The following is a 57671-nucleotide window of genomic DNA, read 5'->3' as shown; positions in this document are numbered from 1 at the left end:
TGACTCATCGCGTTCTCGGACCGGTGGCCGAGTCGATCCGGTTCGTCACGCGTGACGGCGTGGGGCGCGGCTACGAGTACGAGGCGAGGGACGGCGCGCTCACCGTCGCCGCGACGGATGGCGTGAGCGCGTCCGTCGCTCTCCATCACTATCTGCGGGAACGCTGCGATCTGTCCGTGGGCTGGGACACCGTGCTGCCGCTGGGGCCAACCTCTCTTGCGGACAGCCCGCCCCGGCGGGGCGCGGCCCGGGTCCAGGACGGCTACTACTTCAACTTCTGCACGTTCAGCTACACGATGCCCTACTGGGACTGGGCCGACTGGGAGCGCGAGATCGACTGGATGGCCCTGCACGGCATCACCATGCCGCTCGCCATCACCGGCCACGAGGCCGTGCTGCACGCCGCCTACTCCCGCCTCGATCTCGACGACCAGACCATCCGCGGCTTTCTGGGCGGCCCGGGCTACCTGCCGTTCCAGTTCATGGGCTGCCTGGACGGCTTCGCCGGTCCGCTGTCCGCGTCCTGGATCGAGCGCCATCGCGAGCTCGGGGCGCGCGTCCTCGACCGCGAGCGCGCCTTCGGCATGACGCCCATCCTTCCGGCCTTCACCGGGCACGTCCCGCCCGAGATCGCCGCGTCGTCGCGAGCGAGCCGCCGCGACTGGCAGGGGTTCGAGACCTGGGTCCTCGACCCGGCCGACCCGCTCTACGAGCGGCTGAGCGCCGAGATCACCCGCACCCAGATCACATTCTTCGGCACCGATCACCGGTACGCCGCCGATCCGTTCATCGAGATGATCCCGGTCGACGCCGACCCGGCCTTCCCCGCAGCCGTGGCGGCGGCGACGCTGGCCGGTCTGCGGGCCGCCGATCCGGACGCGGTCTGGGTCATGCAGGCCTGGCCGTTCTCCTACCAGCGGGAGTTCTGGACCGACGACCGCGTCACCGCCTTTCTCGACGCGATTCCGGACGACCGGATGCTCATCGCGGACCTGTGGGCGGAGTACGACCCGCTGTGGGAGCGCTTCGAGCAGTTCGCCGGAAAGCCCTGGCTCTGGTGCGCGCTGCTCAACTTCGGCGGCCGCACCGATCCGGTCGCCGACCTGCGCGGAGTCCCGGCCTCGGTCGACAGCGCCCTGGCGGCGCCGAACCCGCCCGCAGGCCTCGGCCTGTCCATGGAGGCCACCCGCAACAACCCCGTCTTCTTCGAGCTCGTGGCCGACCAGATCTGGAACCAGGTCACCGACCTCGACGCCTGGCTCGACGCCTTCGTGACCCAGCGCTACGGCAGGGGCACGGCCGCACTACGGACCGCCTGGCACGGGCTCCTGAACACCGTCTACAACCCCCGGGGCCGGCGGATCTACCCCGCGCGGTTCAACGGCGTCCTCACCGCCAAACCCTCCTACACACGGATGGCGCAGGCCCGCGCCGACGTCACCCAGGCCCTCTGGTACGAGCCGGCCGTGCTGGCGCAGGCCTGGGAACGGCTGATCGAGGTGGCCGAGCACGACCGTGACCTGGCGAACGGCCCCCTGGGGCACGATCTCGTCGAAGTGGGGATCGCGTTCATGGCCAGGGTCGCCGACCGCTACTACCTCGACGCCGTGGAGCAGTCGGTGTCACGCGGCACGCCCGGCCTGCCGGAGATCGCCAGGTTCCTGCGCGCCTTCGAAGACCTCGACCGGATGCTGGCCGCCCGGCCCGAGTACACCTTCCAGCACTGGGAGTCCAAGGCACTGTCGTGGGCCGCCGGCCCGGCCGACCGCGACGTCCTGCTGGACAACGCCCGCCGCATCATCACGGTGTGGGGCTCCACGGACAGTCCCCTGCTCGACGACTACGCGGGGCGCCATTGGAGCGGGCTCGTCGGCGGCTATTACCGCGACCGCTGGGAGTTGTGGGCGCGCGGCCTCGACCGCGCGCTCGCCACGCCCGGCGCCGCCCCCGAGGCGGATCTCCAGGAACAGCTCCGTGAACGGGCCGAGGCCTTTCTGCGGGAAGGCCCGGCGCCCGCGCCGGCGGACCTGGGCGACCTCGCCACGGAGTCACGCCGGCTGTTCACCGCCTACGCGGCCCAGCCTTCAGAGAACGATCGATTGAGAAAAGATCGATGAGGAGAACGATGCCCCAGGTGGTACCGCCGACCGAGCGCCGGAATCCCCGCACCGCCGACATCGACACCCTGGAGTCCCGCGAGGTCCTCCGGCTGATCCAGCAGGAGGACGCCCGCGCGGTCGAGGCCGTCGGCGCGGCCATCGACCCGCTGGCCCGGGCGGTGGACGAAGCCCATCTCCGCCTGAGCCGGGGCGGAACGGTGCACTACTTCGGCGCCGGCGCCTCAGGGCGGCTGGCGGTGCTGGACGCCACCGAGATCACCCCGACCTTCGGGGTGGCGCGTGAGCTGTTCACCGCCCACTTCGCCGGTGGGCCCGCCGCCGTCGCCGACTCCTCCGTCGATCGCGAGGACTCTGAGGCGCTGGGCGCCGCCGACGCCGAGGTCCTCGACGAGACCGGCGTGGCGATCGGGATCACGGCGTCCGGGTCGACTCCGTACGTGGTCGGCGCGCTGCGCGTGGCCCGGTCCGCCGGCGCTCTCACGGTGCTGGTCACCTGCGACCCGGAGGCCCCGCTCCGCGAGCTGGCCGAGATCACCGTCGTCGCCGCCACCGGGCCGGAGGCGCTGACCGGCTCCACCCGGCTCAAGGCGGGCACGGCGACGAAGGTGATCCTCAACGCGTTCTCGACGGCTCTCATGATCAAGGCCGGCCGGACGTACGGGAACCTCATGGTCGGGCTGGTCGCCACCAACGGCAAGCTCGGCGAGCGCGCGGTGCGGCTGCTCGTCGAGGCGACGGGCGAGGACGAGGCGAGCTGCCGCGCGGTCCTGACCGACGCGGGCGGGAACATCCCGCAGGCGCTCGTACGGCTGCTCACCGGCTGCTCCCCCGAACAGGCGCGGACCGCGCTGGCTCAGCACCCGGGCGTCCGGGCGGCCGTCGCCGCGCTGGGCGGGCGCTAGATGGGCTTCGCGGGCGTCGACGTCGGCGGTGGCGGGATCAGGGTACGGATCGAGGCCGGCGGGTCGAGCGCGACCGGGGACGACGCGTCTCCGGTGCCGCGCGAGGAGGGCAGGGTCGACCTCGATCGGCTCGCGGCACGGATCACCCGGGTCGTCGAGGACGCCGTACGCGACCTGGAGATCGACCGGTTCGCCGGCATGGCGATCGGCACGACCGGGCTGCCCGGCCTGGTACGGGACCCGAGCACGCTCTGGCACGCGCTGCGCGATCGGTTCGGCCTGGGCGCGCTCGTGGTCACCGGTGACACGGTGACCACGCACGTCGGCGCGCTCGGCTTCCAGCCCGGGGTCGTCGTCGCCGCGGGCACCGGCGTCATCACGCTCGGCACCGATCTGGCCGGCGTCTGGAACCAGACCGACGGATGGGGATACCTGCTCGGCGACCACGGCGGCGGCGCCTGGATCGGGATGCGGGGCCTGCACGCGGCGTTGCGCGCGCATGACGGCCGGATCGGCGGGTCGGCCGCTCTTCTCAAGCACCTGACGGCCCGCTTCGGGCACCCCTCGGAGCTGGTGGCGCTGGTCTACGCCTCGGGGTCGGCGGCCCACCACTTCGCCTCGTTCGCGCCGTACGTCGGCGAGGCGGCACGCGACGGGGACCCGGTGGCCCGGCAGATCTGGACCGAGGCCGGCCGGCAGCTCGGCCAGAGCGCGGTGGCCGCCGCGTCCGGACTCGAACCGGTCTTCTCCTGGGGCGGCCGCCTCTTCGACGCCGCGGACCTGCTGATGGAGCCCTTCCAGAACACGGTCCGGGCTCTGCTCCCCGACGCTCGCTTCCGGCCACCGCGAGGGACCTCAGCCGATGGCGCGCTCGCCCTGGCCCGAGCCGCCGCCGACGGGTCGGTACGGCCGCACCACCCCTACGTCTACGTCTTCACCGATACGGCTCAACCGATCGGTGGATCGGCTCAGTCATCCGGCCGATCGGCGGGTTCAGCCGTCGACTCATGAGACCGGTCGATGTGCGCGCGGGCGCGGCGTTGGACGCTGGGGCATGCGCAATCCCACGAACTCCCCGCCTTCGCGCGCGACAGCCGATGAGGACCTGAACCATCCGCTCAGCATGACGGCGTTCCGCCGCATGAAGGTCCTCGTCGGCTGCTACTTCGTCCTGAGTGTGCTCACCCTCGTGGCCGCCTATGTGCTGCGCGACGACCCCGCGATGGTGACCGACACGGTCTGGGTCCGCGGCGTGATCGTCACCGCCGCCTCAGCGCTGATGTTCGCCTTCGTGGGAGGCACGGCCCGCGGCCGTCGCCGGGCGTACCTCCGGCTGCGGATCGCCTCAGCCGTGATGGTGGTGGCCATCGCGGTCCTCATCTCACTCCCCGGCTTCCTGCCGATGTGGATGAGGATCGAACAGGGGGTCTGCGGTCTTCTCCTGATCGGCGTCGTCCTGATCGTCAACGGCAGGCACCTGCGCTCGTTGTTCGCCGCCCCGCGCGGCTAGATTGTCGTCGCGGGTTCGCGGGGAGGAGACGTCAGAGATGAGCAGTCCGATGCCCCGCTTCTGGGCGGATGCGCGGGAGCACCGAGGGCGTCCGGTCATCACCGTCATGCCGTACGCGTTGCTGGCGCTCCTGGTCGTCGTCACGGTGATCGACAAGCGCTCGGCGGGCGGCTCCCTGCTCTTCGACCTGGTCCTGTGCGCGCTGGCCGCGGTGTGGATGCTGTGCCTGTTCACCCTGCGTCCCGCCTGGCGGGACCGGCCGGCGGTGATGACGGTGTTCGTCGCCGGGCTGCTCGTGATCATGGCGGTTCTGGTGGTCAGGGATCCTTGGTTCGGGTTCTTCACGCCCGCCGGGTACGTCTACGCGTTCAGGCTCCTGCGCTGGCCGTGGCGGCTGCCCGGCGTCGCCGGGGTGGCGATCGTGGCGGGTATCGCGCAGGCGTACGACGTGGACAAGACCACTCTCGAGGGCCTGATGACCTGCCTGGCCGTCGTAGCGGCGAATGTACTCCCCATGTGTGGTTTCGCCTGGTTCGCCGAGCGAGTCGCCCAGCGGAACGAGCAGCGCCTGCGGGCCCTGGAAGAGCTGGGCGAGGCCAACTTGCGGCTTGAGGCGACGCTGGCGGAGAACGCGGGCCTGCACGAACGGCTACTGGCCCAGGCGAGGGAGGCCGGGGTGCTGGACGAGCGGCAGCGGATGGCGCGGGAGATCCACGACACCCTGGCCCAGGGGCTCACCGGGATCATCACCCAACTGCAGGCAGCCGAACAGGCCGGCCATGATCCGGCCGAATGGCACCGGCACGTCACGGCCGCGACCACGCTGGCCAGGGAGAGCCTGACCGAGGCACGGCGATCGGTGCACGCGCTGCGTCCCGAGCCCCTGCGGACGGCACGGCTGAGCGAGGCACTGGCCGACGTCGCGGGCCGCTGGTCGGCGCTGCACGGGGTCGCGGTCCAGGTCACGACGACCGGCACGGCCCGGCCACTGCCGCCGGAAGCCGAGGTCGCGCTGCTACGGACTGCGCAGGAGGCCCTGGCCAACGTGGCCAAGCACGCCCAGGCTCGCAGAGTCGGGGTGACGCTGTCCTATATGGAAGGTGAGGTCGCTGTGGACGTACGGGATGACGGGCGGGGCTTTGACCCGGCCCGGCTCGGCAAAGGCGCCCCCGCACCCAGCCTCGCTCTCCCGAACGACATCGCCTCCCCAAGCCACGTTGCCTCCCCAAGCCACGTTGCCTCCCCAAGCCACGTTGCCTCCCCAAGCCACGTTGCTCCGCCAAGCAGGGCCGCTGCCGGCAACGGCGGCCCGCACGCGTCCGCGGGCGGCGGCGAGTCCGGCGGGTTCGGTCTGGTCGCGATGCGGCAGCGGATCGAGGCCCTGTCCGGAACACTGCAGGTCGAATCGGAACCGGGCGTCGGCACGGGAATCTCGGCCTGCATCCCTGCCGCCACCCCTGTCGCCACCCCTGTCGCTGTCCCTGTCGCCACCCCTGTCGCCGTCCCCGCCGCGCAGACAGGCGTCGGCCTGTGAGCCGCCCCGACGACGCCCCGGAGACCAGCGGCAGGCGCGACGACGCCGACCCGCCGATCAGCCTGCTGATCGTGGATGATCACCCCGTGGTCAGAGACGGGCTGAGCAGCATGTTCACGCGCGACCCAGAGTTCGAGGTGCTCGGCGAGGCCTCCGACGGCGCCGAGGCGGTCCGGCTCGCCCGGTCCCTCGCCCCCGACGTGATCCTGATGGACCTGCGCATGCCGGGCATGGACGGCGTGACCGCGATAACCGAGCTGGCCAGGCAGGGCATAGCCGCACGCGTACTGGTGCTGACCACCTACAACACCGACAGCCACGTCCTGCCGGCGATCGAAGCGGGCGCGACCGGCTACCTGCTCAAGGACGCTCCCCGCGCCGAACTGGTGCGAGCAGTCCGAGCAGCGGCCCAGGGCCAGTCCGTGCTGGCGCCATCGGTGGCGGCCCGGCTGATGAGCCGGTTCCGAGCCCCCGGCACAGCAGGCCCACTCAGCCGGCGCGAACTCGAGGTCCTCGAACTGGTGGCGGCCGGCACCACCAACCGGGAAGCTGCGGCCAGGCTGTTCATCACCGAGGCCACGGTCAAAACCCACCTGCTGAACATCTACGCCAAGCTCGGCGTCGGCGACCGTGCCGCCGCCGTGGCCGAGGCATTCAACCGAGGACTGCTCACGCCCGGCCCCCCAGGACAACGACCGTGACATCCACCCCATAAACCCCACAGCCCGCACGGCGACGTACCGCTGAATCGCAACCACCCCGTCCACCCTGCCCCGGCGTGACCAGCGCACGCAGAAACTGTCAGTGCCCGAGCGCACACTGTGCGTATGTCTGATGAGCCTCTCGAACTCGGCGAGATCTCCGTCGCCGACTGGCACGCCCACACCGACAAGATGGCGGAGGTCGGCTTCCTGACCATCGCCCGCCGGCTGCCCTCGCTCGTGCGCCAGGCGATGCGCATGGCGTGGGGAGCCAGCCCGCGCGACGCCCTGGCCACCGTCTCGCTCAACCTGCTCGGCGGGGTGTTCACCGCGTTCGGGCTGCTGGCCACCACCGGCGTGCTCGCCGCCCTGTTCAGCCAGGGGCCCACGCCCGACCGCATCATGGCCGCGCTGCCCAGCCTCGCCCTGGTCGCCACCGCCGCCGCGCTGCGCACCGCCATGCAGGCGGGCGCCGGCTGGGCCCAATCCCGCCTCACCCCCCAGATCTCCCGGATCACCGAGGAGCGGCTCTACGGCCTGACCAGCCGCGTCGACCTGGTCGCCTACGACGACCCCGACTTCCACGACTCCCTCGAACGCGCCAACATGCGGGGCGTGGCGGTGGCCGACTCGGTGGTGAGCTCGGCCATCGACGTGGTGACCGCCGCGGTCGGCATCGCGGCCGTGGCCGGCGTGCTCGGCGTGCTCCACCCGGTGCTGCTGCCACTGCTCCTGCTGGCGGTGCTGCCCGACGCCTGGGCCGCGGTCCGTAGCGCGCGGATGCGCTACACGACGATGCACACGCTCATCCCGGCCCGCCGCCGCAAGTGGATCATCGCCGAGTTGCTGGCCGATCGCGAGTCCGCCGCGGAGGTCCGCTCGTTCACGATGCGCGGCTTCCTGCTGCGCATGTACGACGCGGTGGCCAAGGCCGAGCAGGACGTCCTGCTGCGGCTGGCCAGACGGGAGACGGCGGCGCGGCTCGTGGGCGAGGCCTTCGGCGGCCTGGGCAGCGGCCTGGTCTACGTCGCGCTCGGCACCCTGCTGGCCATCGCCGCGATCCCGCTCGCCGTGGCGGGCACCGCCGTCCTGGCGATCAGATCCGCCCAGCAGTCCCTGAGCAGCCTGATGTACGCCACCAACCGCCTCTACGAGCAGGGCCTCTACTTCACCGACTTCCTGGAGTTCTGCGCCGACGCCGAACGCCGCCTCCCCGGCCCCCGCCCGCTCACGGCCCCCGAAGCCTTCCAGCGCATCATCGCCGACGCCGTGACCTTCACCTACCCGGGCGCCGACGAGCCCGCCCTCTGCGACGTGTCCATCGAGATCAAACGCGGTGAGATCGTCGCCTTCGTCGGCGAGAACGGCTCAGGCAAGACCACCCTCGCCAAGATCCTTGCCGGCCTGTACGAGCCCGACGGCGGCACCGTCTCCTGGGACGAGACCAACCTCAAAGAGGTCAGCCCCGATGACCTCCGCCTGCGCACCGCGGTCATCGCGCAGGACCACACCCGCTGGCCGCTCACCGCCCGCTACAACATCACCATGGGCACCGACAAAGGCGATGCCGCCCTGCACTCGGCCGCCGAGGTGGCCGGCGCCGACGAGGTCGTCGCCGGCCTCCCGCTCGGCTTCCGCACCCTGCTCGACCGGCGCTTCAAGGACGGCCACGAACTGTCGGGCGGCCAGTGGCAGCGCATCGCGGTCGCCCGCGGCTTCCACCGCGACGCGGCCCTGCTCATCTGCGACGAGCCCACGGCCGCCCTCGACGCCCGCGCCGAACACGCCCTGTTCGAACGCATCCGCGGCCACTCCGACGGCCGCACGGTCCTGCTGATCACCCACCGGCTGGCCAGCGTCCGCTACGCCGACCGCATCTACGTCCTGGAGCACGGCAAGGTGACAGAGCAGGGCAACCACGCCACCCTCATGACCTTGAACGGCCTGTACGCCGACCTCTACACCCTCCAAGCCAGCGCGTACCAATAACCGCCACCCCTACCGCCGGGCTCGGTCGATGCCCCGAGCCCGCGCGGCAGGCGATGCGGACTGTAGGATCCGCGATTCCGTGAGCAAGTGCGGCTGATCATGAGCACTGTCCGAGCAAATCCGCGCGATCATGAGCTTGGATAACGTTCCGTGATGTCGGACTTACGGGACTTTTTGCGATCCGTGGAGTGGGACGTGCCGTAGATCCGTACGCTCCGGATATGTTGTTCGGCGGTCATCCGCAGGGCCAAGCCCGTGGGGCGCAGCAGCGGCATGAACCAGTCCAACCGCCGAAACAGCTTCCGGATTCACTGCCATCAAGCCGCCTCGTCCGTGGGATCGAGAGAGGGGGCCAGCCGCACGCGGCCGGATTGGGCCTTCTCGTCGGGGAAGACCCACTTCCGGAGCGCCCAGAAGCGGAAGACCATGGCGATCAGCGTGCCGATGATCTGCGCGCTCACGAAGTCGGCGACCTCCTGGGCCACCAGGCTCACGTCCGGGGTCTCCAGGCGGAATGCGTACCGGGAGATCCATAGCGGCGCGGAGCTGAGCACCAGACCGACACCACTGACCAGGAAGAACAGCGCCGCCTCGTGACGGCGCTCGCGGCCGCCCCTGGTCCGGAACGACCATTCGCGGTTCAACACGTAGGACACGATCGTCGCCACGAGCACCGCGATGACCTTCGCGGTCACCGGCTTCGGTTCCAAAATGGTTAGCTTCAGCCCATAGAACACCGTGTTGTCCACTAAGAACGCTGTTCCACCCACCGCCGCGAACTTCAGCAGTTCACGGTGCTTCAGCGCAAGCGCGTGCAACGGTTCCGGCAATCTTGTGAGTACTGCGTTCGCTATTCGGAGCACCCCCGATCTTCTCACCAGCCGAACACCCTGGTAACAAGACTGACGGACACGGCTTGTCCGGCTGGAACCGTACCTGACGGCCAGCCCACACCTCGCCGGACGCGCTCTGGCCCCGCTCGACGCCACGCTGACGGTGATGGCCCGGATCCACTACGGCACCGCCGCGCCCCGGCCCTACTGGCGGGAACTGGCCCCGGATGAGATCACGCGACGGGCCGCGTCCCTCCCCAGCAAACTCTGGCCCTCCTGGACGATGCCCCTGCTCGGCCCGCACCTGAACTCCGGCTTCTCCGCCGACGCTCTGCGCACTGCGGCAAGCGCGATGCTCATGCTCCCGGGCACCCTGCTTGACTACCGACCAGCCGCCGACCTGCTCGCCTCTGAAGGCGGGCGCCGTTCCGCACCAGCGCCCCGAAGATCATCCAGCACTGCGATCCCACTGCGCGACTTCCTCCACCAACAGGCATGCGCCCAACTTGACCGGTCCGGCATCGACGAACCGCTGGCCTGGGAGCCACCCGGCTCATGGGTGACCGGCGCCGATTGGCCCGGCTTCGACCCGGACGCCATCGATGAAGAGCTCGCCCTGCCTTTGATCGCCCTCGGCTACTCGGCGAAGTACATGCTCACCGAATCGCGGATTCTACAACTTTGTAGGGTCAGAGATTCGATGCGATGTCGGCGCTTGATGCGCAGTGAATGCGCAAATCCGTGTTTCGATGCGCAGCCGCTTCGGACAGTGACTGGCGGACGAGCCGTTTTGGCGGTTCACAATGCACAGATGCTTCGCGCTCCGAATGGTCCGTTGCGTGGCGTTACGGAATACAGGCGCTGGATTGCAATCCGCGTCGATTCGATACAACGATGAGTCGATTCGGGAATTCGCGCAGCTTAGGCTGGCGGATTTCACGGGTTCCACACCATGGCGTCGGGTTCGTTCTGTTAGTGGTCGAGCTCGCTGCTCTGGTAGCTATGCTTCGGGCACCACAGGACAGCACGTGGTTAACGAGAGCCCGTCTGGAATTGACTCGTTTACTGCCGACCGACTTCGATCCGAACATTCTCAGCACTTTCGCGCAACTGTGCCTCATGAGAGCTCGCATCAGCGATCGAGTACGACGTCATGCTCCGGACTTTCTGTTGATCACGACGTCAAGTACAGCGCTGATGGTTTTCATGGGTGTTTCACATGCCCCGCACCATGCAACAACTCATGAACAAGATTCGCCCCGGATGCCTCCAGCCAGAAAGCATGTTTCATAGGTGGCGTGCGGGTCGGCAAAGCGCTGGTTCCCGGCACCGGTGGGAGGTCTCCCACCGGTGCCGGGACTGCGGGCGCTGGTTCATCCCGGGGGTGTTCGGGCGCCGGCGCGACGCGGTCTATAACTCGGCCGTTCCGCCGCCTGGCGGGCCCGCCGACGTGCCGCACGGTAGACCGGACAGCCCTCACGCGAAAGCGCATACCCACCCCGAGCCTGACGGATCGGGGTAAGGCTACTGACCTGCGCAGCCGCCCCGGAGTACTCCGCGTACATCGCCCCGCCGGGCGACGCCGGTTTCCCCTGGCGCACCCGATCGATTCTCGTGGTCTCTGTCGGCGCCGTGAACACGGGTGACGACGACCTCCGTCAGCCGCACAGCAGGCTCATGTCGTCCAATCGGACGAACTGCTTAACCCCGTTATCCTTACCGAAGATCGCTTGCACGTAGACGGTGTCGATTCGGCTTAGGTCGACCCGGCTGGTCCTGATGGGCTGATAGCCCGGGCCCGGGAGCCAGGGCGCCGTGCTGGTGAGCTTGCGCCAGCCGTTGGGGTCCCAGATCTCGAGGCCGACCTGAGCACCTCCATCCAGCGGCTGGGCGTAGATCTCCGCCATGCAATTCGATCGATCCCCGCCCCATGCGCCGATCGGCACCGCGATGCGTTCGGCCGCCCACCCTTGGCCGGTGTACAGCCAGCCGTTGTTCTTGCCGGTCCTCGCGAAGCCCTCGTTGATGTCAAAGTCAGCCCTGCCGTCCCCGTTCGTCAGCGGCTGCCAGTGAGCCAAGGGGTTGCCTTCGAAGCCGTCGGAGAACCTATGGAAGGCGGACGCGTGCGCGGTCGTGACGGACAGGCCGGCGAGCGTCAGCCCGACGACCGCCGACAATACAAGGACCTTTTTTGCGCCTTTCACTGATATTCTCCTTGAATGTAAGGAATAGAGCGTTTGACCAGGTAGTTCAAGGGTTGGCGAGGAATGGTGGGGGCAACGATCGAACCGCTTCGGTCTGAGCGGCCTCGCTCATAGCGGCATTTATCTGCGATAGCAGGTCCTTCGCCGCGGGGGGCCGTACCGGCGGTCTACGCGCCCCCCGCGAGAAGGTGATCTTGCGTCACTTGCCATGATGCGAACAGCGATGATCTGCCCAGTGAACCGCTACTGGGCTCAGAAGCCGGCAGGCCTTAACAGGAGATCACTAGCGAGAACGGTCGATCGTCGTCGACGCTCATCGGGTTCTGAGCCGATGGCGTCGCAGTGCGGACGAAAAGAGTCCTTCCGTTGACCGCACCAACCAGGATCGATGCGCTGCCTGGCCCAGGATCACTGCCGCCCGAGGTGTTGATCGTTCCGGTCAGCGCGCAGTTGCTGATGTCGGAGTTCGTTGTCAGGTTGTAGCGCCCCTTGCCGAATTTGTTGACGTTTCCGATACCCGATGAGGCGAGCAGGGTTCCGTTTAAGCCAACTTTGGCCCAGAGAGTTCCGGCGGCATTCCGCTTGACGAGCTGCCCTGCGAAGCCGGTTTCCGCTATTGCTCCTGACGTGGCGAAGACGCCACTAGCGATGACGAGAGAGGCTCCCAGTATCATTGTCATCCGCGCCGACTTCTTCATGCCTACCTCCATGAGAGAGTTGTTTCTGATTGAGCGCTGGCGTTCTGGCGTTCACCCGAGACAGCGCCATTCGCGTAGACGACGCCGCCTGCTGCGGTGCGTCGGCTGGGGTCACGGCAGAGCGCCGGTCGCAGATGTGCGAGATCCCAACGGAGTGATCTTGTTCGTCCTACTCAACGGATTCCTCCTTGACTAAAGGATTTCTTCGACTGTGCACCGCAGCGGCCTGCGAGGAGAATCCTCAGATTTAGGGGGTTGCGATATCGCGCCCATTCGCTGGAATGCGGGTTTTTTGGTGGAAAGTCAGGGAAAGGTGGATCGATGTCTGCGCTCGCACGCCAGACCGCACTACGAACGAGCACTGCAATCGCCTGGCTGTGATGCGAGCTGCTCCAGGCAGCTTCATAGCCGGTATCACCCGCGCCCTCGTTGGCTGCCTCCTGGACCATCTACAGCCCCGCGGACCTCTGCGCGCCGCCGAGGCGCTGGGCGTGCACCGCAACACCGTCACCACGCGCCTGGAGCGGATCCGGGCCGCCGGCTACGACCTGGACGACCCGGCCACCCGCCTGGCGCTGCACCTGGCGGTCCACCTGCGCCAGACCTGACACACCGCACGCCTGACCGAGCGGTCCACCTGCGCCAGACCTGACAAACACCTGATCGAGCGGCCGTCCCGCGCCCCGGAGACCGGGCTCAACCAGGCGTGCCGTACCCGCCGCCACCGCCGGACTCGCACCGCAGCACGTCACCGGCCCGCACCGGCAGGGCGTTGACCTTCAGTACCTCCCGCTCGCCCGCCGTACCCGGGTTCAACGTCACCCGTGGCGGCGCGCCCGCGTGGCCGCCGCCCAGCCCCCACGCCGGGGTGACCGAGCGTTCGAACCACAACGACAGCGAGGTCGGGCCGAGGAACTCGTACTCGCGCACCACCCCGTCACCGCCACGCCAGCGACCGGCCCCGCCGGAGCCGGGGCGGATCTCATACCGGTGCACCCGCACCGGGAAGAGCGTCTCCAGCACCTCGATCGGCATGTCACGCAGGTCGCCATTGACGCTGTTGATCAGCGCGCTCTCGCCGTCGCCACCGTCCCAGGCACCCCATCCGCCGACGGTGGCCTCCTGGGAGACGTACAGCTTGCCTGTACGCGGGTCGGTGCCGGAGAACTGCACGATCATCGAGTCGCCGTACGAGGCGGCGGCCGCCTTGCCCGGCAGCACCCCTGCCAGGGCCTTGACCACCAGATCGATCAGCAGCCCCAGATGGGAGTAGTAGTACTGGCAGGCGGCCGGGGACTGGGCGGCCAGCATCGACCCCGGCCGGGTGATCACCTGTAGCGGGCGGAAGGAGCCGCCGTTCAGCGGCACCTCGCCGGAGACCAGCAGCTTGAAGGCGACGCGGGCGGCCGCCACCGCCTGCGCGGCGCCGCAGTTGACCGGCCCCTCCGCCTGATCAGCGCAGTCGCTCAGATCAACCGACATATCCGACCCGGCGACGGTCACCGTGACGTTCACCGGCAACGGCACGTCCAGCGAGATGCCGTCGTTGTCGAGGAATCCTCCGGCGGTGTAGACGCCGTCGGGAATGGCGGTGATGGCCTCCCGCTCCAGCCGCTCGGTCTGCGCGAAGATCTCATCCCGCGCCGCCATGACCGTCTCCAGCCCCCAGCGCGACACGATCTCGGCCAGCCGCCGTTGCCCGGTCATCGCGCAGGCCACCTGCGCCCGCATGTCGCCCAGCGTGGCGTGCGGGAAACGCGTGTTACGCGCGATCACCTCGTGCAGGTCACGGCATGGCCGGCCACCGGCGTAGATCTTCACCGGACCCAGCCTGAGCCCCTCCTGGAAGATGGAGGTGGAGTCCATCGACCCGCCCGGATCCTTCGACCCCACATCCAGCCAGTGCGCCCGCGACGCCGCGAAACCCGCCAACGTGCCGTCAACGAAGATCGGCCCGTACACCGTGACGTCGTTGAGATGGGTGCCGCCGATATAGGAGTCGTTGAGCACCCACACGTCTCCTTCCTGCCACACCTGCCTGCCGTACAGCGCCTCCGTCTCGCGCGTGCACACCTCCAGGTTGCCCAGGAAGATCGGCAACCCCGACGACTGGCCCAGCACGTTGTGGTCGCGGTCCAGCAACGCCACCGCGCAGTCCTTGGCCTCGTAGATCACCGGCGTGTACGACGAGCGGATCAACGTCGCGTTCATGTCCTCGGCCGCCTGCAACAACGCGCAGCGAATGATCTCTGTCGTGACCGGGTCGATCATGGCGCCACCTTGATGATGAGGAAACCGAACTCGTCCACCGAGGCCACGCAGCCTGGTGGGATGACCGTGGTGGCCGTCTCCTCCACCACGATCGCCGGGCCCGCCAGCTCGCCGGCCAGCGCCGACCGGCGTACCACCGGCGTCCGGTGCGTCACCCCGTCGAACACGACCCGCCGCGTCACCGCCGCCCGCTCCTCCACCTTCGGCGACGCGGCCGTCAGGCGGGGAAAGGTACCCAGCCCCGTCGAGCGCAGCATCACGACCTCCACCGGCGCCTCCGGCGTGGCATGCCCGTACCGGGCGGTGTGCGCCTGGGCGAACCGTGCGGCGACGCGCGGCAGAAAGTCCGGCGCCGCGGGCTCATCGGCGCCTTCCAGCGGGATGGTGAGGGTGTAGTCCTGCCCCTCGTACCGCATGTCCACGGCGTGCTCCACGCGCCGTCGCGCCGCCGGCACCCCCTGGGCCGCCAGTTCCGCCAGCGCGGAGACCTCCAGCGCGGCGAGCGCCGCCGCCATCGCCGGCCCGTCCAGCGACTCCTGGCCGCGGAAATGCGGCTCGGTCAGATCCCGCCGCACATCGGCCTCCAGCATGCCCCAGGCGGAGAACGCGCCGGGGAAGCGCGGCACGACCACCTCGCCGATGCCCAGTTCCCGCGCGATGAACACCGCGTGCATCGCGCCCGCTCCGCCGAAGGCCATCAGCGCGAACTCGCGCGGCTCGATCCCGTGGTCCACGGTGATCGTCCGGATCGCCTGCGCCATCTTGGCATTGGCCACCTGGCAGATGCCCTCGGCCAGCCGCACCGGCTCCATCCCCAACTGACCGGCCAGCGCGGCCACGGCCCGGTGCGCCGCCTCCACGTCCAGGCTCATCAGCCCGCCGGCGAACCACTCCGGATCCACCCGTCCCAGCACCACGTTGGCGTCGGTCACCGTCGGCTGCGTACCGCCGCGCCCGTAACAGGCCGGGCCGGGCACCGCGCCGGCCGACTGCGGGCCCACCCGCAGCGCCCCCGCCTCGGCGTAGGCCAGCGATCCGCCGCCCGCGCCGATCGTGTGCAGGTTCACCAGCGGCATCAGTACCGGGAAGCCCTCGATCGAGGCCTCGCTGGTGATGTCGGGCCGGCCGTCCATCACCAGGGAGACGTCGAACGAGGTGCCGCCCATGTCCACGCAGATCGCGTTACGGCGACCACCCAGCAGCCGGGCCAGCGCCACCCCGCCCATCGTGCCGCCGACCGGGCCCGACAGCAGCGTCTGCAGCGGCCGGCGCATCGCGTGCGAAGCGTTGACCAGCCCACCGGAAGACTGCATGACGTGCACCGGCACGCCCAGTCCCCGCTCGGCGAACCGTCGTTCGATGCCGGCCAGATACCGGCGTACCGCCGGACCGGTGTAGGCCTCCAGCACCGCGCTGGAGGTCCGCTCGTACTCCCGCCATTCCCGGGCCGCCTCGTGGCTGAGCACCACCAGCACCCGCTCACCCAGCTCCTCGCGGAGGATCTCCGCCGCGCGCACCTCGTGCTCGGGGTTGGCGTAGGAGAACAGCAGGCACACCGCCACCGCGTCGAAGCCCTCGGCCAGCGCCAGCCGCGCGGCCCGCCGTACCGCCTGCTCATCCAGCGCGACCAGCTCACCGCCCCGCCAGTCCAGCCGGCCGCCGACCTCCACGATGTGCTCGCGCGGCACCAGCGGCACCGGCTTGCGATACCGCAGGTCGAACATGCGCGTGCGGTTGCCGCGTGCGATGTGGTACGCGTGCCCGGCCCCCTGGCCGGCCAGCAGCAGCACCTTGGCGCCCTTGCGTTCCAGCAGCGCGTTCAGCCCTTGTGTGGTGCCGTGTACGAAGAAGGAGATCTCGGTGAGGTCGGCCACCACCGATCCCAGCGCGGCGAACACCCCCTCAGCCAGATCCCCGGGCGTGCTGGGCGCCTTCGACGCGATGACCGCGCCGGTCCGCTCGTCGTAGCAGACCACATCCGTGAAGGTGCCGCCGATGTCCATCGCGACCCGATACGTCATGGCGACCACGGTAGGCCGGGCACCCCTTAGGAGGTTGTGCACCCCGCACAACCTCCGGCCTCACACGAGGCCGACTGCCCGTCCGGACAGGTCCCTTACTGGTGGTGCACCGACTCGACGGTGTACAGGTGCGGGTCGAAGTGGTCGGCGATCGCGGCGGCCTGCCTCATGTGCACCTGGGCCTCCGGGTCGGCCAGCATGGCCTCGAAGTCCGCCGCGCTCTCCCACTGGGCGTAGTTGACCACCCTGGTGCCGTCGGTGCTGGCGTGGATGTTCGCGGCGACGAATCCCGGCCGATGCCGCATCACCTCTTCGGTGGCGGTGGTCAGGAGCTCGACGAGCTCGCGCTGCCGGCCGTTCTGGACGGTGAAGACGTTGATCAGCGTGGCGACCGGCGCGTTCAGGGTGATGGTCGTGGCCATGGAGTTCGCTCCTCATGTCAGGATCCTTACATCGCTCATTATGTGTAAGGTTCCTGTCATGAGTCAACTCGATGAGCGCATCGGCTACCTGGTCAAGCAGGTCCAGCAGGCGTTCCGCAGAGCCTGCGAGGAACAGCTGCGCACCGTGGGCCTGTCCATGTCCCAGTACGCGGTCCTCCGAGCACTCGCCGACGCGCCCGGGGCGCCGGCCGCCGAGCTCGCCCGCCGTACATTCGTCACTCGCCAGTCATTGCGGGACGTGCTCACCGGGCTGAAGGAGGCCGGGCTGGCCTCCGTCGCCGCGCAGCCGTCGGCGGGCCGAGCCCTGCCGGTCACCCTCACCGACTCCGGCCGGCTCATGCTGGACCAGGCGGAAAGCATCGTGACGGAGGTGGAGGGCCGCATGCTCACCACCCTTCCGCCCGGCGACGTACGCCAACTGGCCACCCTCCTCACCACCTGCGCCGAGAACTTGGCGTGAGCAGACGCTCCCGCTTCGGCCGCTGGTGGCGGGGAGCACGACGAGACGCTCGGCAGGGGGCTTCCCAGCCGAGCGCCATTGTGGGTCGGGTGTCGAGCTCAATGACGGTGACGCCGGCGACGACGCGCAAGCGCCGCACTATCGCTCGTATCCCCCGGCAGATCTCGAGGCTTGGGACCCGACGGACGTGTGATACCGAAGAGACGGAGAATTGACATGGTGCTCTCCTAGGTTTCTGGGTCAGCGGGGACGGAGACCGACCCCGCTCGTGCTACAACACCTCGAGTTCCCCGAACCTGCCCCTCAAGAGGGCCTGTGACCTGGATTTTTCCCACCCGAGCCCATGCCGAGTAGCTCCCCATCTGGGCTTTAAGTCGCGAAGATGTCGTTTTGTCCTTCCGGCGGACATTGCCGTCATGACGCGTTCCGCGCCGGCCTGGCGCTCGCCTTGTCCGTTCCGAGGGACCCCGGATTCAGCGGCGCAGGACGGTCTCCCTTTCGACCCGTGACAGCTTCTCGGGATTGCGTACGGCGTAGAGCCCGGTGATGAGACCGTCGTCGATGCGCACCGCCATGACGCCCTCGACGGCGCCGTTGGCCCGGAAGACCAGCGCCGGGTGGCCGTTGACCTGCGCCGGCTGCAGCGACACCGCGGCCGCGATCCTGACGACCCCACGCGGACGGCGCGCCGCCACGTGCGCCCGCGCCCGATGCGCGATCTGGCGGACCGCGGCCGGACTCTTGCCGACCGCCTCGGCGATCTCGTCGTAGGCCAGATCGAACACCTCACGCAGCACGAACACCGCCCGCTCCGTCGGCTGAAGCGTCTCCAGCACCAGCAGCATCGCCATCGAGACACTGTCGGCCAGCTCGACATCCTCGGCCACATCAGGCGCCGTCAGCAGCGGCTCAGGCAACCACGGACCGACGTAGGACTCCTTACGCCGGCCGAGCGTACGCAGCCGGACGAGCGACCTGCCGCGTGGTGATCCGCACCAGATAGGCCCGCCGATCCCGCACCTCGCCAAGATCGACCCCCGCCCACCGCAACCAGGTCTCCTGCAGAACGTCCTCGGCGTCGGCAGCCGAGCCCAGCATCTCGTAAGCGACGGTGAACAACAGGTTGCGATGAGCGACGAACGCCTCCGTGGCGAGATCCGGGCCATCGTCCCCACCGCGATCTTCGGACGCGGTCCGCGACGTGCCGGCCATGGATGGCCCCTGTTCACTCGCGACTGCGTCACCCACGGGCCCCGTCATTTTGTGACACCACGACGGTAGCCGATCCCATGCCGTCCACCGCATCCACCGACGCGGCCGAAGGCTTCTACCCCCGGTCGACGCCGCCTACGAGAGACGAAGTCTCGTGGTCAGCACGTCGCCTGCCGCTGGGAATATCAGAGTCTATTAACGGCGGGCAAATGACCATCTCGAGCCGTTCATTTTATTGATATTCAAGCGTTTATTGCGACATTTATCCCTCTTTAAACTTCTGCGTGTCTAGAATCACTGCTGCACGGTATTGACATTAGTGGGCGGCAGACGTACTTTTCACGCGATGCCAATTATGGCATTTTCCAGGTAAGCAGGCTCTAAGGAGGAGTCATGTCCAGCAAAGGAGCTATGGCCAAAGCGGCCGGTGTTCTAGGTGGTGCGGTTATCGCCGCCACCCTGTACGCCATTCCGGCTCACGCGGCAACGTTCCAGTGCACCGTCACACTTCGCGGCCTTCCGCCGATCAGCGTGACGGTGAGCGCCCCTAGCGTCACGGCAGCAGAAGCGCTGCTCAGCGCACTCATCCCGCGCGCCATCTCCGTGCACTGCGAAGCCACCTAACCAACACACACGTCCGGTCGGCGACGTACCGAAGGCCGCGCATCCAATGTCCACAGTAGGGAACGCGCCCCGTTTCGCAGCCATACAATGGGACATTTCAGGATTAGGCAATCAGCCGCTTTGACGGTATTTCGTCATGCCGAGAAAACGGGCCGGACGCGGGTGCGGCCCGGCGATATTCCTCTCCGGGCCGCACTACGAAGACCGCTCAACCTGAGCCGGCAGCCCTGTCGGCGTATCGATCTCATCGATATTCTTCCGTACGTTCCATGCGCCGCCACGAGTCGGTTATCCGAGTAAAGCAAGCCTGCCTCGGCAAGCCCGCGAAAACGCAATCATCGTCGGGTCCGGGCATCAACTCCGGTCATTCCCGAACAACAGACAACATGGCCGCTCAGGCTCAACCGGCCGCCTTCATCGCCAACGAGATCATCACGACGGAGTCATCGGAGACCGCCATGGATGGCACGGGCGTCTGGGGATCCGCACTCGCTCGCGCCCAGACGCCCATGCCCCTCGTGGAGGCCGGCTCCCCCTTCAGCAGCCAACCGCACACCTGATTACATATCAGAATCGCGCTATCGCTGAAGGCAACATTTGAAGTCGGGAGCCCGCGATCCTCCCTGAGCCGAACGAAGAAACGAACATCAAGCCCCACAGCGCACCACAAACATCCCGTCAGATCCGACTTTGACGGGATGTTTTGCATTTCAACAGCAGCGGGCGCAGCCTCGACAAACCGCCCGACCACTGGGTCCCACGACCAATCTCACAGCTCCGAAATCCCTTTTACCATGGAAATTAGCGGCGTACCACAACCTATCCGGTCTTGTCGCGGCGCCGAAATCTCGATGCCGGCCTTTCGGATCAATAAGCTCCGGCCACCCGGCAGTCGTTGTACAGTCCTTCGCGGCGAAGCTCAAGCCAAGGAAGCGCCGGACATCGGCTGGTGGAGGTAGACGTTGTTGGTAAGGTTCGCCCGCGGATTCCTCGTGGTCACAATCGTTGCGGCCGGCTTGCTTCCGGGCAGGGCGAATGCCGCCGCCGCACCAGTGGCGGCCGATGACGGCGCCAAGATCACCGCGGAGCGGTGGCTCGATGAGACCACCTTGGATGTGACGGTGTCGTCCCCGGCATTGGGCGAGTCGGTCCCGGTCCGCATACTCGTACCAAAGGGATGGACGCGGACCGCATCACGGACCTGGCCAGTCGTCTACGCCTTTCACGGGGGTCGTGATACTTATGTCTCTTGGACCCGCAGCACCGACATCAAACAGGTGGCCGCGGATTACGACGCCATGGTGGTCATGCCCGACACCGGATGGGCCGGATGGTTCACCGACTGGTGGAACTACGGGAATGGCGGCGTCCCCAAGTGGGAGACGTTCCACACCAGCGAGCTACTGGAACTCATGGAGCGAAATTATCGCGCCGGCACAAGCCGCGCGACCATGGGCATCTCATCGGCCGGCTACGGGGCGGTGAAGTACGCGGCCCGCCATCCTGGCATGTTCGCATATGCCGCATCTTTCAGCGGCGTGCTCCACCTTACCCAGCTCGGGGTCCCTGCTTTTGCCCTGCTTCAGGCGAGTGAACGCTACGACGCCCTGCGCATCTGGGGCGATCCACTCACCAATCGAAAGAACTGGGCGGCGAACGACCCCTACGAACTCGCCTCCCATCTACGTGGCACCGGGCTCTACATCGCCAGCGGCCTTACCGGCCTGCCAGGGCCGAATGATCATCCGGTTGTCGGCGACGAATTGATTCACCCTCAGGAGGTGATCTGCGGGTCCACGACCGTCTCCCTCGTCAACCGGCTCAAGAAGCTCGGCATCCCCGCCACCACGCACATCTACCCGAACGGTTGGCACAACTGGTCCACGTGGCAGCCGGAAATGCATCGTGCGTGGCCACTGATCATGAAGGCGATCGGGGCCCGGCCCAACGCGGCTACGCCTCGGGTGCAGGCGTGATCGCCCGCTCCGGCAGCGCGAACAGCAGCGTCAAGATGAGGACGAGGGTGCCGAGGACGTACCACAGTGAGCGCTGGAAGGATTGGGCGAAGGCCTCACGGCGCACTACGGCGGCGGCGCGGGACAGCGCGTCGTCAACCGTCCGGGTGGCTCCGAACCCCTGAGAACAGGGGGCCGACCGGCCGGGTTGATCATGTCCGGTGTTCTGGCCGATCACACAGGCGCGGAAATCGGCGAGGATCACGTCGCCGACGGGCCCGGACAGTCCAGCGGCCATGGACAACTCCTGGTGGATCCGCGGGATGATCTGGTCCACGCTCCTGGCCGCCTGCTGGCCGACCGCGGTGAAGAACACCACACCGATGAGCGCGATCCCCAGGACCGTACCGAGCTGGGTGATCGCGTTGATCATCCCCGACGCGCCGCCGGCCTCCTGAGGTGGCACATCGGCGAGGGTGAGCGCGGTCAGCGGCACGATCACCTGTCCCAGTCCGACACCGATGAGAAGGAGCGGCGCGATCAGCTGCAGGGAGGTGGCTTGCGGGCCGTGCCAGCCATGGACGAGCACCCCCGCGATCATCATGGCCACACCCGCTATGAGGGACGCTCGGCCGAACCGCAGATACAGCCGCATGGAAACACCACCGGCGATCGAGGCTCCGAGGGAGAACGGGATCGTGGTCAACCCGGTGTGCAGCGCTGACCAGTCGCGGCCGAGTTGCAGGTACAGGGTCCATACGAAAAAGAACGCCGATATCACCCACAACAGGAGCAGCTGCAGGACCAGGCCCGCGGTGTAGCTGCGGGCGGCGAACAGTCCCAGCTCGATGAGCGGCGAGCCGTCACTCCGGGTCTTGCGACGTTCGTAGAGGACGAACACCGCGAAGAGCGGCGGCGAGCAGATCATCGACACGATGCTCCAGTCAGGCCACCCCAGCTCACGGCCCTGGGCCAGGGGGTACACCAGCAGCAACAGGGCGAAGGTGACGAGGAGCACGCCGATCGGATCCAGCCGCAGGGCGTGCGGCGCTCTGGACTCGTCTATGAGGAACGCGGCCATGACAAGAGCCGCCGCGCCGATGGGCAGGTTCAGCGCGAAGACGCCGCGCCACGCCAGGTCGAGCGGATTCAGGTCCAGCAGGAGGCCGCCGATGATCGGTCCGCCCACCATCGCCAGCCCGCCGATGAAGGCGTACAACGTCACGACCTTGCCCAGTTCCCGCCGGCCGAAGCCGAGATGAATGATCGCCAGCACCTGGGGCAGCATGAGCGCGGCCATCAGGCCTTGCAGGATGCGGGCGCCGACGAGCATCTCAGGGGACTGCGCCAGCGCGCACAGCGCGGAGGCGACGGTGAAACCGGCGGTCCCCACCAGGAACATCCGCTTGCGGCCGAAGATGTCGCCCAGCCGCCCACCGGTGATGAGGGTCACCGCGCAGGCGAGGGTGTAACCGGCGATGATCCACTGAATGGCGGCATAGGACGCGCCCAGATCGTTGCGGATGGAGGGGATCGCCACGTTGACGATGCTTCCGTTGAGCAGATCCATGAAGGCCGCGATCAGGAGCACCGCCAGCCCCACCCATCGCCGCCGCTCGGCCCCGAGTGCCCTGGCATCGTTCACTGCAGGCCCTCCTCGAAGAGAGGGTTAGCGGGTGGGGCGGCGGAAGAGACCGAGCCTGTCTTCGCCGATGCGTTCGCGCAGCGCCATGTCGGTCACGCCCAGCCCTTCCGAGAGAGCGAGGCAGCGGATCCCGATCTTGCCGATGTGATCGCCCTGCTGTACCAACCGGACGGCTTCGGCGGCTTGGTCCAGTGGGTAGGTCCTCGACAGCGTCGGCGTGATCGTCCCTAGGCTGATCAGCCGATTGACCTCGGTGGCCTCCTGATAGTTCGCGCCGTGGCTGCCGATGATCCGCTTGATCCGCATCCACAGATACCGGTTGTCGTACTGGTGCCAGTAGCCCGTGCTGGATCCGCAGGTCACGATGGAGCCACCGTGCCGGGCGACGCCCACGGAGGCCGCGAACGTCTCCTGACCGAGGTACTCGAAGACGATATGGGGGTCTTGGCCGGTCAGTTCCCGGATGCGGCGGCCCAGCAGCCGCCACGAGGTCGGATCGTGCATGCCGTTGTCGCCGAGCTCCAGGCTCGTGCGGTCGATGACGTGCCGCCCGCCCATGGCGTGGATGATCTCGGCTTTGGCCGCGGAACTCACGACGCACACGGGGATGCCGCCGCCGTTGAGGACGAACTGGATCGCGTAACTGCCGAGACCTCCCGTGGCGCCCCAGATGAGGACGACGTCGCCCTGCTTCATCCGGCCTCCGTGCCGGCCGATGAGCATGCGGTACGCCGTCCCGGCGCACAGGGTGTTGGCCGCTGCCTCCTCCCAGGTCAGGCATTCCGGCTTGGGGATGATCTGGTTCCCCTTGACGATGGTGAAGTCGGCCATGCCGCCGAAGTTGGTCTCGTAGCCCCAGGCGAGCGGCGTTGCCATGACGCCGTCTTCCTGGGAGTACGGGTTCCCCGGATCGACGACTCCGGGGTGGATGACCACCCTGTCGCCGACCGAGCAGTTCCACACCGCCTCTCCCGTGCGTACCACCACGCCTGAGGCGTCCGAACCGATGACGTGGTGTTCCCGATCGTGCCGCGGCCACCATCGGGTGTCACCGGTTCGTCGCCGCAGAAAGGTGAAGGTCGGGACCGGCTCGAAGATCGCGCTCCAGACGCTGTTGAAGTTGACCGCTGAGGCCATCACCGCCACCACGACCTCGTCCGGGGCGAGTTCCGGCATCTCCACCTCCCCCACGTGCACCGAGCGGCGGACATCTTTGTCGGATGTTCCGTCGAATATGGCGATCTCGGCTTTGAGGGTGTACGCGGCTCGGAAACGGGTGGGCAGGTCACATTCGAGAAGTTCGGCGGGACTCGCCCCCGCGCGGACCGCATGGATCAGATCAGACATTGCTCGCCTCACCGGTAACGTCGCTCGTGGCTGTGTCGGCTCGACGGCCGGGTGGCCTGCGGCTGCCTGCGAGCAGGCCGCGCAGGTGATCGGCGATGATGGTGACGCCGGGCGGGTCGAGGAGGTTGAGGTGATGGGTTCCCGGCACCGAGACGATTTCCAGCCGCGGGCACAGGTCCCCGAAGCCGTTGGCTTCGTCCAGGTCGTACCGGGCATCGTGCACGGTCCAGGGCGTCGGCTCGGTCGAGCGATAAAGGACGACCCGCCCGTCGTAGGGCCCAGGGACATACCGTTCCAGGCATCGCGTGTCTTCGTGCGAGGTGAACTGATGCACCGCCACTGCCGGCGGCAGGTGCGCCATCAGCGGCGTGGTGCGCTCGATGACCAGCGCGAGCTGCTGCTCCTCCTCCAGCATGATCAGTTCCTCGTACGGCAGCGCGACCGGTATCCCGTACGTCGTGGTGAGATACCTGCCGAAGTCGGCGTATCGCCGGGCGGTGGTCTCGAGCATGTTCGCCACCCGCTTGGGCAGGCCGGCGTCGATCATCGCGACCAGTTCGACCTCGCCTCGATCGAGCCGCCGGGCGATCTCGTACGCGAGCACCCCGCCGAACGACCAGCCGCCCAGCCGGTAGGGCCCTTCGGGCTGTGTGGCGCGGATCAGGTCGATGTAGCGGTCGGCGCGAGCCGCCAGCTCGAGGTTGTCCTCGAACCGCTCCAGCCCATAGATCACCTGATCTTCGCCGAGCAGGGCGGCCAGCGGTCGATACACGCTCGAGCTGCCGCCTGCCGGGTGCGCGCAGAAGAACGGCGGGGCGCCGGATGCTCGTCGCGCGCCGTTGGTGAGCGACCGCACGATGTCGCGGTCGGCCTCCACGGGAGCGGGTCGTCCGGCGAGGTCGAGGCTCCGCCAGAGCTCGGCCTGCAGCTCCGCGAGGTTGGCGCCGCGCAGCAGAGTCGAGGCCGCGACGGAGACCCCGAGGTCGTGCTCCAGCGCGCTCTTGATCCGTACGGCGACGAGGGAGTCGAGCCCGAGCTCGGTCAGTGGCCGTGCCGGGTCGGGAGTGAACCCGAGTACGGTCGCCACCCGGTTGCTCACCCGCTCGCGGACGAGCCGCCGAGCGGTGCCGGGATCGAGCGTGCGAATCCGCTCCGGCCCGGGCCAGTCGTCGGCGCCCGCGCTGTCGCCGGAGGTCGCATCGAGGAGTTCCGAGAAGTACGGCTGTTCGCGGAGTTCGGGGAAGGCGGCCAGCGCCCGGCGGGCGTTGAAGCGAAGCACGCCGGTGGACCTCTGGTCGTGAACGAGCAGCGCCTCCAGCGCGTCCGCGCCTTCTTCCGGGGTGAGCGGGTCCAGCACGTCGACCCGCAGGCCGGCGGCGCCACCCACGTCGGCCCACGTTCCCCAGTTGATCGTGGTGGCTGGTAGGCCGTGCGCCCGGCGCCAGTCGACGAGCGCGTCGGCGCGCGCGTTGGCCGCCGCGTAGGCCGCCTGCCCCGGTGATCCGAGCAGCGCGGCGGCCGAGGAGTAGACCACCCACCAGTCGAGATCGAGATCCTCGGTGGCCTCGTGCAGCCGCAGGGCGCCGGTCACCTTGGGCGCCCACACCCGGTGCAGATCCTCGGGTCCGACCTCCGTGAAGAGCCGGTCCGCCAGCCCGCCCGCCGCATGCACCACGCCACGCAGTAACACGCCGTCGCGCTGACCGGCGGCGACCATCCGTTCGGCCACACCGGGCGCGGCGATGTCACCGAGCACGATCTCGATCTCCGCACCGGCCCTGCGCAACCTACCGATGATCTTCTCGGCTTCGGGCCCCGGGCCGGATCGGCCGGAGAGCACCAGGCGTCGTGCGCCCCGCTCGACCAGCCGTTGGGCGGTGACCAGGCCCAGGCCGCCGTATCCGCCGCTGATCGCGTAGGCGCCGCCCGGCCGTACGAGGTGATGCCATGCCCCCGCGCCGAGCCGGGCACGCCGTAGCCGCGCCACGTAGCGAACCCCGTCGCGCCAGGCGACTTCGGTGTCGGCGGTGCCGGCCAGCAGTTCGGCGGCCGACGCCACGGGGTCGTCCACGTCGACGAGAATCGCGCGCAGAGCAGGCTGCTCGAACGTGAGAACTCTGACCAGGGCTCGCAGGAACGCCTGCCCTGGCTCACCGGTCTCGCCGGGCCGGACGGCGATCGAGCGCCGGGTGATGAACCACAGCCGCACGCCGGGTGGCAGCGCGCGGACCATGGCGGACACGCTGAGCACCAGTTCCTCGTCGGCGAGCCAGGCCGGCACAACGAGCGCCACGTTGTCCGGCGGCGCCGTGTGGTTCCGCAGGTCCCGCCACGTGTGATCCCGGGAGATGGGGTGACCTGCCGTGATGCGATGCCCCGCGTGAGTGAGTATCCCCGTGACCGCCTCGGTGAAGGAGTCCCCGGGATCGGAGAGCACCAGCCAACTGGCCGAGTCGGCCGCCGGGCCGGCCGCCGGGTGCGACGCCGTCGGGCTCCACACGGCCTCGACCAACTTGGCGGACAACGGTACGGACACGGAGGCGGCCGGCAGCCGGCGCAGGAGGACGCCGTCGGCCTCCAGCAGGACTCTGCCTGTGTCGTGCACGAGCCGCAGCGCGGCGAGCGCCGTGCCGTCCTTTCTCTGCCGAGGGTTCGCGAACTCGCAGGTGCCGCCCTCCCGGGTGGGCCCGAGCACGCGCAGCGAGCCGATGCGCATGGCGGTCCATTCCGCGCCGAAAGAGGCCAGGCATCGGTCCAGGACAATGGGGTGCAGCCGGAAACGGTGGTCCGCCTGCTCGGCAGCGGGCACCGGAACCCGGCCCGCCATATCGCGCGGGACGACCTGTCCGCTGTCAGTGGACGCGACGCCGGCGGTGGCGAGGAGTGTCCAGTGACCGGCGGGTGTACGGGCCTGCACCTGCACCTCCGCGTGGGGGGCGCCTGCTCCGTGCGACGTGATCGACAGCGAGGTGGTGATCGTCGTCTGTTCGTCCAGCGGAAGCAGCCTGGTGATGCGCAGGCCGCTCACGATCAGGTCGTCCGTGTCGAGTGCCGCGGCTCCGGCGGCCAGAACGATCTCCGCGTACGCGGCCGCGGGCAGGACGGTGACGCCGTGCAGCGGAAGCCACGGCAGTGCGGCCTCGCCCACGTTCGCGCTCCACGCGTGCCGTCCGCCGGGGAGTTCGACGTGGACACCGAGCAGCGGATGAAACGATGATCGGGCGGATGTCCGCCGCGCCGGCATCCAGTGGTGCTCGTGCCGCCAGCTTGGGCCTGGCACGTCGATGACCCGGCCAGGAGTGGAATGCGCGATCGGCGATCCGCTGAGCCTGAGCGCGGCGAGCTGAGCATGGAAGGTGAGGGTGTCGTCGGTCTCGGCGTCCCGCGTCGGGCCGCCTCGCAGGGTGGGCAGCACGAGCGAGTCCCGTACGGTCTCGCTCAGCGCGTGGGTCAGCAGCGGATGCGCGGAGATCTCAACGAATGCGCGGTGGCCGTCCTCAGCGGCGGCCTGGACGGCATCGACGAGCCGGACGGGATGACGCATGTTCGCCGCCCAGTAGTCGGCGTCGAAAGCCGGGATCCGCCGCGGGTTGTCAAGGACCGTGGAGTAGAGCGGCACGCGTAGTTTCGCCGGTCGGATCCCCGCCAGTTGCTCCCGAAAGGGGGTCAGCAAGGGGTCTACCTGAGGCGAGTGGCCCGCTCCTTCGGCGCGTACCAGGCGGGCGAGCAGGCCGCGTCGCTCGGCGCGGCTCACCACCGTGGCGATCTGGCCGGCGTCGCCCGTCATCACCGTTTGCCGCGGTGCCGTACGCACAGCGAGGTGCACGTCGGGGCAGTCCTTGCTCAACTCGGCGGCCTCCACGGCCGAGGCGCCGAGGACGCACATGGCTCCCCCGCCCGCGATCCCGGAGAGCAGGCGGGCCCGACGGGAAATGACCGTGACCCCGTCCCGCAACGACAGCGCCCCGGCCACCACCACGGCGGCGACCTCACCCATCGAGTGCCCTATCACAGCGGCGGGCTTCACGCCGTACGCCTGCCAGAGCCGCGCCAACGCGACCTGCACGGCGAACAGCACCACCATCGTCTCGGCGGGGTCCGGTAACCGGCCATCCCGGTCCGCGTGCAGCGCTTCGCCCACCGAGAACCCGGCCTCGGCCTGGATCAACGGTTCCAGGAGATCGATGGTGGCGGCGAACGCACGCTCCTCGGTCAGAAGCGTGCGCCCCATACCCGGTCGCTGCGCCCCGTATCCCGAGAAGACCCAGACCGGCGCGGACACGCCGATGTCCGCACCGGTGACCACTCTCGGGTCGTGGCGCCCGCGAGCCAGCGCCCGGAGTGCGGTGGTGAGCGCCTCGCGATCGCGCCCCACGACGGCGGCCCCGAACCGGCCTCTGCCGTAGCGGCGGGCGAGGGTGTAGGCGACATTCGCCGGATCGGCGACGTGCTCGGCGAGCCGTCCCGCGTACTCGGCGACGCGCTCGGCGGAGACGTCGGAGAGGGGAAGCGTGTGGACCGGGCCGGCCCCGGCGACCGGCTGGGGTTTCTCGGGTGCCGCCGCCAGCACGACATGGGCGTTCGTACCGCCGAAACCGAACGCCGACACGCCTGCCCGGGGCGCACGTGATGGCCAAGGCGTCGGTTCGGTGACGACCTTCAGGCGCCACCGGTCGAAGTCGATGTGCGGGTTCGGCCGGTGATAGTGCAGGCTCGGGGGGATGGTCCGGTGCCACAGCGCGAGCACGGTCTTGATCAGCCCGGCTATCCCGGCAGCGGGTTCCAGATGGCCGAGGTTGGTCTTGACGGAGCCGATCAACAGGGCATCGGCGCGATCCTGGCCGAGCACCGCGCCGAGGGCGTGCGCTTCGATCGGGTCGCCGAGCAGGGTTCCGGTGCCGTGGGCCTCGACGTAGTCCGGCGGAGTCAGCCCGGCGTACGCCTCGCGCAGCAGGGCTTTCTGCGCCTCCGGGCTGGGGGCGGCCAGACCGTTGGAGCGGCCGTCGGAGTTCACGGCGGTGTTCTGGATGACCGCCAACACCCGGTCGCCGTCGCGGTAGGCGTCCGCGAGTCGTTTCAGGACCACCAGGCCGCACCCCTCCGCGCGCACCATTCCGTCCGCCGAGGCGTCGAAGGCCTTGCAGCGCCCGTCGGGGGCGGTGGCGCCCGCCAGATCGAACGTCTTGGTGATCGTCGGGGAGAGCAGGACGTTGACGCCGGCGGCCAGCGCCAGGTCGCTCCGGCCAGCCCGCAGGTCCTGTACGGCGAGATGGACGGCCACCAGTGACGAGGAACAGGCCGTGTCGACGCTCAACGAGGTTCCGTGCAGATCCAGCACGTAGGACAGCCGGTTGGCGGCGATGCTCAAGGCCACCCCCGTCGCCGTCCAAGGCGACAGCGTGGCCGATTCGGCCATCGTCAGCAGCGCGTACTCCGGAGAGGAGATGCCGACGAAGACCCCCGTGCGGCTGCCGCGCAGCGACCTGGGAGCGATGCCCGCGTGGTCCAGGGCCTCATGGGCCACCTCGAGCAGCAGCCGCTGCTGCGGGTCCATGGCGTCCGCCTCGCTGGAGGTGATGCCGAAGAACCGCGAGTCGAATCCGGCGACGTCCTCCAGGAAACCCCCGAACTGGTGGGCGCCGTCCACCTTGTCGTCCAGGTGCTCCCATCGGCCCGCGGGTACCTCTCCGATCGCGTCGCATCCGTCGATCAGGAATCGCCAGTACGCTTCCGGGCTCGCCGTTCCGCCGGGAAATCGGCATCCAAGGCCCACCACGGCGATCGAATCCGTGGATCGGTCGGCTGAAAGCCGGGGCGGGGCGGGGCGGTCCTGCTGGAGACCCATCAGCATGTGAGTCAGATGGGTGATGGTCGGATATTCGTAGAGCAGAAGGGGCGGTAATGAGCAGCCGAGCCACTCTTCCACCTCACCGATGATGGCCACCGCATCGCGTGATCCGAACCCGATGTCGGCCAGCGGACGGTCTGGATCCACTTCTTTCTTCTGGAGATTGCAGCGATCGGCCACCCGGCCGATCAGGAATTCACGGATCGTGGACTCGTTCGGCTCATTGCGGTGGGCTTCTGGCATGGTTTCCTCCTGGCTATCGGCTCCCTGACGGTGGGCCGCGCAGCGGATCAATGGTTGTCGTGTGCCTGCGGATGAGATCTGCGTTTCCATGTCCCCGGACGAATGCGCGATCGGGCGCGTACTCCGGATGCCTCATGAGGTGCTCCTACTGCGCGGTCACTCCTGGACGGTGGGCAGCCGGGAGGCGAGGTAGAGCTGCCTGCAGGCGCTGCGGGCGATCTTGCCGCTGGACGTTCGCGGGACGCCGCCCGGCCGGACCAGCACGAAATCATGCACCCACACGTCGTGCAGCGCGCCGACCGCGCCGCGTACGACGTTGCGGACCTCGTCGTGATCCAGCTCACCGATCCGGAACGTGCGGGAGCGTTCGGCGACGACGACAAGGTGCTCGGTGTCCGCTCCGTCGATCGCGAAGGCGGCCACATGGTCGGAGCGAACAGCCGGATGCGCGTCCTGCACCGTTGCCTCGACGTCCTGGGGAAAGTGGTTGCGACCATCGATGATGATCAGATCTTTGATCCGGCCGGCTATGTACAAGTCGCCGTCGTGGATGATGCCGAGGTCGCCGGTGCGCATCCAGGGGCCCGCGGGCAGTCCGCCGGCAGGGTCGGTGAGCCGTCCGCCGAAGATCTCCCGGCTGCGCTCGGGCTTGCGCCAGTAGCCTCGCGCCACGTTGGGACCGTGGAGCCAGATCTCACCGATCCGGTCATCGGGCAGTTCCGCGCAGGTCTCGGGATCGACAATGGCGACGTACTGGCCGGCGGGCCTCCCGCACGAGACCATCCCGACGCCGCGCTCCGTTTCGCAAGGCCGTACCACCGCCTCGCGCAGGCCTATCGGATCGACGCGGAGGATCCGTGGCGGGACGTCCTCACAGGCGGCGGTGACGAACACGGTCGCCTCCGCGAGTCCGTAGCACGGCGTCAGAGCCCCGGGGCGCAGGCCGGTCGCGCTGAAAGTGGAGGCGAAGCGATCCAGTGTGCCCTGTCTGACCGGTTCGGCCCCGTTGAGACACCAGCGCAAGCCCCGCAGATCGAACCCGCTCGTATCTCGCGTACGCGTGAGGCAGTACTCATAGGCGAAGTTGGGGGCGGCGGTCAGGACCTCGTGGTCCCGGCGGTCGGAGATCATCCGCAGCCACCGGGCCGGATGCCTGATGTAGGACGCCGGGTCGGTGAAGTCCACCTGGATGCCGTGTACGATCGGGGCCGCGAGCGTGGCGACCAGCCCCATGTCATGGAAGAGCGGCAGCCAGCTCACAATCGCTACCCGCCTGTGCCGGTCGACGCCGAAACGCGTCCATAATTGCCGCGCGTTGACGGCCAGGTTGTGGTGACTGATCTCGACCCCGGCCGGCTCACGCGTGGAACCCGAGGTGTACTGCAGATAGGCGAGCTCCTCAGGGTCGACCCGCTCCCAGTCCCAGGCGGCAGGCTCGATGGCGTCGGCCGCGACGAGGTCACGCGGCTGCGGCAGGTCGTTGTCGCCGAGGAAGGCGCGTACCTCCGGCAGGATGGCGGACGTACTGACGACGACTGCCGGATCGGCGTCAGCGTAAGCCCCGGCCAGGCGGGCGGAACGACCGGGCAGGTCCGGGGAGAACAACGGCACCGCGATGGTCCGGGCGTACATGGACCCGAGCATCGTGGTCAGATACTCCAGCCCCTGGGGCAGCAGCAACGCGACACGATCGCCGGGCGCGGCGAAGCGTCGTAGCCGAGCGGCCGTCGCGCACGCGCGCAGGTGCGTCTCGGCCCAGGTCAACGTGGTCCTTCGACCATCACGGTGGCTGCCGTAGTTCACGAAAGTGAACGCCGGCGCGTCCGGCCTCTCCTCGGCCCACCTGAGAACCAGATCTGTTAATAACTCTTCGCCCGTGGCATCGATGAAGAGATCACCCAGCGCCATCCCACTCCCCCTTGCCAAAAGTGGTTCGCCTGTGTCGGCTGGCTGCATTCACGCAGCCGCTAATTAAAAGCTGGAATTCACCCTCAGCTCTTTATCGAGAGCATAGGGTGATTCCGACTGGCCCGATGGATATATTTTCCATCCCCGCATCATACGGCGCCATAACGTGATATTTCTTGAGAAATTACCGTGGGCAGCTTTGATGACTTGGTGAGATAAACCCGGAATGCTGCTGTTAACCCTTATGCAGGATGATGAGCGCAAAAAGTCGCCGCTGGAATACAAGTATTCCCGCTGGACCGGATGGAAAGGATCACTATGGCGCGTGAGTCGGACGAGGTACGTTCGGGGACGCTCCCGCAGGCTACGGGCGGCAGGAGGATCGCCTGGGCGGCGGTGCCGGAGGCGGTAACGGCCGGGATCGAGCGGCTGCTCGGCGCCAGGGTGGTCGGCGCGGTCAGTCAGCCGGGTGGGTTCTCCGAGGGCTTGGCCGCGCGCGTGCGGCTGGCGAGTGGCGGGGGCGCGTTCGTGAAGGCGGCGAGCACGTTGACGGCGCCGGCGGTGGCGGCCTTCCACCGCAGGGAGATCGCGATCTCACGGCGGCTTCCCCGGACGGTGCCGGCGCCGCGGTTGCTGGACGCCTATGACGACGGCGACTGGGTCGCGCTGATATTCGAGGAGATCCCGGGACGGCTGCCCGCCCAGCCGTGGCGGCGTGACGAACTCGAGCGCGTCCTGACGGCTGTCACCGACATGGTGCGGGCCTTGACCCCGTCGCCGGTGGACGGAGCGCTCCTGGGCGGGCCTCGGCTGGGGGGCTGGGCGGCACTGGCGAACAGCGCCGGAATCGAGAGCGGCGTCGTCAAGAAGCTCGAAGCGCTTTCGCCGTGGGCGGCCCGCCACCTTGACGAACTCGCCGCACTTGAGGAGAGCGCCGCACCTGCTCTGGCCGGTCAGACGCTCCTGCACGGGGACCTGTATCCGTTCAACATCCTGCTGACCGCGCAGGACGTCTTCGTCGTCGACTGGCCGCACGCGTGGGTCGGGGCCGGTCACTGCGACGTGGTGACGCTCCTGGCGAGCGTGTCGCTCAGCGGGATGGATCCGCAGCCGATCGCCGAGAGCCATCCGCTGACCCACGACCTCGATCCGGCTCAGATCGATGCGGTGCTGGCGACGCACTCCGGGTTCCTGCTCCGGATCGCCGCCTCAGCCGGGGCAGAGGCCGATCGCCACCTGGTGGACATGATGGTCGCGCTGGGCCTGGCCTCTCTGCGCTGGCTGAGGGACCGTCTCTGAAGCGGCGCGGCGGGCGGATGGATGAAGCTCGGCTATCAGCGGGCAGGCTCCTACGGATCAACCAGCCCCTAGGATTGGGGCATGGCTGCTGCACGAGGGCTATATGCGAAGGGCGTCGTCAAGCGGGCAGAGATCTTGGAGACGGCGCTCCAGGTCGTCGCGGAGGAGGGCTACAGCGGGGCTACCGTGAAGCAGATCGCCGACGCCGTGGGGCTCAGCCAGACCGGCATGCTGCATTACTTCGGTTCCAAGGACGCGCTGTTCCGCGAGATCCTCCGACGCCGTGACGAGATCAACTACGCTTCGTTCGGCGATCCCGACCACCCGCCGGCCGAGCCGATCAACCACTTCGTCGACTTGATCCGCCACAACGCCATGGTCCCCGGACTCGTCCAGCTGTACTCGCGGCTCTCCAACGAGTCGGCCGAACCCGCGCATCCGTCACACGATTACTTCCAGGAGCGCTACGAACTCTCGCGGCAGATCGGCCGCACTGTCCTGGAGCGGTTGCAGGCGGACGACCGCATCCCGCCGGACCTCGATCCGGCCCAACTCGCCGTGCTGCTGGCAGCACTCTCCGACGGGTTGCAGACGCAGTGGATGTACGACCAATCGCTCGATATGGCCGCGCACATCGAATACTTCCTGCGGCTCATCGGGCTCCAGCCGGAGGCGTCCCCGCCCCCGGCTGAGTCGAAGGGCCGCTCAGGCGATGGCCGCCGTAGATCCCGGGCGCCCCGCCGCTGACGTCGAAAGAGTCCACGCCGACCCGCCGAGGCGGTTCAGGCCAGGCGTCCGGCGAAGCGGTGCGTGCCGCGACCGACTCGGAACACGCTGTACTTCATCCCGCCGAACTCCCGGTCGCCGACGAAGACACCGTCCTGCGGCATGGCCACCGGCTCACCGGCCCGCGGACACCACACCTCCGCCACGGTGTTGGACGGAACGGTCACCGCGAGAGCGACTCGCTCCTCGTCGCCGCGCCGCCACTCCGAGCTCACCACGCCGCGCGGCGTGCGGAGTTCGGCCGCGACGAAGTCGAGGCGGCCGGTCTCCGCCGGATCCTCGGGTGATGTCGGCACGGTGCGGGAGTAGTCGTCCCCCATCGGGATACGCGGCCGGACACGGACGGTCGCGTAACCGGGCGACGTCGGGGTGATCCCCGCCAGTTCCTGGTAGAACCAGGTGGCGACGTTGCTCCGGTAGTGGTGGTTCAACGACCCCCCGGTCCAGGCCTCCCACAGCGACGTCGCGCCATGGGCGATCTGATCGGCGAAGCCGGGCGCCTCTCGAACGGTGACGGTCCGCATGAGCAGGTCGGTGTACCCGAACTCCTCCAGGACGTTGAACAGGTAACGCGCTCCGAAAACACCGGACTGGAAATGATGCCCGGCGTCGCGAATCGAGGCGGCGACCGCCTCCGCGACCGAGCGCCGGTTCTCGGCGAGCGTCCCGCCCTCCGCGAGATGCCGGGGATCGTCCGCCGGCAGATCCGTGCCCGGCACCAGGTCGAACTCGAGCGCCATGACGTTCTCGCTCTCCAGTTGCCCGCCGACGAAATGCCGCGCGTCGGGATCCCAGTAGCGGCGGACGAAGGCTCGTCGGAGATCCCCGGCGAGCCGGAGACAGTCCTCGGCGGCGGGCTCGCCGAGCATCTTTCCGACGCGATGCAGATAATCGGCGAAGTGGACGTAGAACTGCAGGCTGATCACGGCGTTCGACCCGGCGTCGCCGGCCGCGGAGTATTCACCGAGGGCCGCCTCGAACACGAACTCGTGCTCCGCGAGGAACAGTGTCGCGTAGTAGTCGAGCAGGCGAAGCTGTGTCGGCCACAGCTCGGCGAGGATCGACGGGTCACCTGAGTAGAGGTACAGCTCCCACGGGATGACGAGGAGCGCCGCGTCCCAGGCGGGAACCGCCGACCAGCACGCGTTCCATCCGGGCGTGCGGTCGTAGCCATATCCGCCCCTGACGGCGGGGAGGATCATCGGCAGCTGCCCGCTGTCGGCCATGGCGTCGGGGAAGTCGCGCAGGTACTTGGTGAACAGCGGCACCGTGCCCCAGGTCAGGAGCTGGGACTCGGAGCTCGCCATGGCGTCGCCGGACCAGCCGTTCTTCTCCCGCGACGGGGTGTCCGTCGGCTTGTGGATGAGGTTGTTCTGCTCGGCCCATTCGAGGTTGTCGCGGATGCGATTGAGCAGGGGACTGTCACTGCGGAAGGATCCGTTCCGCGGGAAGCCGCTGCGCGCCACCTCGACGCGGAACGCGGCGGCGACCTCGGCGGGCCCGGCGTCCGGGACGGCGAGGCCGAAGTTGCGGACCTCGAGATAACGCAAGCCCCAATGGGTGAGGCGCGGCGTCCAGGCCTGCTCGGGCGAGGCGCCCAGGGTGTAGTAGTCCGTCTGGAGGTCCGCGTCGTGGAATGAGTTCTCGTGCTCGACGCTCCACGGGTCGTCGGCTGTTCCGCTCCCCTGGACGGCATTCCCACCCCGGAAGCGGATCGTGGCACCGGCCGCCTCCGCGAGCACGTCCCGGAGGCCGAGCGATGGGAATCCCGTCAGGATCTGGCCGAAGTCGACTACCCAGACGCCCGATCCGGGGGCTGTCTCGAAGATGTCGGTAGGTTCCCGGGTCTCGAGCACGACGACGGGTTCGTTCTCGTGCGCCCGCAGTCGCGCCGCAACGAAGCCCGGCGGCTCCGACACCGGCGGAAGGGGCCCGTGGTGCCCCCCTTCAGGAGCGCTTCCCGGACGCGCCATGACGGTGGCGGGACTCCAGCGCCCGTGATCTCTTCCCAAACGCCAATCGCGGAGTTGCTCGGCGACGCGGGCGTCGTACTTCTCGCCCGAGTAGACCGAGTCCAAGCGGGTGGGCCCGTCGATGGTCTCCCAATCGGGTCCCGTGACGACGACCTTTCTGGTGCCATCCGCGAAGTCGAGCTCGAGCTTGGCCAGCAGCCGTGGTGCGCCGTGGTAGTTCGCCAGGTTCCAATACCACTCGGTCGGGGTGACGACTCCGTACCATCCGCGTCCGAGTTCGGCGGCGAGGACGATCTCGGCTCCGCGGGGGATCAGGTCGGTGACGTCGAAGGTGTCGTACAGGACCGTGCGGTCGAAGCTCGTATGGTCCGGGAGGAGCCGCGGTACGGCCCGATCGGTCGTTCCGGTGAGGTCCGGGACGGTGAGGGGGCGACCGCCGATGGTGAACTCGTGCTGTCCTGCCGCAGTCACATAGAGGCGCGCCCGGGTGAGGGGAACGTCAGGGATGCGCACGGTGGTGCGCACCAGCGGAGCGGGATTGGCGATGGGCAGCATCGCGTTCGTGTCCGCGATCGCGAGACCGGACAGACTCGGGAGGCCCCCCTCGAACGGATTGGCCCCACGGGTGAGATCGAGCACGAGTTCCCGCTGCCGCGGCGAGCGAACGATGACCGAGCGGATGAGTGCGGACGACCCGCGGCCGAATCCGATGGACCCGTGGCCGCGTACTTCGTCGCCGTGGAGCTCGCGGCGGTCCACCAGGTGCCTGTTGACCCGAGTCTCGATCACGTTCCCCGATGCCGTCACCGACAGTCGGTGTTCCTTTGTCCAGGTGTCCGGACCGAGCCCGCACGCGGGCGGGATGTCCACGTCACTCAGGTCGATCGTCCGCGTTCCCGATTCGACCGGATTGACCGCGCTCTGCGGGTCGTAGTAGTTCCGGCCCCATTCCACGGTCGGCTCACCACCGGGCACGCCGGTGTTGCCCGCGTAGTGCTGGGTCGCCATGGCCAGGCGCATACGCGTCGTCCCCGAGGCGGGCTCGCCGGCGCGGACATCGCGGTGGAGGGGATCCGCGATGATCGTCGGGGTCGCGCTCCTGTCGATCGGCGTGCCGGCCGGCGCGGGAACCGCCGGCTCGAAGGAGATGATCGTCCCGCCGTGTGCGTGCGTGACGCTCCTGATCTCGACGTCTTCCTCCCCCACCCGCAGCGGCTCGCCGGGATGAATACCCGGCTGGGTCGCGGTAAAGGCGAGTCCCGGACCGAAGGTCAGCCGCACCTGGGTGGCGACCCGCGTGACGCCGACGCTCGTCACCTCGGTGTCGACGCGGTCGGGCCCCGTCCCGATGAAGATCCGGTCGCCGGCCGAGAGGCCGGCCGTGTTGTCGACGTACAGCTCCTTGGTGCCCTGTGCGGCCGCGGCCGCCATCGCCGAATCGAGCCGTGGTGCCAGACCGAGAGTCCAGGACAGCGCCTCACCCCAGGTCTTGCCGATCGGTTCGGCCCGGAAGAGGAAGGTGAGTCCAGCGACCGGGTCGTCTCCACCGCGGAAGTCGATCGCCGCTTCGAAGTCGCTCCAATCGTGATCCTGCGGCTGCCGGCCGCCGATCCACCGCGCGCTCTCCCAGTCCTCGGCGTCGAGCAGTCCGGTCTCCCAACGCGACCAATCGCTCCACGCGAGGACCGCGCCAGAGTCGTCCCACACCCGTACCCGCCAGTGGTAGACGGTGGCGGATCGCAGGGCCGGACCCTCGTAGGGGATCGCCACGCTGTCGCCACCCGTCACGCGCCCGGTGGTCCAGACGTCTCCTGCTCCGGGAGCCGTCCCCACCTCGATCTCGTGGGCCGACTGAACCCTCACCTGCGGGTCCCAGCTGAAGCGGGGACGGGTTTCGATGCCGAGCGGGGACACCCGCCCGTTCACCCGTAGATCGCGCGGCGCAGGGACAGCGCTGTTCATAGAGGTCCTCCTTACTGGTCGCCAGGGGGCAACTCGAAAACAGTACGACATTACGGTTTTGAGGGTAAGCCGGTTCAACGGCAACGACGACCGCGCGGTTGCGATCCTTCGACGCGATCCTCAGGGACTGCGCCGACCTGGGCATATGGCGAGCTCAGAGCCGTAGCGCCGATACAGCCGCCCCTTTCGAAACGCGCCGGACACCCTCTAGACACCGACAAATACCGAATGTCACACTGTTTTCGGCCGGCTCACCCCCCAGGGGCGGCCACTGTGCACCTGACGTCATTCGCTGAGCGCTCGCGGTCGACCAGGTACAACGACGAGGAGAGTCCGATGACGCAGATGTCCTCAACCGAACCACCCACCAGCGCACCGACCGCGGACATCGCGGAACCCACCGAACCTGGCACGTCCGCCCAGTACCTCCGAGGCAGGCCGCTCCGGCGTTACGGCCTGTGGTACGCCCTCGCCCTGGTGGCCTTCACGGCTCTGTGGGGCGGCGTCTCCCTGCTGATCCCCAATCAGGTACAGCTGCTCGAGTTCGCCCAGTTCTTCACCGGCGCTGATGCGCATATCGACCTGGTCGCGCTCACGCGCCTCAAAGACCAGGTCGCGGCCGGCTCCGTGATCGCCACCCAGGACCAACAGCGTCTGCTGGACATTCTCGCCGGCTTCGACGCCAGCCGGGCTCAGTCGCTCGCGCTGATCACGTCGATCGGCGTCGGCGGCACCATGATCATCCAGCCCATCGTCGGCGTGCTGTCCGATCGGACCCGCTCCCGGTTCGGCCGCCGCGCACCATGGATGATCTTCGGTGCGCTCGTCGGCAGCGCGTTCCTCGTCGGCGTACGCTTCGCCCCGACAGTGGCGATTCTGGCGGTCCTGTGGACGTTCGCGCAGGTGATCATCAACATGGGTCTCGCGCCACTGGGCGCGACGCTCGCGGACCGCGTCCCCGAGAACCAACGCGGCACGATCTCCGCCATCGGTGGATTCGGGGCCTTCGTCGGCGGCGTCCTGGGGAGCGTCTGCGCCGGCATCGCGTTCGCCACTGTGGGACTCAACAGCTACTACGTGTTCGCGGCCACGATCGTGCTCTTCGCCATGATCTTCGTGTTCCGGGTCAAGGACCGTTCGTCCGTGGAGCTCGCCGTTCCGGAGTACCGTTGGTCCGACTTCTTCCGCGGCCTCATTGTCGCGCTGCGCGGGCGCGACTTTCGCTGGGTGTGGGTCGCGCGTATTCTGCTCACTTTCGGCTACGGCGTCTCGACCGCGCTGTCATTCTTCATGCTGCAGAGCTATGTACGTCCCGCGCTGAGCGCCGCCGAGGCCACCGCGCTCGCACCTGTGCTCACGCTCGTCGGAATGCCGGGGACCGTCCTCGCGATCGTGATCGCCGGCCGGCTGTCCGACAAGCTCGGCCGTCGCAAGATCTTCGTGATAGTGGCGTCCGTGCTCATGGCGGTGTCGATGGCCATTCCGCTGGTGTCGACGACCATCCCGGCCCTCATCGCACAGGGCATCCTGGGAGGCATCGCCTTCGGCATCTACATGCCGGTCGATCAGGCCCTGTTGGTGGACGTGCTTCCCGACATGAAGAGCGCGGGCCGGGATCTCGGTATCGCGGGGCTCGCCACCAACCTCGGGCAGGCGCTCGGACCGGTCCTGGCGGGGCAGATCGTCGCCTTGAGCGGTGGTTACACGCTTGTCTGGGTCGCCGCGCTCGTCCTCGTCGCCGTAGCCGCGGTCGCCATCGTTCCGGTACGCGCACGCTGACCCCAGCCACTCCCCCGATCCACCCTCACCCGAGAGTCAAGGAGAACCATGTCCGACGTCGAGAACATCGTTGACGGGCTCACGCTGGAGCAGAAGGCGCGGCTCGGCAGCGGTGCCGACTTCTGGACCACCAAGCAGGTCGACCGCATCCCGTCGATCCTGATGACGGACGGACCTCACGGTCTGCGTAAGCAGGAGGGCGCCACCGACCACCTGGCGCTCTCGGGAAGCCTCCCGGCGACCTGCTTTCCGCCGGCGGTGGCCCTGAGCCAGACCTGGGATCCCTCCCTGGTATTCCGCGTGGGTGAGGCTCTCGGCCGCGAGTGCCAGGCCGCGGGGATTCAGCTGCTGCTGGGGCCGGGTGTGAACATCAAGCGCGACCCGCGAGCAGGGCGGAACTTCGAGTACTTCTCGGAGGATCCCCTCATGTCGGGAATCCTCGGCTCCGCGTGGGTGTCCGGTCTGCAGAGCATGGGTGTGGGCGCGTCGCTCAAGCACTTCGCCGCGAACAACCAGGAGACCGATCGGATGCGCGTCAGCGCCGACATCGATCCGCGCCCGCTCCGTGAGATCTACCTTCGTGCGTTCCAGAAGGTGATCGAGGAGACGCAGCCGTGGACGGTGATGTGCTCGTACAACCGCGTCAACGGCGTGCACGCGTCGCAGAATCGCTGGTTGCTCACGAAGGTTCTGCGCGAGCAGTGGGGGTTCAAGGGATTCGTGGTTTCCGACTGGGGCGCCGTGGCCGATCGGGTGGCGGCGGTTGAAGCCGGCCTCGACCTGCAGATGCCCGGCAACGATGGTTTCGACGACGCCAAGGTGGTCGCCGCGGTGCGCGACGGGAGTCTCGACTCCGTCGTCGTCGCGGAGGCGGCCGCCCGCGTTGCCCGTGTTGTCGGCAAGGCGGTGGCGGCGCGACGCCCGGACACCTCGTGGGAGGCGGATCACCATCATGCCCTCGCCCACGAGGCTGCCTCACGAGCGATCGTGCTGCTCCGCGACGACCAGGGGATCCTTCCCCTCGAGCCTGCCCAGCACCTCGCCGTCATCGGCGAGTTCGCCGCCCGCCCGCGTTACCAGGGCGGGGGCAGCTCGCACGTGAACGCGATCCGCGTCGACGTGGCCCTCGACGAGATCCGCGCTCGTGCCGCTCACAGCGAGGTGTCCTACTCCGCGGGCTTCTCGCCGGACACGCGGGCGGATCCGGCGGCACTGCGGGCAGAGGCGGTGAAGGCGGCAACGGACGCGGACGTGGCTGTCGTCTTCCTGGGCCTGTTCGACAGCCAGGAGAGCGAAGGCGCCGACCGCGCCGACATCGAACTGCCGGCCGATCAGCTCGACCTGCTCGAAGCGGTGGTCGCGGTACAGCCGCGCACCGTCGTGGTGCTCTCGCACGGCGGCGTCGTGCGGCTCGCACCCATCGTCGCCGGGCCGTCGGCGATCCTCGACGGCGCGCTGCTCGGTCAAGCCGGTGGCAGCGCGCTCGCCGACGTCCTGTTCGGCATCGTCAATCCTTCCGGACGCATCACGGAGACCGTGCCCGTTCGGCTCGAGGACGCGCCTTCCTTCACGAACTTCCCCGGCGAGCGGATGCACGTGCGCTACGGCGAGGGAATCCTCGTGGGCTATCGCTGGTACGACGCACGCTCGATCGACGTCACGTTCCCGTTCGGGCACGGCCTTTCCTACACGACCTTCGCGCACGAGTCGCTCGTGCTCGAGGTCGACGGCGACACCGTCAGCGGACGCGTCACCGTCCGCAACACCGGTGAGCGGGCAGGTCGCGAGATCGTCCAGCTTTACGCGTCACGGGATGACTCCGCGGTCGTCCGCGCGCCTCAGTGGCTGGTGGGCTTCGGTGCCATCGACCTCGCACCGGGTCAGTCGGGCGAGGTCGTCATCGCTGTGCCCAAGCGTGAGTTCGAGTACTGGGACGAGGAGCTCCAGCGCTGGATCGTCGAGGACGGCGAATACCGCATCGCGGTGGGCGCGTCGAGCCGGGACATCCGCCTGTCCGGCGTCATCGAACTCCACGGGGAGACCGCGCGATACCGGCTGGGAGAGGAGTCGTCGATCGGCGAGATCCTGCGGGATCCCCTCGCCGGTCCGGCCTTCGGTGAGGTCTTCGCGGCGATGTTCGAGCAGTTCTCGGGCGCTGAAGGCACCGACTTCGGGCCGATGCTGGATTCGCTGCCGTTCGGGCGCTTCCTCAGCACGGTGGGCGCGGCGCTTCCCGCAGGCATGGTGGACGACGTGCTCGCGCGCGCGAACGCCGCCAACGGCTTCTAGAGAGCGGAGATGACGAGAATGGCCAACGACAGCGAGCGCCCATACGTTGCCCTTGCCGAGAGACGGGTGCCGATTCCCCGATCGATCAGCGCCGAGGCTCAGCGCAAGCTGGCCGAGATAGCCGACATGCCGCGCACGTCCTTCCCGGACGCGCAGGACGAAGCCGGCTGGCGGGCCAGTGTCGCAGCCCAGATCGCCAGAGAGCTGTCGGTGCTTCCCCCCGGTAGCGCGCAGAGCATGGCCCCTGCGTATGGGGTGAACCTGACACTCGAGCACGTCGAGCACATCCCCGTCTACGAGGCCACGCCCCACGGGTGGGATGAGAGTGACAAGCGGGTCGTGCTCATGCTGCACGGCGGCGGGTGGATCCAGGGCGGAGGTGAGCTGACCGCGGTGATGACCGTCCTCGAAGCGGCAACGCTCGGACTCCGCGTCCGAGGGGTGGACTACCGTATGGCGCCGGACCACCCCTATCCGGCTCCCCTCGACGACTGTCTCTCGGCCTACCGCGCGCTACTGGCGGAGACGGATCCAGAGCTGATCGCGATCACCGGCACATCCGCGGGCGCGAACCTCGCGGCCGCGACCGTGCTCCGTGCCCGCGACGAGGGGCTGCCTCGGCCGGCCGCGGTAGCACTCTGGTCGCCGTCGGTCGACCTCACGCGCGACGGCGACACCTGGCACACCCTCGACGGTCTGGATCCGATCATCGGGCAGCACATGGGCACCCTGATGGACTACTACGCCCGAGGCCAGGACCCTCTCGACCCCTACCTGTCGCCGGTGTTCGGCGACCTTTCCGGCTTCCCCCCGACGCTCCTCGGGTCCGGCACTCGCGATGGGCTGCTGTCCGACACCGTGCGCTTCCACCGCGCGTTGCGCCGCGCCGGCGTGGACGCCGGCCTTCATGTGCACGAAGCCATGACGCACTCCGCCTTCTTCGGGGGCGCCCCTGAGGAGGCCGAGGTGGGTGCCGAGGTCAAGGCGTTCCTCCACGAACGCCTGCGGACCAGTAAGGAGAGCGACGGTGTCTGACCCGACGGCAGCTCGTTCGCGCGGCAGCGCCGTACGCACGGTCGACAGGACGGTCAGGGGCCGGGGCGGACAGATTCCGATCCGCGACTACCTTCCGGAGGACGCACGAGACGGCGCCGCGGCATTGATGTGGATCCACGGCGGCGGATGGATGTCCGGTGGTCTCGACCAGAAAGAGTCGCACGCGGTCGCGAAGGCGATGGCGAGCACCGGCCGGCCTGTGCGCACTGTCGACTACCGGCTAGCACCGGCACTCGGATTGCGTGCCCTCTCGGCTCGCTCGCCTCTCGTACTCCAACCGTCGGAGAACCGTTTTCCTGCCGCGTCGGACGACGTGGTCTCCGTCATCGCCGACTGGGCGGAGACAGGGGACGGCCGGCTGTTCATCGGTGGGGCGAGTGCCGGAGCCAACCTCGCCGTGAAAGCGGCTGTCGCCCTGCGGCAGGAAACCGACATGCAGCCGTTGGGGCTCGCGCTCGCGTACGGCGGATTCCATTCCGCGCTGCCCCCGCTCCCCGAGTCGGTGCGCTCGCGGCTGACCGGAGTCGCCGGGCTGATCGCCTTCACGCCGGCGTCCTACGACCGGATGGCGCTCAACTACGTCGGTGACCAGCGACTGTTGCCGGAGGCCTTCCCGACCGGAGCCGATCTCGCGGGACTTCCGCCGGCGCTCGTGATGGACGCCGACCGAGACAGTCTTCGCGCCTCTGGCGATCAGTTCGCGTCCGACCTGCGGGCAGTTGGCTCCGCGGTCGACTACGTGATCATCGAGAAGACCCTGCACGGATTCCTCAACATGCACCGCAGCCGCGGCTTCCGCCGAGGTATCGAGACGATGAGCCGGTGGCTCGACGCTCATGACTGACCGGCCGAAGGCCGTCCCCGTCGATCGAAGCGAAAGAGATGACCATGAACCGCATGCCGCCCGGTTTCCTCTGGGGCGCGTCCACCGCGCCGCACCAGATCGAAGGCAACAACGTCAACAGTGACTGGTGGTCGCGAGAGCAGGTGACTCCCGGCATGGCGCTCAGCGGGGACGCGCTCGACAGCTACCACCGGTATGGCGAGGACATGCGGCTGCTGGCTGAAGCCGGCTTGACCGCCTACCGTTTCGGGATCGAGTGGGCGCGCATCGAACCGATCCCCGGCCACTTCTCGAAGGCGGAGCTCGCGCACTACCGTCACATGATCGATACGGCCCTGGGACTGGGGCTCACGCCCGTCGTGACGCTGCACCACTTCTCCAGCCCGCAGTGGTTCGCCGATGAGGGCTCGTGGATGGTCGAGCGGGCGATCGACCGCTTCGCGAGCTACGTCACCGCGGCGACGTCCATCCTCGAGGGGGTCGAGTGGGTCTGCACCATCAATGAGCCCAACATGCTGGCGATGATGGGCACGATGATGAAAGCCGCAGAGTCGGGCGACTCGGACTGGCAGAGCCCAACCATCGAAGGCGACGTGCAGATGGTGCTGCCCGCTCCCGACGCTGAGATCGGACGCCGTCTCGCGCGCGCCCACGACGCGGCGCGTGAGATTCTCAAGGAGAGGACCAACGCCAAGGTCGGCTGGACGATCGCCAACCAGGCGCTCACCGCGAAGCCGGAGAACGAGGCGAGGCTCCTGGAGGAGCGCTACGTCCGGGAAGACCTGTACCTCGAGGCCGCGCGCCAGGACGACTTCATCGGAGTCCAGTCCTATTCCACGCAGGAGGTTGACGAGAACGGTCCCGTGCCGCACGCGCCGCATCCCGACAACACCCTCGTCGGAACCGCGTACCGGCCGGACTCCCTGGGGATGGCGGTGCGCCACTCGTGGGACGTCACAGGTGGCGTCCCGGTTCTCGTGACCGAGAACGGCATCGCCACCCATGACGACACTCGACGTATCGCGTACACGACCGAGGCCCTGCAGCACCTGTCCGCTGCCATGGATGACGGAGTCGATGTCCGTGGATACCTGCACTGGACCGCGCTCGACAACTTCGAGTGGGGTCACTGGGAACCGACGTTCGGGCTCATCGCGGTCGACAGGGAGACCTTCGAGCGGCAGCCGAAGCCGAGTCTGGCCTGGCTCGGCGGCGTCGCGCGGTCAGGAGAGGTGCCGACGTCATGACAGAACGGAACGCCGAGTACGGGCTGAGTCCCGAAGCTCAGGCGTGGTCAGAGATGCTGAAGTCGCTCCCGCAAGCGCCCTCGCCAGAACCGGACGATCTCGAGGCATGGCGTGCCGTCGTCGCGGCCGGCTCGGCACCGGAGCACGCGGACGCCATCGCGCTCGCGACCACGGGCGCTGTGGCCACCGGCGTCGCGGTCAAGGTCGACGTCGTGGACCTGGCGAACTCGCTCGTCTACGTCGGCACTCCGGAAGGCATCGCGCCTGATGATCGGCGAGTCCTTCTCAGCGTGCACGGCGGGGCGTTCACGACGGGAGGGGGAGCGGCGACGAGAGCGGCGACGCGATTCGTCGCGGGCGCCTACGGAGTCATCGTGTGGAGCGTCGACTATCGAATGCCTCCCGACCACCCCTATCCCGCAGCACTGGATGATTGCCTCGATGCGTATCGAGCCCTCCTCGACAGCCACGATCCGGCTTCCATCGCGATCAGCGGATTGTCTGCCGGTGGAAATCTCGTAGCCGCCCTTCTTCTCCGGCTTCGGGAGGAGGGGCTGCCGATGCCCTGTGCGGTCGTGCTGAACTCACCCCTGGTCGACCTCACCCTGTCCGGCGACACCATCGTCAACAACGCCTTCGGCGAAGGTGCCGGGCTCACGAACAGCATGAAACTGTACGCGGGCGACCACGACCTCATGGATCCACGTCTCTCGCCGCTCTTTGGACAGATCGGCGACGACTGGCCGCCCACGATCATGTTCAGCGGCACCCGCGACTTCCTGCTCTCGGACACCGTTCGCATGCACCGCAAACTGCTGGCGGCCGGTGTCCAGGCCCAGCTGCACGTCTTCGACGCGGCGCCGCACGGGATGTTCGGCGGCAATGCCCCAGAAGACCGCCTCCTCGTCGCCCAAGCCCGGCGGTTCCTTGAGGCGGCGTGGAACGACGGGGCTGCGACGTAGGCTCCGCGTACGGCCCGGCTCAGGCACCCACCGCCACACCGTCGACGTGGCCTGCTGATCAGCGTGGGCGGCTGAGAGCGGCCTCGGCCAGATCCGTCCATGTCTCGGCCGAGGAGTGGGGCACGACCACCCAGTCCTTTATCGCCCTGCCCTGCCCCGAGGGGTCGAACAGAGACGCCCCGGGCAGTTCGAGCGCAGCCCTGTGCTCGGGGGTATCCCTGACCAGCCGGAACACCATCGCGCCGTCGCGCTGCAGGCTCGCGAACACCTTCCCCACCTGATCTTTGAGCGCGGGACTCCCCATCATGCTGGAGCGAAATTCATCATACGAATAACATATTCGCACGTGAGTATGCTGGTCCTGTGAGAATCCCCTTGGAGGCGCAGTGACCGCCGAGTCATGGACGCCCCAGCCTGGCCTGACAGCAGACGCGCCCGGCACCTCGCTGGGCCCGATAGAGCGGCGCCGCTCACGTCGCCTGGGAGACACCGTCGTCGCCCACTTGGTCGACCGGATCGTGTCCGAGGTCTATCCGGTGGGCGCGGTCCTGCCCACAGAGCCTGAGTTGTGCGCGGAGTTCGGGGTCTCCCGTACGGTGGTTCGAGAGTCGATCAAGCTGTTGGAGGAGAAAGGCCTGGTCAAGGCCACCCCGGGCCGAGGAACCTGTGTCCTGCGGCCGATCGGCTGGAATCTTCTCGACCCGGTCGTCCTGGAAGCGCAGATCCGTCATGACAGTGATCTGGCCGTCCTGGACGACCTCGTCAACGTCCGGGCGGCGCTCGAATGCGACATGGCAGCCCAGTGCGCCCGAGTGATCACACCAGACCAGGCCGAGGCGTTGACCAGGCAGGTGACCGTACTCGCGGAGACCTTGAGCGATCCGATCCGCTACGCGGCCGAGGACGTGATCTTCCATGAGATGATCATGATTGCGTCCAGCAATCGTCTCGGGCACGCGATCATCCACAGCATTCACGGCAAGGCGAGGCTGTCCAGTCGCTACAACGGCGCTCCGAGCACCGCCGACTTCGCGCAGTCGCTGGCCGAGCACCAGCAGATCGAGGCGATGATCCTCCGAGGGGATGGCCAAGGGGCCGCCGCCGCGATGCGGGTTCACATACTCGGCTCATGGGCCAAGCGCCGCCGGGGCGTCCACGACGCACTCGGCCGCAAAGCTGGCTCGTAAGCCCCACGCGCGATGTCCGGCCGTCGCCTGTCTCAATGACGTTCCACCCCACCGCCGGTCGGGCCACCGTCGCCGTTCCCGAGGATGCCCTGTGGCGGGCGGAAGTCCAGCTCGCTCGCCCACCACAGGACCTTGATCAAGGAGTGATCTTCATGCCGCTGAATTCGGCGAGGCCGGGCTTGCCGACGTCATGCGAGGTGTGCAGCACTCCGGCGTCGAGGAGTTGTTCCCCGCCGGCGAGGGGGGCCGCGGCGCCGATCTGGATCCAGGTGGTGCCGTTGGTGGAATAGTAACCGGCGACCTGGTCACCCGTTCGCGACAGCTTGAGCCAGACCGGCGCCTTGACGCCCGGCTGCTGGCTCTGCGCGTCGAGCAGGCCGTCCCCGTCGGTGTCACGGGCGAAGACGACCCCGTTGGAGGGGGTCACGACGACGGCGGCGTACCCCAGCGACGTACGGGCACCGGTCAGATCGTCGCGGACGACGACGCCGGACTTGGTCCAGGGGTTGCTCTCGTCCTGCCGGTCGACCCGGGTGGTGACGTCCCCATCCGCGTCGATCGCGTCCTTCTGGTAGATCGTTCCGTACTCGTCATCGTGCTGCCCGCCGAATCCCCAGACGTCGGCGCCCGCCGCGGCGATGGCCAGCCGGTCCGCGGACTGGCCGAACGTCGCGGGCACCGAGCCGAAGGTGACCCACGGGGACGTCACCGCCGACCCGGTGAGGTAGGTGCCGCCCGCGGTGAGCTCGCGTTCCTGGCTCTCGTCGCGGAAGGTCGCCTTGACGGAGATGGTCCGGCTCGTGATCGGTGACCCGTTGGATGCCGCAGAGTTCCTGAGTTTCCAGACACCCTTGGTAGAGGTGCCGCCGGGCACCGAATGCTCGGCACGCTGAAGCCGTTCGACCTTGGAGCCGTCGTCGGTCTGGATGAGGAGGTCCAGGTTCCGCAACCGGGCTTGGCCGACGTTCGTGATCGTCGCGGTGACCGTCATCGTTCCGTCGGTCAGCGGTGCGGCGGTGACGGCCAGGTGGCCGCTGCTCGGGTGGGAGACGCCGGGCTCGCCGCGGCGCTCGACCGGCAGACCCGCCTCGTAGATCACCTTGTAGGCGGCGAGCGGCCACTCCTTCGAGGGGACGTAGACGTTGCCGGTGACCACGTCGCCTCGTTGCCCGTTGACGGCGTTCGTGTTCGTCGAGTTGGTCCAGTTGCCCGTCACGGTGTTGTTACCGGTCAGGTGCGGTCCCTGGTTCTCGGTGAGCCACTGGATACTGTTCAGCTGCTCGAAAACGTTGTCGCGGAAGGTGCCGAAACGTGTGCCTTCGTCGGCGTAGACACCGTAGAACGGGTTGCCGTAGGTGTAGTTGCGCTCCCACACCGTGCCCGGGTTCGCGGAAAGGTTGTAGAAAGCGCCACCGTCGGTGTGCATCCGCATGATGTCGTGCACCAGGTTGCCCACGATCCGGTTGTTCTTCAGGGTGGTGGGGGTGGCGTACTTCGGCTGGTACTTGTAGAGGCCGCGCCTCACATACTCAGGGCTCCCTCCCGCGTCGTTGGTGCCCCATCCGTAACCGGCGTTGATGCCCGAGTACGGAAGGGTGTGCACCTCGTTGTGGGAGATGACGGCGTTCTCGGGATAGGTCGTCAGGATTGCCACACCCGCGGTGTAGGTCTTCGCGACGTCGTGTACGAGGTTTCCGCTGATGTCGATGTCCTTGACGATCATGCGAGGGTCGCTCGGGTGGTGCGCGTCGGCCTGGATTCCGCCGACGGTGATGCCGTTGCCCGCGATCTGGGTGAATGCGGAGTCCCGGATCGCGATCCGCTGGGTTCCCAGCCCGACTCCCGAGGCGTGGGCGTTGGCGTCGTTGCCGACCCCGACGCCCACCGAACCCAGGTCGGAGTAGGTGTTCCTCGTGAGAGTGATGTTCTGGGCCGCGGACACCTGCACCGCGGCCGGCATCTGGTGCCAGTGCGGGCGGCTTGCTTCGAACTCCGGGTAGACGGTGTCGTCACCGATGAAGGCGCCGGTCTGCTGATCGGTATAGCCGTACCGCGTGCTGGGCAGCCGCCAGGTGGTGTGGGAGAACTGGATGCCCTCGAAGGTGATGTCACGCGCCGGTGCGTCGTAGGTGCCGCCGATCTGGAGCAGGGACTCCAGCCGGGGCAGTTCGACGTCGGCCTTCCTCACGTCCTGCCCGTCCAGCGGCTTGTAGAACATCTTCTTCGCCGCCTCGTCCAGATACCACTCGCCGGGCTCGTCGAGCAGCGCGAGCGCGTTCTCGACATAGAACCCGCCCTCGTGGAAGGGAGCGCCCAGGTGATCCCAGCCGAAGGTGTTGTTCCGCCAGGCAGGCTGCTCCATCCGTATCAGATCGCCGTCGACGCTCTGGATGGGCGAGTACCGGTCGGTGAAGGAGTTGATCCCACGGATTTCGGCCTTGTCGATACCCGGTAGCCGCAGCAGCCAGGCCGCGCGGGAGTTCGCGATCGTGTAGCCGTCAGGGGTGATCTTCAGATCGTCGCGGTTGATCGCGGTACGTGCTCGCGGCGCCATCTTGCCGTCGACGTAGAGCTGACGGGTGGCCGCATCGGCCGGCACCGGAGCGGACCAGATGTTCTTGCTCGCGTCGGCCTGCTGCCAGCCGGTCACCGGCCGGCCGCCGGAGATGACGGGATGGGCTTTCCGGTCAGCCTGCCAGATGACCTTGTGCCCGTTGGTCCCGGAGTCCTCGCTGGTCAACACCAGCGGGTTGGCGACCCGGTAAATGCCAGCAGTCAGAGTGACGACGATATCGCCCCGCATGTCGTCGTTCAGGGCCCGGACGGCGTCCCGGGCCTTCTGCGGCGTGGCGAACGGGCGGCCACGCGTCCCCGGGCTGGCATCGTCACCGGCCGGTGACACATATACGTGAGTCGTCGGCGACGCCGATGCCGGCGTCGGGGCGATGAACGAGGCGGCGGCCACCAGCGCGGGCACCACGTAACGCCAGGCCCTTCGTGATGTTCCCGACCTGCACCGTTGATCATCCTCAGCGAGTGTCACGGCAATCCTCTCAGCGTCACGAGGTTGGGGGGGCGGGGCGCCACAGAGGCATCGATTCCATCAGCGGCCCCAGAGACGTAACGTGCACGTAACGTAATTCGTATTATGTTTGCTGTCAATGCCGACCCCCTTCCACAGCCCGCGAATCCGCGCAGACCTGTTAAGACTGATGTCCCCGCAAGGAGTCCTCGTCCGCCACCTCGTTGTGCTGGAATCCGGATCGTGCCTTGATGCCGGGGAGGAGTCGCTCAGCGGGCCCGTAGTCTTCGGCCGGGTGGAAGAACAGGCGGGACACGGAGCTGAGATCGCGGAGTCGTGTCTCGTACTGCTCGAGCGCGTCCTCTCGTTCTCGGGCGCTGAGACGGCGCGGCATGTAGGTGACGAATGGTGTGAGGATGTCGAACCCGCTGTAGCGGAGCAGGCCGTTGTGGACGGGCCAGAGGACGTCGAGCAAGGCCCCGTCGATTCCGTCGGGTGCGTACGTCTCGGCGGAGGTCCCCGTGGTGACCGAGACCATGGCGAGCTTGCCGCGCATCAGGCCGGTGTCGTACTTGCGGCCGGGCAGGTAGGCGAAGCCGCGGGTGAACACTCGGTCGGCCCAGCCCTTGAGGATCGCGGGCATGCCGAACCACCACATCGGGAACTGCAGGATGAGCAGGTCGGCTTGGTGCAGCTTCGCCTGTTCGGCCCGGATGTCGGCGGCTATCGTGCCGCGCTCGTGCGCGTGGGTCTGTTCGTGGTCGATGCGCAGGTAGTCGGGGTCGGCGTGATCGCCGGTGAAGTCATCGGCGTCGGCGACTGCTTTGAAGCGCATCGCGTAGAGGTCGCTGACCTCCACGGTGTGCCCCTCGGCGCCGAGAACCTCGGCGGCGCGGCGAGTGAGCGCGGCATTGAACGATCGCGGCTCGGGGTGTGCGTGGACGATGAAGACCTTCATGGTGTCCTATGCCGGGGTCTGTCGTGCCATCAGTACGACGGCGGCGTCGTCGCGGGTGTCGAAGTAGACGAATCCGGAGCCGTTGTCGCGCTGTCCGCGCATGCTGACGGTGAGGCCGAGGGCGGTCGCGTCGGACACCGCGGCGTCAAGGTCGTACTCGAATCCGATGTGGAAGACGCCCTCGCCGTGGGTGTCGAGGAAGCGGCGCTGCGGGCAGTCGAGCGCCGGCGGCTGGCAGAGCTGGAGTTGCACGTTGTCGAGATCGGCGAACTTGTAGCGCAGGGCGCGGAAGGCGTCCGGGTTCGAGACCGACAGTCTGGTGAAGCCGGTCAACGGCGGATAGTCGTTCCATGGCCCGATGCCGATCGACTCGTAGTAGGCGACGCTCTTGTCGAGGTCGTGGACGACGAGGCAGAAGTGGTGCAGGGTTCGGAACGGTGTCTTCACGGGAGAACCTCCATTGACGATGCTCATGCGGAGACTGCTGCCAGGGTGCCCAGAACGCGTTCGTTGAATCCGTCCATGTCCAGGGTCCGGCTGCTGACGGGCGCGAGGTCGTAGGTCGGCGGCGCGGTGTCGATGACGTGGTCCAGGGCTTGCCGGACTCTCGTGTGCAGGTCGAGCGCGGCGAGGTCGGGACACCAGGCGAACAGATCGGCGAGGGCCAGCCAGGCGCCGGTGGGGTTCGAACGACGGCTGCCCGTCCGGTGCGGCGACGAGCCGTGCGCGGGCTCGAACAGAGCGGTCGCACCGTGTCCAGCGGGACGCTCGGGGTTGATGGTGGCTGATCCGCACAGGGCCGGCGACCCGGCGCGGGCACAGACTATGTCGGACAGAATGTCGCCGAAGAGGCCCTCGGTGACGATCACCGCGGGCAGCTCCGCGTACTTGACCAGTTCGTAGGCGGCTCGGTCGACGTTGACATCGTCGAACCGCACCGCGGCGGCGTGTGCGGCGCGGCGCCACAGCCGGGAGGTGGCGAACACGCTGGCCTTGTCGACGCTGATGGCTCGGCGTCCCGGATGGCGCAGGGCGTGGTCGGCCGCGATGTCGAAGACCTCCCGTACACGTGCGGGGTCGAGCACGAGCCGGTCCTCCGCGGGGCGGACGCCGTCGCTCTCGACGCGTCGCTCGGGGCCGGCATAGGCGCCTCCGGTGATGTTGCGGACGATGATCACGTCCTCCTCCCCCGGTACGCGGACTGTTCGCACGCTGATCCGGAGGTCGAACAGGTGCCGCAGTTCGATCAGCGCCGCTTCCGGGTTCGGGCACTGTTCGGCGGTGATCCCGGGATGGGTGCCGACCGCGCCGGACAGGATGACGTCGGCGTCGCGGCAGGCCTGAACGGTCGCCGCAGGAAGGATCGATCCCGTCTGGGCCCATCCCGTGCTCCCGTAAGGCCACGGACCGGTGAGACGGACCGGGACACCGTCCTGCTCGAGCTGCCGGAGAAAGGCGATGGGGCCGTCGAGGATCTCGGCGCCGATGCCGTCGCCGGGCAGGAGTGCGATGGTGGTCATGGCAGCAGCAGGCTCCGTGTCTGGGTGGTCATGATCGCGGCGGCTCGGGCCGGGCCGACATGTCGCTGCAGCTTGTGCAGCCACGGGGCGACGGCCGCAGCCGGTGGTGGATGGTCGGCATGACCCAGGTCGCCGCCGAACACGAGCAGTGACCTGGGATAGGTGCGGGTGAGGGTGAGACTGGCTTGTGCCGGGCCGCCGAGCAGGTCTGGAAGGATGCCGAGCTCGAGGTAGGCCCCGACGTCTCGAAGCGCGCGGGCCGCCTCGTCGTTCCAGTGGAGGAAGGCCATTTTCGGGTGGTTGACCAGCAGTCTGCGCACGCCCCGTCGGCGCGCCTGAGTGAACAGCACGACAGTCTCGTGCGCGGACAAGTGCCCGCTGGCCAGGAGCAGGTCGTGGTCGGCGACGACGTCGAGGACATCGAACCACTCCGGTCGCAGGGCCCCGTCATCGCCGATGACATCGACGGGGCGCAGTTCGAAGCCGCGGTGCACGGACAGTTCCGGGGAGGAGGCTCCTGCCTTGTGGGTGCGCGCGGAGACGGTCGGCATCCAGACGACCCTGCCGCCGAGGCGCGCGGCGACCTCGACGGCGTCCGGGTTGGCGCCGCCGACCGGGCTGTTGAGGACCACGCCGCCGTAGACGCCGTCACCGGCGGCCGCGGCACGCTCGACGGTGCTGCCCTCGTGGGCTTTGAGTACCACGGTGGTGAAGCCGGCGGCGCGTTCCGCCGCCAGGGTGGCGCGGTCGTCGCCGTGGCGGGGCAGCAGGCTGGGTGAGGCGTGCGCGTGCAGGTCGGCCATGTCCGCGGCCCACTCCGGGAGCTCGTCCAGCGCGGCCCCACTGGCCTGGTGCGCCGGCACGCCGCTCATGCGAGCTCCACCCATTCCAGGACGGGTCGCTCGGTGAGCAGCCGGCGCTGCACCTTGCCGGCGGCCGCGTCCCGCGGCAGGGTGTCCACCCGGGCGACGGCGACGGGCCGCATGAACGCGGGCAGCTTGGCGATGCACGTGATCAGAGCCTCGATCGGGAGCGAGTCGGCGACGGTGTAGAGGACGACCTCCTCGTCGACGAGGGCGCCTTCGCGTTTCCACACGGCGAGGTCGGTGATGCCCGCCACGGCCGCGAGGTGGTCTTCGACGTAGGGGATCGGGACGAACTCGCCCTTGACGCGGATCGACTCGGCGGCGCGTTCGAGGAACACCAGGTAGTCGCCGCCGTCGGCACGGCCGAGGTCCGCAGTGTCGAACCAGCCGTCGGCGTCGCGAGCGGGGTCGACCCCGTCGGCGGTGACGTAGCCGTTGAACAGCGCGGCGTGTCCGCGCTCGCGGACGAGGATCGTACCGCTGTCATCGACGCGCCAGTCGATGTCGGCGCGGCCGGGGCCGCCGTGGCGGCCGGCGTCGGCCGGGATGTCGTCCGCGGCGGTCCAGCGTCGCAGGTGCGACACTCCGCCGGCCTCGGTGGAGCCGTAGCCGGACAGCGCGGCCGGGATCGAGAATCGCCGCAGGAACTCGGCGTCGGCGTAGAACATCGTGCGGACCTGGTGTCCTTGGGCATCTTGTGCCCTCGTGGCGCGCTTGAGGATCTCCACCGGCGGTGCGTGCAGGATCAGCACGCTGATCTGTTCACCGACCACGGCGGGCCAGAACCCGCTCGCGGAGAACCGGCCGACGGTGAGCGCGTCCGCACCGGTGAGCAGGGCGGTGATGACGCCATAACCCATCGGGTTGATGTGGAACAGCGGCAACGGCGCGAGGACCCGATCCGCCGGGGTGAGGTCCAGCGCGGCGCCCATGGCCGCCGCCAGCCGGCGGAAGTAATCGTGGGTCTGAGCGCAGAATTTCGGCAGACCGGTGGTGCCGGAGGTGTGCATGTACGAGGCGATCGTGAATCGATCGGCGTGCAGCCCAGGCATGGCGGCGGCGTCCGCGTGGCCGCTCGCCCGGGCGAGCGCCATATCGTCGTCGCCCAGGACCACGTCGGGCGCGAGAGGGCCGAGCATGCGCGCGACGAGCTCGCGGGGATACGACGGGTTGACGAGCGCGACCGGAGTTCCGGCCAGCAGGCAGGCCAGCCAGGTGAGCAGGTAGTCGGTCGAGGTGGGGGCCACGAGCGCCACCCGCTGTCCGGGCCGCAGCCCGCCGTCGAGCAGAGTGTGCGCCCGCCCGGCGGCCAGCGCGAGCGCGTCGGCCAGCGGCACCTGGTCGTCGACGGTCCCGAGCCTGAGCCCCGGTCTGGCTGCGGCCTGCTCGACGATGGCGCGAGCCAGGTTGGCGGCCGTGTTCACGCCAGGCCCTCATGGCCGGGGTCCTTCAGGACGCGCCGGGCGATGTAGTTACGCATGATCTCGCCCGATCCGCCGGCGACCTTGAGGACCTTGATGTCGTGGAGGATGTCGGTGTACGCCGTGTCGAAGTACAGCCCATGGCCGCCGACGAGGCTATAGGCGGTGTTGGACGCCTGCTCGGCGGCGTTGATGGCCAAGTGCTTGGCTGTGGTGGTGCGCAAGGAGAGGTCCTCGCCGCGTTCACCGGCGAGGGCGGCGTCGTCGCGGGCCAGCGATGCCGCTTGGAGTGCGGTCCAGGCGTCGGCCAGCATCCATTGAATGCCCTGGAAGCCGGTCACCGTGGTGTCGCCCACCTGGCGGGTGGTGGCGTACCGCAGGCCCAGTTCGAGGGCGCGCCTGCCGAGGCCGACCAGTTCGGAGGCGTTGCCGAGGCGGCTGATGTTGAACGTGGACAGGAAGGTCCGGAGCCCGGCGCCGGCCGGGCCGAGGCGTGCCGAGTCAGGGACTCGCACCTGGTCGAACTCGACGTCGGCGGTGCGGATGAGCCGCAGGCCGACGGGGTCGGTGACGGTGGTGGTGATGCCGGGCAGGTCCATGTCGACGAGGAAGCTGGTCAGCCCCTCCTCGGCGATGGCGTAGAAGAGCGTCACATCGCTGTCCGCCCCCAGGTTGACGTGCGTCTTGCTACCGGTCAGCAGCCAATCGCCGCCGTCACGGACCGCCGTCGACCTCATGGCCTTGAACGACGAGCCGGCGTTCTTCTCGCTGATCGACTCGGAGAAGACGGCCCGGCCGGTGGCGATTCCGCGCAGCCAGCGGTCCTTCTGCTCATCGGTGCCCCAGTCGAGCAGCCAGCGCTGGCCCTGGGCGGCGATCTGCCCGGAGATCAGTCCGTGCCGGCCGACCTCCTCACTGATGACGACGTACTCGGCGATGCCGCCACCGAGCCCGCCGTACTCGGTCGGCACGAGCGGGCCGAGGTAGCCGAGCCGTCCCAGCTCGGTGTAGAGCTCCCGGGGAAAGCGCCCGTCACGGTTCGCGGAGTCCAGCTCCTTGCGGTGCTGTTCGCCGAAGGCGGCCAGCTCGGCGGCGGCCGTCTCGATCCAGGCGGCTTTCGCCGGATGGGTGCTCAGCATCGGATACATCAGTTCTCCTTCCGTCGGCGCGGCAGTGACCACATCTGCCGGGCGCGTTCGATCTCCACGGCCCGGTCCCATGCGTCGGCGCCCAGCACCGTGTGCCGCAGGGTCGCGGTGAGGGCTCGCGCCAGCGCCGGGTCGGCGGCCAGTTGGGCGACCAGGACGCCGGCGCTCGCCAGCAGCTCCGCGGCGGGGACGGCCGCCCAGGCCAGCCCGGCGGCCACGGCTCGCCGGGCGTCGACCCGCCGCCCGAACACTCCCATGGCGGCGGCCGGCCCGGCGCCGCCCGCACGGGCGATCAGATGCAGGTGACCGCCCCCGGGGTGCAGCCCGATCGCGGCGAATCCGGAAACGAACACCGCGTCGTCGGACACGATGCGCAGGTCCGCGGCGAGGGCGAGGTTCATGCCGGCGCCGATCGCGGGTCCGTTGACCGCCGCCACCGTGGGCACGCCGAGCGCGCCGAAACGCCGGAAGGCCGCGTACAGTTCGTCGAGCCCCTCGTACACCTCGTCGCCGCGGGCGCCCCGGAGCCGATCCAGCACGGCCGTGTCGGCGCCGGAGCAGAACGCCGGCCCGGCGCCGGTGATGATCACCGCGCCGATCGTGGCGTCGGCGTCGATGCGCTCGCATGCGGCGACGAGGTCGGCCGCCGCCTCGGTGTCAAGGGCATTGCGCCGCTCGGGCCCGTCCAGGGTGATCCAGGCGGTCCCGTCCGCGACCGCCACCTCCACGCGGGTGGCGCCCATCAGAACACCAACCCCACCTGGTCGGCGTTCGCCGCCACGGCGAACCGCTCCAGCTTCAGGGCGCTGGTGTCCAAGCTCGTGATCGCGCCCTGGACGACCTGCTCGGCGACGAGCCGGCCGATCTCCGGCGCCTGCATCAGG

General features: G+C 68.5%; 43 protein-coding genes and 1 pseudogene (2 of these 44 cut by a window edge). 22 read left to right on the top strand and 22 right to left on the bottom strand.

The genetic code is table 11. From position 1 onward, the window contains the following. The 7 genes from AB0F17_RS22365 to AB0F17_RS22335 form a co-directional block, all read left to right on the top strand. On the top strand, window positions 1-2117 hold the 3' portion of the coding sequence (locus AB0F17_RS22365; RefSeq protein ID WP_358025802.1) for an alpha-N-acetylglucosaminidase TIM-barrel domain-containing protein. Its footprint begins 55 nt before the window's first position; only the last 2117 of its 2172 coding nucleotides appear in the window; the start codon falls outside the window, past its left edge; it ends in the stop codon at window positions 2115-2117. A gap of 8 nt (window positions 2118-2125) precedes the next feature. Further along, window positions 2126-3022: an N-acetylmuramic acid 6-phosphate etherase gene (locus AB0F17_RS22360; RefSeq protein WP_358025800.1), complete on the top strand. Its 897-nt coding sequence runs from the start codon at window positions 2126-2128 to the stop codon at window positions 3020-3022. Further along, a complete protein-coding gene (locus tag AB0F17_RS22355; RefSeq protein WP_358025798.1) occupies window positions 3023-4033 on the top strand; it encodes a BadF/BadG/BcrA/BcrD ATPase family protein in 1011 nt (336 codons plus the stop codon). A 43-nt stretch (window positions 4034-4076) separates the two neighbouring features. Beyond that, window positions 4077-4532, top strand: coding sequence for a hypothetical protein (locus AB0F17_RS22350; protein WP_358025796.1), 456 nt, complete (start codon window positions 4077-4079; stop codon window positions 4530-4532). A gap of 37 nt (window positions 4533-4569) precedes the next feature. Further along, window positions 4570-6066, top strand: coding sequence for a histidine kinase (locus AB0F17_RS22345; RefSeq protein WP_358025795.1), 1497 nt, complete (start codon window positions 4570-4572; stop codon window positions 6064-6066). Next, window positions 6063-6767, top strand: a complete 705-nt coding sequence (locus AB0F17_RS22340) for a response regulator transcription factor (RefSeq protein ID WP_358025793.1) — start codon at window positions 6063-6065, stop codon at window positions 6765-6767. Before AB0F17_RS22345 ends, AB0F17_RS22340 begins: the two co-directional genes overlap by 4 nt. Before the next feature lie 126 nt (window positions 6768-6893). Next, complete coding sequence (locus AB0F17_RS22335; RefSeq protein ID WP_358025791.1) at window positions 6894-8756, top strand: ABC transporter ATP-binding protein; 1863 nt, start codon at window positions 6894-6896, stop codon at window positions 8754-8756. Window positions 8757-9073: 317 nt separating this feature from the next. On the opposite strand, the gene AB0F17_RS22330 is transcribed toward AB0F17_RS22335, so the two are convergent. Beyond that, window positions 9074-9586 (bottom strand): GtrA family protein, encoded by a 513-nt coding sequence (locus tag AB0F17_RS22330; RefSeq protein WP_358025789.1) that lies wholly within the window; start codon window positions 9584-9586, stop codon window positions 9074-9076. A gap of 169 nt (window positions 9587-9755) precedes the next feature. Here AB0F17_RS22330 and AB0F17_RS22325 point away from each other — a divergent pair, with 169 nt between their 5' ends. Continuing rightward, window positions 9756-10487: a hypothetical protein gene (locus tag AB0F17_RS22325; RefSeq protein WP_358025787.1), complete on the top strand. Its 732-nt coding sequence runs from the start codon at window positions 9756-9758 to the stop codon at window positions 10485-10487. Window positions 10488-11247: 760 nt separating this feature from the next. On the opposite strand, the gene AB0F17_RS22320 is transcribed toward AB0F17_RS22325, so the two are convergent. Further along, a complete protein-coding gene (locus tag AB0F17_RS22320; protein WP_358025785.1) occupies window positions 11248-11793 on the bottom strand; it encodes a hypothetical protein in 546 nt (181 codons plus the stop codon). A 269-nt stretch (window positions 11794-12062) separates the two neighbouring features. Beyond that, entirely contained in the window at window positions 12063-12491 is a 429-nt protein-coding gene (locus AB0F17_RS22315; protein WP_358025783.1) for a hypothetical protein, read from the bottom strand. Between the two features lie 380 nt (window positions 12492-12871). On the opposite strand from AB0F17_RS22315, the gene AB0F17_RS22310 reads away from it, so the two are divergent. Beyond that, on the top strand, window positions 12872-13099 hold the full coding sequence (locus AB0F17_RS22310) for a helix-turn-helix domain-containing protein (protein WP_358025781.1): 228 nt from the start codon (window positions 12872-12874) through the stop codon (window positions 13097-13099). A gap of 88 nt (window positions 13100-13187) precedes the next feature. Here the strand turns inward: AB0F17_RS22310 and AB0F17_RS22305 are convergent, their stop codons facing one another. The 3 genes from AB0F17_RS22305 to AB0F17_RS22295 form a co-directional block, all read right to left on the bottom strand. Continuing rightward, window positions 13188-14762: a hydantoinase B/oxoprolinase family protein gene (locus AB0F17_RS22305; protein WP_358025779.1), complete on the bottom strand. Its 1575-nt coding sequence runs from the start codon at window positions 14760-14762 to the stop codon at window positions 13188-13190. Next, on the bottom strand, window positions 14759-16783 hold the full coding sequence (locus tag AB0F17_RS22300; RefSeq protein ID WP_358025777.1) for a hydantoinase/oxoprolinase family protein: 2025 nt from the start codon (window positions 16781-16783) through the stop codon (window positions 14759-14761). The genes AB0F17_RS22305 and AB0F17_RS22300 overlap by 4 nt, the downstream gene beginning before the upstream one ends. Window positions 16784-16878: 95 nt before the next feature. After that, window positions 16879-17205, bottom strand: coding sequence for an antibiotic biosynthesis monooxygenase (locus tag AB0F17_RS22295; protein ID WP_358025775.1), 327 nt, complete (start codon window positions 17203-17205; stop codon window positions 16879-16881). A 58-nt stretch (window positions 17206-17263) separates the two neighbouring features. Here AB0F17_RS22295 and AB0F17_RS22290 point away from each other — a divergent pair, with 58 nt between their 5' ends. Then, on the top strand, window positions 17264-17686 hold the full coding sequence (locus tag AB0F17_RS22290; protein WP_358025773.1) for a MarR family transcriptional regulator: 423 nt from the start codon (window positions 17264-17266) through the stop codon (window positions 17684-17686). A gap of 473 nt (window positions 17687-18159) precedes the next feature. Here AB0F17_RS22290 and AB0F17_RS22285 read toward each other — a convergent pair. After that, window positions 18160-18898, bottom strand: a pseudogene (locus tag AB0F17_RS22285) (sigma-70 family RNA polymerase sigma factor). A gap of 393 nt (window positions 18899-19291) precedes the next feature. Here AB0F17_RS22285 and AB0F17_RS22280 point away from each other — a divergent pair. The 3 genes from AB0F17_RS22280 (at window position 19292) to AB0F17_RS22270 (ending at window position 21498) form a co-directional block, all read left to right on the top strand. After that, the gene (locus AB0F17_RS22280) at window positions 19292-19522 is read left to right on the top strand and encodes a hypothetical protein (RefSeq protein ID WP_358025771.1); all 231 of its coding nucleotides are present in this window, start codon (window positions 19292-19294) and stop codon (window positions 19520-19522) included. A gap of 269 nt (window positions 19523-19791) precedes the next feature. After that, a complete protein-coding gene (locus AB0F17_RS22275) occupies window positions 19792-20082 on the top strand; it encodes a hypothetical protein (protein ID WP_358025769.1) in 291 nt (96 codons plus the stop codon). 432 nt (window positions 20083-20514) lie between these two features. Beyond that, complete coding sequence (locus AB0F17_RS22270; protein WP_358025767.1) at window positions 20515-21498, top strand: alpha/beta hydrolase family protein; 984 nt, start codon at window positions 20515-20517, stop codon at window positions 21496-21498. Here the strand turns inward: AB0F17_RS22270 and AB0F17_RS22265 are convergent. The 4 genes from AB0F17_RS22265 to AB0F17_RS22250 form a co-directional block, all read right to left on the bottom strand. After that, the gene (locus AB0F17_RS22265) at window positions 21476-23122 is read right to left on the bottom strand and encodes an MFS transporter (RefSeq protein ID WP_358025765.1); all 1647 of its coding nucleotides are present in this window, start codon (window positions 23120-23122) and stop codon (window positions 21476-21478) included. The genes AB0F17_RS22270 and AB0F17_RS22265 overlap by 23 nt on opposite strands. Before the next feature lie 24 nt (window positions 23123-23146). Next, window positions 23147-24469, bottom strand: a complete 1323-nt coding sequence (gene ccrA / locus AB0F17_RS22260; RefSeq protein ID WP_358025763.1) for a crotonyl-CoA carboxylase/reductase — start codon at window positions 24467-24469, stop codon at window positions 23147-23149. Next, the gene (locus AB0F17_RS22255) at window positions 24462-30560 is read right to left on the bottom strand and encodes an SDR family NAD(P)-dependent oxidoreductase (protein ID WP_358025761.1); all 6099 of its coding nucleotides are present in this window, start codon (window positions 30558-30560) and stop codon (window positions 24462-24464) included. Before AB0F17_RS22255 ends, ccrA begins: the two co-directional genes overlap by 8 nt. Before the next feature lie 156 nt (window positions 30561-30716). Further along, complete coding sequence (locus AB0F17_RS22250) at window positions 30717-32468, bottom strand: fatty acyl-AMP ligase (RefSeq protein ID WP_358025759.1); 1752 nt, start codon at window positions 32466-32468, stop codon at window positions 30717-30719. 318 nt (window positions 32469-32786) lie between these two features. Between AB0F17_RS22250 and AB0F17_RS22245 the strand changes: the two genes are divergently transcribed. Next, window positions 32787-33767 (top strand): aminoglycoside phosphotransferase family protein, encoded by a 981-nt coding sequence (locus tag AB0F17_RS22245; protein ID WP_358025757.1) that lies wholly within the window; start codon window positions 32787-32789, stop codon window positions 33765-33767. A gap of 81 nt (window positions 33768-33848) precedes the next feature. Beyond that, window positions 33849-34514: a helix-turn-helix domain-containing protein gene (locus AB0F17_RS22240; RefSeq protein ID WP_358025755.1), complete on the top strand. Its 666-nt coding sequence runs from the start codon at window positions 33849-33851 to the stop codon at window positions 34512-34514. A gap of 35 nt (window positions 34515-34549) precedes the next feature. Here the strand turns inward: AB0F17_RS22240 and AB0F17_RS22235 are convergent, their stop codons facing one another. Continuing rightward, entirely contained in the window at window positions 34550-38488 is a 3939-nt protein-coding gene (locus AB0F17_RS22235; protein WP_358025753.1) for a family 78 glycoside hydrolase catalytic domain, read from the bottom strand. Window positions 38489-38965: 477 nt separating this feature from the next. Here AB0F17_RS22235 and AB0F17_RS22230 point away from each other — a divergent pair, with 477 nt between their 5' ends. Genes AB0F17_RS22230 through AB0F17_RS22205 form a run of 6 tightly spaced genes read left to right on the top strand, consistent with a single transcriptional unit; the run spans window position 38966 to window position 46665 of the window. Continuing rightward, on the top strand, window positions 38966-40267 hold the full coding sequence (locus AB0F17_RS22230) for an MFS transporter (RefSeq protein WP_358025751.1): 1302 nt from the start codon (window positions 38966-38968) through the stop codon (window positions 40265-40267). 48 nt (window positions 40268-40315) lie between these two features. Beyond that, window positions 40316-42556: a glycoside hydrolase family 3 C-terminal domain-containing protein gene (locus tag AB0F17_RS22225; RefSeq protein ID WP_358025749.1), complete on the top strand. Its 2241-nt coding sequence runs from the start codon at window positions 40316-40318 to the stop codon at window positions 42554-42556. A 9-nt stretch (window positions 42557-42565) separates the two neighbouring features. Then, window positions 42566-43591: an alpha/beta hydrolase gene (locus AB0F17_RS22220; protein ID WP_358025747.1), complete on the top strand. Its 1026-nt coding sequence runs from the start codon at window positions 42566-42568 to the stop codon at window positions 43589-43591. Next, on the top strand, window positions 43584-44456 hold the full coding sequence (locus AB0F17_RS22215) for an alpha/beta hydrolase fold domain-containing protein (RefSeq protein WP_358025745.1): 873 nt from the start codon (window positions 43584-43586) through the stop codon (window positions 44454-44456). The genes AB0F17_RS22220 and AB0F17_RS22215 overlap by 8 nt, the downstream gene beginning before the upstream one ends. A gap of 44 nt (window positions 44457-44500) precedes the next feature. Then, window positions 44501-45703 (top strand): family 1 glycosylhydrolase, encoded by a 1203-nt coding sequence (locus tag AB0F17_RS22210; RefSeq protein WP_358025743.1) that lies wholly within the window; start codon window positions 44501-44503, stop codon window positions 45701-45703. Beyond that, a complete protein-coding gene (locus tag AB0F17_RS22205) occupies window positions 45700-46665 on the top strand; it encodes an alpha/beta hydrolase fold domain-containing protein (protein ID WP_358025741.1) in 966 nt (321 codons plus the stop codon). Before AB0F17_RS22210 ends, AB0F17_RS22205 begins: the two co-directional genes overlap by 4 nt. Window positions 46666-46723: 58 nt before the next feature. Here AB0F17_RS22205 and AB0F17_RS22200 read toward each other — a convergent pair whose 3' ends face one another. Then, a complete protein-coding gene (locus AB0F17_RS22200) occupies window positions 46724-46933 on the bottom strand; it encodes a hypothetical protein (protein WP_358025739.1) in 210 nt (69 codons plus the stop codon). A gap of 118 nt (window positions 46934-47051) precedes the next feature. Here AB0F17_RS22200 and AB0F17_RS22195 point away from each other — a divergent pair, with 118 nt between their 5' ends. Then, a complete protein-coding gene (locus AB0F17_RS22195) occupies window positions 47052-47852 on the top strand; it encodes a FadR/GntR family transcriptional regulator (protein ID WP_358025737.1) in 801 nt (266 codons plus the stop codon). 136 nt (window positions 47853-47988) lie between these two features. On the opposite strand, the gene AB0F17_RS22190 is transcribed toward AB0F17_RS22195, so the two are convergent. From AB0F17_RS22190 to AB0F17_RS22150, 9 genes are all read right to left on the bottom strand, one after another. Beyond that, window positions 47989-50829 (bottom strand): hypothetical protein, encoded by a 2841-nt coding sequence (locus tag AB0F17_RS22190; RefSeq protein WP_358025735.1) that lies wholly within the window; start codon window positions 50827-50829, stop codon window positions 47989-47991. A gap of 226 nt (window positions 50830-51055) precedes the next feature. Further along, complete coding sequence (locus AB0F17_RS22185) at window positions 51056-51832, bottom strand: NAD(P)H-dependent oxidoreductase (RefSeq protein WP_358025733.1); 777 nt, start codon at window positions 51830-51832, stop codon at window positions 51056-51058. 6 nt (window positions 51833-51838) lie between these two features. Next, on the bottom strand, window positions 51839-52279 hold the full coding sequence (locus AB0F17_RS22180) for a VOC family protein (RefSeq protein WP_358025731.1): 441 nt from the start codon (window positions 52277-52279) through the stop codon (window positions 51839-51841). Between the two features lie 23 nt (window positions 52280-52302). Next, window positions 52303-53352, bottom strand: coding sequence for an isocitrate/isopropylmalate family dehydrogenase (locus AB0F17_RS22175; RefSeq protein ID WP_358025729.1), 1050 nt, complete (start codon window positions 53350-53352; stop codon window positions 52303-52305). Beyond that, on the bottom strand, window positions 53349-54224 hold the full coding sequence (locus tag AB0F17_RS22170; protein ID WP_358025727.1) for a DUF6282 family protein: 876 nt from the start codon (window positions 54222-54224) through the stop codon (window positions 53349-53351). Before AB0F17_RS22170 ends, AB0F17_RS22175 begins: the two co-directional genes overlap by 4 nt. After that, complete coding sequence (locus tag AB0F17_RS22165) at window positions 54221-55642, bottom strand: class I adenylate-forming enzyme family protein (protein WP_358025725.1); 1422 nt, start codon at window positions 55640-55642, stop codon at window positions 54221-54223. Before AB0F17_RS22165 ends, AB0F17_RS22170 begins: the two co-directional genes overlap by 4 nt. Continuing rightward, complete coding sequence (locus AB0F17_RS22160; RefSeq protein WP_358025723.1) at window positions 55639-56787, bottom strand: acyl-CoA dehydrogenase family protein; 1149 nt, start codon at window positions 56785-56787, stop codon at window positions 55639-55641. The genes AB0F17_RS22165 and AB0F17_RS22160 overlap by 4 nt, the downstream gene beginning before the upstream one ends. After that, on the bottom strand, window positions 56787-57530 hold the full coding sequence (locus AB0F17_RS22155) for an enoyl-CoA hydratase-related protein (protein WP_358025721.1): 744 nt from the start codon (window positions 57528-57530) through the stop codon (window positions 56787-56789). The genes AB0F17_RS22160 and AB0F17_RS22155 overlap by 1 nt, the downstream gene beginning before the upstream one ends. Next, a protein-coding gene (locus tag AB0F17_RS22150) for an FAD-dependent oxidoreductase (protein ID WP_358025719.1) crosses the window boundary here: on the bottom strand, window positions 57530-57671 show its 3' portion. Its footprint extends 1016 nt past the window's final position; 142 of the gene's 1158 nt are visible here — the last part of the coding sequence; its start codon lies beyond the right edge, outside the window — the gene reads right to left on this strand; the stop codon is at window positions 57530-57532. The genes AB0F17_RS22155 and AB0F17_RS22150 overlap by 1 nt, the downstream gene beginning before the upstream one ends.

The sequence above is a fragment of the Nonomuraea sp. NPDC026600 genome, assembly GCF_040638335.1.
In the GTDB taxonomy this organism is placed as follows: Bacteria; Actinomycetota; Actinomycetes; order Streptosporangiales; family Streptosporangiaceae; genus Nonomuraea.
Note: the sequence above shows the minus strand (reverse complement) of the source record. Positions and strands in the feature narration are given on the sequence as shown.

What these genes read in the sequence shown, in the direction of transcription:
- ccrA (WP_358025763.1), bottom strand. Translation starts at nt 24,469, where the DNA reads ATGTCTGATCTGATCCATGCGGTCCGCGCGGGGGCGAGTCCCGCCGAA.
- AB0F17_RS22325 (WP_358025787.1), top strand. Translation starts at nt 9,756, where the DNA reads ATGGCCCGGATCCACTACGGCACCGCCGCGCCCCGGCCCTACTGGCGG.
- AB0F17_RS22275 (WP_358025769.1), top strand. Translation starts at nt 19,792, where the DNA reads ATGCGCCGCCACGAGTCGGTTATCCGAGTAAAGCAAGCCTGCCTCGGC.
- AB0F17_RS22205 (WP_358025741.1), top strand. Translation starts at nt 45,700, where the DNA reads ATGACAGAACGGAACGCCGAGTACGGGCTGAGTCCCGAAGCTCAGGCG.
- AB0F17_RS22350 (WP_358025796.1), top strand. Translation starts at nt 4,077, where the DNA reads ATGCGCAATCCCACGAACTCCCCGCCTTCGCGCGCGACAGCCGATGAG.
- AB0F17_RS22170 (WP_358025727.1), bottom strand. Translation starts at nt 54,224, where the DNA reads ATGAGCGGCGTGCCGGCGCACCAGGCCAGTGGGGCCGCGCTGGACGAG.
- AB0F17_RS22305 (WP_358025779.1), bottom strand. Translation starts at nt 14,762, where the DNA reads ATGATCGACCCGGTCACGACAGAGATCATTCGCTGCGCGTTGTTGCAG.
- AB0F17_RS22355 (WP_358025798.1), top strand. Translation starts at nt 3,023, where the DNA reads ATGGGCTTCGCGGGCGTCGACGTCGGCGGTGGCGGGATCAGGGTACGG.
- AB0F17_RS22220 (WP_358025747.1), top strand. Translation starts at nt 42,566, where the DNA reads ATGACGAGAATGGCCAACGACAGCGAGCGCCCATACGTTGCCCTTGCC.
- AB0F17_RS22240 (WP_358025755.1), top strand. Translation starts at nt 33,849, where the DNA reads ATGGCTGCTGCACGAGGGCTATATGCGAAGGGCGTCGTCAAGCGGGCA.
- AB0F17_RS22335 (WP_358025791.1), top strand. Translation starts at nt 6,894, where the DNA reads ATGTCTGATGAGCCTCTCGAACTCGGCGAGATCTCCGTCGCCGACTGG.
- AB0F17_RS22290 (WP_358025773.1), top strand. Translation starts at nt 17,264, where the DNA reads ATGAGTCAACTCGATGAGCGCATCGGCTACCTGGTCAAGCAGGTCCAG.
- AB0F17_RS22245 (WP_358025757.1), top strand. Translation starts at nt 32,787, where the DNA reads ATGGCGCGTGAGTCGGACGAGGTACGTTCGGGGACGCTCCCGCAGGCT.
- AB0F17_RS22250 (WP_358025759.1), bottom strand. Translation starts at nt 32,468, where the DNA reads ATGGCGCTGGGTGATCTCTTCATCGATGCCACGGGCGAAGAGTTATTA.
- AB0F17_RS22300 (WP_358025777.1), bottom strand. Translation starts at nt 16,783, where the DNA reads ATGACGTATCGGGTCGCGATGGACATCGGCGGCACCTTCACGGATGTG.
- AB0F17_RS22225 (WP_358025749.1), top strand. Translation starts at nt 40,316, where the DNA reads ATGTCCGACGTCGAGAACATCGTTGACGGGCTCACGCTGGAGCAGAAG.
- AB0F17_RS22255 (WP_358025761.1), bottom strand. Translation starts at nt 30,560, where the DNA reads ATGCCAGAAGCCCACCGCAATGAGCCGAACGAGTCCACGATCCGTGAA.
- AB0F17_RS22155 (WP_358025721.1), bottom strand. Translation starts at nt 57,530, where the DNA reads ATGGGCGCCACCCGCGTGGAGGTGGCGGTCGCGGACGGGACCGCCTGG.
- AB0F17_RS22295 (WP_358025775.1), bottom strand. Translation starts at nt 17,205, where the DNA reads ATGGCCACGACCATCACCCTGAACGCGCCGGTCGCCACGCTGATCAAC.
- AB0F17_RS22280 (WP_358025771.1), top strand. Translation starts at nt 19,292, where the DNA reads ATGTCCAGCAAAGGAGCTATGGCCAAAGCGGCCGGTGTTCTAGGTGGT.
- AB0F17_RS22315 (WP_358025783.1), bottom strand. Translation starts at nt 12,491, where the DNA reads ATGAAGAAGTCGGCGCGGATGACAATGATACTGGGAGCCTCTCTCGTC.
- AB0F17_RS22160 (WP_358025723.1), bottom strand. Translation starts at nt 56,787, where the DNA reads ATGTATCCGATGCTGAGCACCCATCCGGCGAAAGCCGCCTGGATCGAG.
- AB0F17_RS22210 (WP_358025743.1), top strand. Translation starts at nt 44,501, where the DNA reads ATGAACCGCATGCCGCCCGGTTTCCTCTGGGGCGCGTCCACCGCGCCG.
- AB0F17_RS22360 (WP_358025800.1), top strand. Translation starts at nt 2,126, where the DNA reads ATGCCCCAGGTGGTACCGCCGACCGAGCGCCGGAATCCCCGCACCGCC.
- AB0F17_RS22235 (WP_358025753.1), bottom strand. Translation starts at nt 38,488, where the DNA reads ATGAACAGCGCTGTCCCTGCGCCGCGCGATCTACGGGTGAACGGGCGG.
- AB0F17_RS22310 (WP_358025781.1), top strand. Translation starts at nt 12,872, where the DNA reads ATGCGAGCTGCTCCAGGCAGCTTCATAGCCGGTATCACCCGCGCCCTC.
- AB0F17_RS22345 (WP_358025795.1), top strand. Translation starts at nt 4,570, where the DNA reads ATGAGCAGTCCGATGCCCCGCTTCTGGGCGGATGCGCGGGAGCACCGA.
- AB0F17_RS22175 (WP_358025729.1), bottom strand. Translation starts at nt 53,352, where the DNA reads ATGACCACCATCGCACTCCTGCCCGGCGACGGCATCGGCGCCGAGATC.
- AB0F17_RS22185 (WP_358025733.1), bottom strand. Translation starts at nt 51,832, where the DNA reads ATGAAGGTCTTCATCGTCCACGCACACCCCGAGCCGCGATCGTTCAAT.